The organism is Vibrio sp. A37, assembly GCF_059777565.1.
In genome coordinates, this window is record NZ_JBLNLI010000018.1 from 1 (window position 1) to 56336 (window position 56336).

Here is a 56336-nt window from a genome sequence, read left to right on the forward strand (position 1 = left end):
CGATTTTGTCTTCCCATTGCTTCTCGCCGTTTAGTGCGCCAAGAGCTGAACCTTGAATTACTGGTAGGTCATCACCTGGGAATTCGTATTCAGAAAGAAGTTCACGAACTTCCATTTCTACTAGTTCTAGTAGCTCTTCATCGTCAACCATGTCACATTTGTTCATGAATACGATGATGTATGGGATACCAACCTGACGGCCTAGTAGGATGTGCTCACGAGTTTGAGGCATTGGGCCATCTGTCGCAGCTACAACTAGGATACCACCGTCCATTTGCGCAGCACCTGTGATCATGTTTTTAACATAATCCGCGTGTCCTGGGCAGTCTACGTGTGCGTAGTGACGAGTTGGAGTGTCGTACTCTACGTGAGATGTTGCGATTGTGATACCGCGCTCACGCTCTTCTGGAGCGTTATCGATTGATGCGAAGTCTTTCGCTTCACCGCCGTATACTTTAGCTAAAGTAGTACAGATTGCAGCAGTTAGAGTTGTTTTACCGTGGTCAACGTGGCCAATAGTACCAACGTTTACGTGCGGTTTCGTACGTTCAAATTTTTCTTTAGACATGAGTTGTCCCTCTAGGTACGGATTTAGGTGGCTTGAATGACCACGCAACCAAAATAGTTTGGTAATAAAGTATATATCAAAAGGAAAAGTTCATCGCTTAGAGCTGGTGCTGATACCCAGATTTGAACTGGGGACCTCACCCTTACCAAGGGTGCGCTCTACCGACTGAGCTATATCAGCACTCAAAATGAGGTGGAGCGGGCAGCGGGAATCGAACCCGCATCATCAGCTTGGAAGGCTGAGGTAATAGCCATTATACGATGCCCGCAACACGTAACTCTGAGAGCTATTTCCTTAAGAATATGGTGGAGGGGGACGGATTCGAACCATCGAAGGCAGTGCCGGCAGATTTACAGTCTGCTCCCTTTGGCCACTCGGGAACCCCTCCAAATTTTTCATCCATTTTCTGGGTACTTACAAGCACACAAGAGAAAATGGTGCCGACTACCGGAATCGAACTGGTGACCTACTGATTACAAGTCAGTTGCTCTACCTACTGAGCTAAGTCGGCGTAAGTGGTGCGCATTCTATTGAATGATTTTCTCCCTTGCAATAGCAAAATCCAAAAAAAACTCGATTTTATTCGTTTTTGATTCAAGTGATGCATTTTCATCCAATAATTCGCTTTTTACTTTGCTTATTTCCGATTAACATTTGCTTTATCGAGCGCATCCTGTATTGTCGCTGGTCGTTGTTTTTTATAGGTGTTGAGTGTCTTATGAGTCCTTATATGTCTTTTGACCGTAGCCGATGGGCTGAGTTGCGTAACTCAGTACCTATGACGTTGTCCGAAGAAGATTTATTGGAGCTGCAAGGGATCAACGAAAATCTCTCAATGCCAGAAGCCGTTGAGATATACCTTCCTTTAGCAAGATTACTCAATCTTTATATTGCCGCTAGACAAAGCAGAAACAATGTTCTTCACAACTTTTTAGACAGTAAAGAGAAAGCGCCACCATTTATTATCGGTATCGCTGGCAGTGTGGCTGTGGGAAAAAGTACAACGGCTCGGATATTGGAAGCTTTGCTTGCGAGATGGGACAACCATCCAAAGGTAGAGTTGGTTACGACAGATGGCTTTATCTATCCCAACAAAATTCTCAATGAAAGAAACATAATGAAGCGAAAGGGCTTTCCAGAGTCCTACGATATGAAAAAGCTGGTTCAATTTGTTTCTGACGTTAAAGCCTGCAAGAGAGATGTCGCTGCCCCCATTTATTCTCACATTACCTACGATATCACTGAGGAAAAAAAGGTTGTTGACCTTCCAGATGTATTAATCATTGAAGGTTTAAACGTCCTGCAAAGTGGTATGGACTATCCGCATGATCCGCATCGAGTGTTCATCTCGGACTTTCTCGACTTTTCTATTTTTGTTGATGCAGAAACTCCACTGATCGAAAAGTGGTATGTGGAGCGATTCTTAAAATTTAGAGAAGGGGCTTTTACTCGGCCAGGATCGTATTTTAGTCACTACACTCTCCTTTCTGAGCAAGAAGCAATTAGCGAAGCGCAAAATATTTGGAGTTCAATCAACGGGTTAAACTTGGACCAAAATATCTTACCAACAAGAGAACGCGCTCAGCTGATACTGAAGAAAGGAACCAACCACACGGTAGAAGAAATTTTGTTACGTAAGTAATACAGCTTACGTAACAATTTAGAAATGCTAGATAGGTACAGGGCCGTATTTGTTTTCAGCATCATCACCTTTCAACAAACCACACTCGATTAAAATCCACGTCCCGCATATCAGAGCAAGCAAAGAGCCCCAAAGTTGAAATTGACTACCCGCCGCCATGCCAGCTGTTGGTATTGAAAGTCGTCCAATAATGACCGGAATATTAAGCAGCAACCACCAATTAGATTTTCCACGATCTTGCCACCTTTTTGCAGTCACCGCTAAATCAGGATAAAGCATCAACAACAAAAATATCGCCGAAATCCATTCAGCTTGCATAGGAAAAGCCTTGCTTGCCATACCGACAACAAAAACAATAAGTAAGTAGTAAGCAATATTCCAATACCAGAATATTGAACGATTTACTCTACCCTTAAATGAAAACAAAACATATCTTAGGTACATTACACTCAAGCCTTGTGGACATTAATTGATTACTTTTTGGTAGCAAGATTTATCGATATCACGAATATCAATGGTCAGGCTGTGTACTTGGCTCGCCTGCTCTTGAAGCACATCCATGAGTTGACGCGACAATGCTCTCTTTTGCTCTTCATCTCGCCCTGCAAACAACTCAAACCGGATATGGATAAAATCTTGACTATCCCCTTCGTTGCCAATCAACCAAGTGTGAAAACGAAGTGCTCGAGATTTTACCGATGCCTGGTCAAATAAACCACACTCAATTGCGACTTTATGCAAATCTTCTAGCAAGCCTTGAACGTTCACTCTTTCATCCACTGAATTTGAATACTCCAAAATTAGACTAGGCATACTGTTTCCTTGAATTTGTAAGTCGTTTTGTATGTATAACAGCCTCAATTACGGAAAACAAATGTGAAAAATTGGAAGATAGCTTTGCGGGCTGGTAAGTTCTGGTAACGAAAAGATGGCAAAAGACATGATTGTAGTCATGATCTGCAGATACATATCTGTTATATTCTTCCAAAATTACGATTGTTATTTACATTAATATATTTGGAGATATTCCTATGCGTCGTCCTGTAGTGATGGGTAACTGGAAACTAAATGGCAGCAAATCAATGGTAACTGAGCTGCTAACTGGTCTTAATGAAGAGCTTGAAGGTGTAACAGGCGTTGACGTTGCAGTTGCTCCACCAGCACTTTATATCGACCTTGCTGAGCGCCTAATCAAAGAAGGCGGCAACAAAATCATCCTAGGTGCACAAAACACTGACGTGAACAACAGCGGTGCTTACACAGGTGACATGTCTCCTGAAATGCTAAAAGATTTCGGTGCAACTCACATTATCATCGGTCACTCTGAGCGTCGTGAATACCACAGCGAATCTGACGAGTTTGTAGCTAAAAAATTCGCTTTCCTAAAAGAGAATGGCCTAACTCCTGTTTTCTGTATCGGTGAGTCTGAAGCTCAAAATGAAGCCGGTGAAACTGAAGCAGTTTGCGCTCGTCAAATTGACGCAGTGATCAACGCTTACGGCGCAGAGGCACTAAACAACGCAATCATCGCGTACGAGCCAATTTGGGCTATCGGTACTGGTAAAGCAGCAACAGCTGACGACGCACAGCGCATCCACGCATCTATCCGTTCACACATTGCTAAGAAAGATGCAGCAGTTGCTGAACAAGTAATCATTCAATACGGTGGTTCTGTTAAACCTGAGAACGCAGCGTCTTACTTCGCTCAACCAGACATCGACGGCGCTCTAGTTGGCGGTGCTTCTCTTGATGCGAAAAGCTTTGCAGCAATCGCTAAAGCAGCAGCTGAAGCTAAGTAATATCAACTAAATTTAGCTTTTAAAATATCAAGGCCAGCGATAAACTCGCTGGCCTTTATTGTTTCTCGTCGTCTCAATCTATATTATCGAGTACTCTCATATTTAGTTGTTAATGCTTCTCTTCAATGCAAGACAAACATGGCCTGTTGACTGCCCCTATTAGAAACGTGCTTCGGCGAATGACGATACCTATGATATTCGGCATGGTATCGATACTGATGTTTAACCTCGTCGATACGTTTTTTATTTCGCTCCTTGGTACTCAAGCTCTTGCGGCGATCAGTTTTACCTTTCCGGTTACTTTTGCCGTTAACTGCATCACTATGGGGATCGGCGTAGGCCTATCCACATCACTTGGCCGATTGATTGGACAGGGAAATCATGAAGATGCAGCGAAGCTTTCTACTCACGGCTTACTGCTTGCAATCGTCTTGATTACTATAGTCTCAGCCATCGGCTTTTTTACCATAGATCCCCTGTTTACGTTACTTGGTGCTAAGCCTGAGACCCTACCGCTCATCAAACAATATATGCAGGTTTGGTATCTCACGATTCCTTTGCTCGTCATTCCAATGGCAGGCAATAGTGCAATCCGGTCAACTGGCGATACCAAGGCTCCAGCCATATTCATGATCATTGCGGGTGTCATTAATGGCTTACTCGATCCTATTTTGATTTTTGGCTGGGGTCCAATCCCTCAACTTGGTATTCAAGGTGCGGCTATTGCGAGTGCGATCAGCTGGGTAAGTGCATTAATTCCTTCTATTTATTTTCTGACTAAGCGATATAAGCTGCTTACTCTACCGAGTGCTGTTCGGCTCTGGCGAGACTGGTCTCAAGTGCTGAAAATCGGCACGCCAGCAGCAGTAACCAATGCCATGAATCCTATTGCTGGCGCGTTGATTATGATGGTGCTTGCTACTTACGGCACGGATGCGGTGGCTGCCTATGGAGCGGCTCAAAGAATTGAGTCCATCCTCATTATCGTATTGATGTCACTCACATCGGCATTGACTCCATTTATGGCGCAAAACCTTGGCGCCCAGAAGCCCCATCGAAGCTTTGCTGGCATGTTACTAAGCATGCGATTTTCGATTCTTTTTCAACTACTCATTTTTATCATGCTGGTTCCAACTAGTGTCGCTCTCGCGTCAATATTTTCTGACGATAAATCGGTTCAACACTTAATTTGGCTGTATTTACTCATAGTGCCAGTTAGCTATGGATTTCAAGGCGTGATTATGATGTTGGTATCAAGTTTAAATGCATTGCATCAACCGCTAAGAGCTTTGCAGTGCAGTTTGATACGGTTATTTGTTTTCATATTGCCTGCTGCGTTGATTGGCAGCTATTTCTATCAAATCGAAGGGCTGTTTGCTGGAATAGCAATTGGCAACGTCGTTGCTGGCGTCGGTGGGTATCTTTATGGGTTAAAGCTGCGGAAAAAATACGCCGCTCCCGATGCAAGCACTTCGGGAGCCTAATATGACTTTGGCGGCTAGAGGTCTTCTTCTTCGACCTCGAAGTCCACATTAAGTGGCTCTTGCGATAAAATAACGCCGGTATTATCCGCATAGACGTAATCTTCTGGCAAAAAAGTCACTCCACCAAAGTTTACAGGTACATCCACCTCACCAATACCATTTTGGGCAGCGCCAACTGGAACTGATGCTAACGCTTGAATACCGATGCTCATATCTTCTAACTCATCAACTTCGCGAACACACCCATATATTACGATACCTTCCCAATCATTCTCTTCAGCAAGTGATGCTATCTCAGCATCAATTAGAGCTCGGCGAAGTGAACCTCCACCATCAACTAACAATATTCGGCCTACACCATCTTGCTCCAAGATCTCACGAATCAGGCTATTATCCTCGAAACATTTGATAGTGGTTATTTGACCAGCAAACGAAACGCTGCCACCGAAGTTACTGAACATCGGTTCTACAACGTCAACTTGATCGATGTAAATATCACATAGTGCAGAGGTGTTGTATTCCATAGCATTTTTTCTCATACCGTTAGTCACCTAAGTCGAGTATATAGGCTGTTTAAGTCAATGCAATGATAAAACTCAATTAAGTGCTTATAGTTTGAGCAATTATCACTCCAGAAAATAGTAGATTCGTTAGTAGAGAGCATTTCACTACAATCGGCATCATTGGTGCTATTTCAGCGGGCTTTTCCGTTTCCCATACGCTCTTACCATGCTTGATAAGTACAATGGCTGAGAGTAAAAACGGCACACTTAACCACAAAGGTTTGGGTTGGGAAACCAAATACACGGAGAAAACTAAGAACGCACAAAGTAGCAGTAACAAGTGATATTGTTTAGCCCCCTGCTGCCCTAACCTAACCGCGACCGTTCGCTTTCCACAAGCTGAGTCATTTTCTATGTCTCGCATGTTATTAACGTTCAGTACTGATACGGCCAATAATCCGCAACCTATTGCCGGCAGAGCAAGTAAATAGTCCACAGTGCCAGTATGAAGAAAATAGGTACCAGCTACGCCCAACAAACCAAAGAACAAAAATACCGAGATATCCCCTAGCCCGAAGTAACCATAAGGTTTATTACCCATGGTATAAGCGATAGCAGCTAAGATTGCCAGTACACCCAAAGCAACAAATATAAGAATATTCTGCAAACTGTCTAAGGCGTGATAGATAAGAACCAAGCCAGCTATTACCGTCAATATAATATTGATTGTTATAGCTTGCTTCATCGTGGATTGACTCACTAACCCAGATTGCACCGCGCGTTTAGGGCCAATGCGATGTTCGTTGTCGGTGCCTTTCACCGCATCGCCGTAATCGTTAGCAAGATTAGAAAGGATCTGAAGCAAAGTCGCCGTTAGGAATGCCATTAACGCAACAAACCAAGAAAACTGGCCTGCAGAATAAGCGAGAACACTCCCAGTAAGAATAGAGATTAATGCTAGTGGTAAGGTTTTAGGTCTAGCGGCTTCCAGCCAGACACGCAAAGACTGTTTCATGTCCCTTATCATAGTCTTTGAATATCACACAAAAATTGTGTCACATCATATTTTTACTAGTAAATAGGGCCTATTGACACAGGCCCTATACAAAACCAGTTAGATCGTTTAACCGTGGGTTATTTTACTCGACCTACATATTCACCAGAGCGAGTATCGACTTTGATCACTTCACCAATTTGGATAAATAGAGGAACACGAACAACAGCGCCAGTTGTCAAAGTAGCTGGTTTACCGCCTGTTCCTTGAGTATCACCTTTTAGACCAGGGTCTGTTTCAGTGACTTCAAGTTCGACAAAGTTTGGTGGCGTTACAGCAATAGGGTTGCCGTTCCAAAGAGTCAGCATGCAAGTGTTGTTTTCTACCAACCACTTAGCATTTTCTCCAACAGCTTTCGCATCTGCGGCGATTTGTTCGAAAGACTCGCTGTTCATAAAGTGGTAGAATTCGCCATCGCTATATAGATAATCTAGGTCAGTATCCATAACGTCAGCGACTTCAACTGTTTCGCCAGACTTAAATGTTTTTTCTAAAACTTTACCAGAAAGCAGTTTACGGATTTTTACGCGGTTGAACGCCTGACCTTTACCTGGTTTTACATACTCGTTTTCGAGAATGACACAAGGCTCGTTATCAAGCATAATTTTGAGACCGCCTTTAAATTCATTCGTGCTAACAGTAGCCATTTTTTCCTCTTTACCATTCTTCGAGTTAATTTCAATGCCACACATCATAACCCGAAAAGTCGATTCTGTTGAGCAAAACTGGATCAAGCAATTGGCAAATTCTTTCACCGATCCAATTAAGCTATTAAAACATCTGCAATTAGACCCCACTCCTTATCTTGAAGGAGCTGAGGCAAGAGTGCTCTTTTCCCAAAGGGTTCCTGTTAATTTTGTCGATAGAATGGAAAAAGGCAACCCAAATGATCCTCTGTTACAACAAGTTTTACCTATCGCAGAAGAGTTTCAAACACACTCTGGCTACTCAAAAGATCCTCTTGAGGAACAAAATAACTCAACACCTGGATTGTTGCATAAATACAAAAACAGAGCGCTTCTTATCGTAAAAGGTGGATGCGCGGTTAACTGCCGTTACTGCTTTAGACGCCACTTTCCGTACCAAGACAACAAAGGCAATAAATCAGTTTGGCAGCAAAGCCTAGACTACATCACAGAGTGCAAAGAGCTTAACGAAGTCATTTTGTCGGGTGGCGACCCGCTAATGGCAAAAGATCATGAACTGGAATGGCTGGTCGATGCGATTAGCGCTATTCCACACATAAAAAGACTGAGAATACACAGTAGATTGCCAGTTGTTATCCCTGCTCGCATTACTGACGAACTCGGCCAAATATTAAATAGAACCCGATTGCAAGTCATTCTGGTTACTCATATCAATCACCCCAATGAAATCCATTCAGAATTAAAACAAGCAATGGATAGACTGAAAGCAAGTAAGGTCACGTTATTAAACCAGAGCGTGCTTCTAAAAGGTATCAACGACTGCGCTGAGGTTCAAAAAGAGCTGAGCGAGTCTCTATTTGATGCAGGAATACTTCCCTATTACCTGCATGTGTTAGACAAAGTCCAAGGTGCTGCACACTTTTACGTATCTGATGAAAGAGCCAGAGAAATCATGGCGGATCTAATTAAGGAAGTTTCTGGGTATTTAGTGCCAAAATTAGCTCGTGAAATAGGTGGTCGAGAGAGTAAGACACCTCTAGATCTACACCTTGAATAGATAAGCTCTGCCGAACAAAACCTTCACACATAAAAACGCCAGCTGAAAAGCTGGCGTTTTTAATGATAGCTAACTTGATTAGAAAAGCTCTTTCGCTACTTCGAACAGATCGGTGCGAATTGGGCGCTTCATGTTTTCTATAGCGTCGATAATGTCATGGTGAACCAGCTCTTCTTTCTGGATACCAACACAACGACCACCCTGGCCTTCTAATAACAAATGTACCGCATAGTTACCCATACGAGACGCTAAAACACGGTCAAATGCAGTTGGACGACCGCCACGCTGGATGTGCCCCAGAACCGTTGCACGAGTCTCACGACCTGTCGCAGCTTCAATCTGTTTCGCTAACTCGTTGGCATCCATCATTAGCTCTGTAAGGGCAATGATCGCGTGCTTCTTACCTTTTTTGATACCATCTTGGATATTGTCGATAAGCTGCTGCATATCGAGGCCCGTCTCTGGTGTGATGATATATTCACAACCACCAGCGATTGCTGAAGTCAAAGTCAAATCACCACAGTGACGACCCATTATTTCAACGATAGAGATACGTTGGTGAGAAGAAGAGGTATCACGTAGGCGGTCAATCGCATCAATAACCGTATTTAATGCTGTTAAATAACCAATCGTGTAGTCCGTACCAGCAATATCGTTATCAATAGTGCCAGGTAGACCGATACAAGGATAACCCATTTCGGTTAACTTCTTCGCCCCCATGTAAGAACCGTCACCACCAACGACAACCAAAGCATCAATGCTATGCTTTTTAAGGTTCTCAATCGCTTTTTCACGAACAGACACTTCTTTGAATTCAGGGAAACGAGCAGAGCCTAAGAAAGTACCACCACGGTTAATGACATCTGAAACACTAGAACGATCTAGTTTTTCAATACGATCCTCATATAACCCTAAGTAGCCGTCATAAACGCCATATACTTCCAAGCCTTTCGATAGTGCAGTACGTACAACACCTCGAACTGCAGCATTCATCCCTGGAGCGTCTCCGCCACTCGTTAAAACGCCTATCTTCTTAATCATGGTCACCCTCGATCTTTGGATATTTTTTTAATCAAGTTACGACTGCACGTTATACAATCGATTTTCTGGTGCAATATGTTACAGCTACTCAGTAGGAATACTACTTTTATTTGCACTAAATCACGTAACTTTTCTACTTTTGTAAAAGTATTACAGCTTTGTCTGGCCTTTTTGTTGATACATATCAGGATCAGTGCGGATTACAACTGAACAACATTTCAGTAAATTGCTATGCATGACACTACCAATCTTGATATTTTTGGGTCTTCTCCGCTCCCAATACAGCAGAATAAGGATCTTGATGGATCAACACATCTGCCTCTGGGAATAACTCTAATAGCCTGTGCTCAACTTCATCTGAAATCTTATGAGCTTCGATAAGTGGCATTTGATCTTCTAGCTCCAAATGTAATTGAATAAATCGAGTCGGCCCAGACATACGAGTTCGAAGTTGATGCACCCCAATAACATCTTCTACTGACAAACAGCAATCGCGAATCTGCTTGATCTCTTCATCAGGAAGCTTTCTATCAAGCAAAGTTTGTATTGCATTCATCACCATTTTAAACGCACTGTATAAAATATAGACACCCAAGCCAATAGCGAATCCCGCATCGGCTTGTTTGATACCGATCCAAGTAAGAACTATAGCGATTAATATGGCGATATTTAAATAGAGATCAGATTGATAATGAAGTGAGTCAGCGGCTATTGCTTGGCTACCTGTTTTCTTCACCACATACTTTTGAAAACGAACCAAAGCGTAAGTTACAACTATCGCGAAGATACTTACATAGACGCCAACTTGAGGTGAGTGCAGCTCTGCTGGACGGAAAAAACGCTCAATACCATTTAGAATGAGGAAGCACGCAGAGCCAGATATAAACATCGCTTGAGCTAAGGCTGCTAACGATTCTGCCTTGCCGTGGCCGAAACGATGTTCTTTGTCTGCGGGTTGCAGCGAGTAACGAATCACTATCAAGTTCACTACCGAAGCAGAGATATCAAGAAGAGAGTCGATCAAAGAAGCAAGCAAACTGACAGAGCCAGTTACCCACCAAGCGAAGATCTTAAAAATTAATAATATTGTTGCGACAATCGTCGCAGTCCATGCCGCAGAAGTGACAAGACGAGCGTATTCATTTTTCATAATTTATAGGTAGTAATTTTTATAAAAGACTGACTTGGTCAATTATAACTTTAATTAAACAAATAGCTCGTAAAATGTGACGTAAATCCTAAAAAATATAGCTAACTTCGGCTAAAAACACATTTATTGCAGCGAAAACGCAAAACAATTAAGAGCGACATTGAGAAGCTTTTTTATTCTCAATTTCGATATAAGCGTTTTTTTGTTTTGCTGTTAAGACAGCAAACATTGCATGTTGCTGCTCCATCAATTGCAAATTCAGATAAGCTTGAGAGCTGGCCATCTTCTGGGTTAATCGACTCGCGGCAGCTTCATCTAATTTCTTTGCCATCAGAAGCTTCTGTATTTCTATACGATACGCTTGGCGAACATCGCCACCTTTAGCAAGCTCTTCCAGAATAGCGTTGTGATCTAATAACTCTAAATTCGCTAGTTGCCCTTTCTGTTTACTTGTCAAATCAAGTTTATGAAAAGCGTCAATATCCAAACCGAAACCACACTCATTGTTAAGTGCGGGAGAATTACCGAAGTTCGCGGCATGAACATAACTTGAAAACATTAAGGGTAGCGCTGACAATAAAATTGAACTGACCTTCTTTACGAATCTCATCGTTCCACCATTCCTATCTCTAGATAAAGTAAAGTGAGACTAGGGATTTAAGTGCAAAAAAACGTAAGTAAGGCGTAAAGAAGTGTAAAGAGCAAAAAGGCTGGTAGAAGCCCTACCAACCTTTATATTTAAACTAACTATCTCTAAAGCATTAGGTTAACTGCGGCACTGTTCCATTTTTGCCTTTTCTAGCTCAACATATTTTGTTTTCTGAGCTGGAGTGAGAACATTGAGCATGTCGTGCTGCTGTTTCATTTTTTCAACACGTTTTTGCACCTGTGCATCTGCCATTTGCTTAGCTAGTGTATCAGCAGCATTCTGGTCAAAGTTATCCGCTAAAACAAGCTTCTGAATTTGTTCTTGATAAGCTTGGCGAGTCGCAGCATTTTTCTGGAATTCTTCTTTTCTTTCCTGTTTATTTGCCTGCTTCATCTCTTGCATCTTATCTTTTTGCTCTTGGGTCAGATCAAGCTGCTTGAGCACACTACGGTCAATACCTGGACGGCATTGTTTTTTTCCTCGATGTCCATCTTTTCCACCGTATGCAAATACGCTCGCAGAGCCCACAATTAATGGGAGAATTACAGCAGATAAGATTAATTTATTTTTTGTTTTCATAGCGATACCTTTCGTCTAATTGAATTTAGCAGCTGTAATTCACAGTGCTGAGTATATACCCAAGTGACCTCAAGATGCTTGTTTCAGCGAGACAGAGAAGGCTTCAATACTAGGCAGCGATTTGTAGACATAGTCATTCTACGTTGAAAATCGATAACGACGTAGTGAAGCCTTATCTGCTCGCCCTTTGGGAGTGATTCAGTGTCTCCACTTTTGCGTCAAACAACCTTGAAAAGGTTGACCATTCCTACGGCTGTTTTCCTTAAATTGGAAACACTGAATTCACTCTGAATAATGCATCTTGAGGTTACTTGGGTATAACATTAATCGCTGGGATGTAAAGCGACGTAAGGCAAGCGTAAAGAATCGTAAAGAGCACAAATAAAGCTCATGGTTCACGAAAATTCTGAGTAATATATAGCTAGAGCATATTCAAACTAAAACTGAGCAATCTTATGGCAAATATCTTGTTAATTGATGACGACACTGAGCTAACCAGCCTACTTAAAGAGGTATTAACCTTCGAAGGATTCAATGTGTCAGAGGCAAACGACGGTGAAGCTGGTTTAGAAAAACTAACCGAACAAACTGACTTGATATTACTCGACGTGATGATGCCTAAGTTGAATGGGATAGAAACGCTCAAGCGCCTCCGAGAGAAATGGGAAACGCCGGTACTGATGCTAACTGCAAAAGGTGAGGAAATTGACCGAGTCATCGGCTTGGAGCTAGGCGCTGACGACTATTTACCAAAACCTTTTAGCGACAGAGAGCTCCTCGCAAGAATTCGTGCCATATTACGTCGAACCAATACCAAATCCACAACAAAAGGCAATGAATGTCTAGAATATCAAGATATTTATGTTTACCCAGGTAAACAAGAAGCCTATTGCCAAAAGCAATTACTTGACTTAACCACTACTGAATTTGCCCTTCTCGCTCACTTTGTGCAAAACCCTGGAGAAGTTGCCACTAAAGAGACGCTTAGCTTGGACGTATTAGGGAAGAGGCTGTCCGCTTTTGATCGTGCCATCGATATGCACGTATCAAATTTGCGTAAAAAGTTGCCTGATCGATCAGATGGTAAACCTCGCATAAAAACACTTCGAGGCCGTGGTTATTTGCTGGTTGAGAATTAAGCATGCGCTTTCCAAAAATTACTAGCTTATATGGTAGGATCTTTGCGATTTTCTGGTTCACTATGTTGATGGTGCTGATCGCCGTCTTATATTTGTCTCACCTCGACCCTCGTAAACAAAGAGACATCCCTCCTTCCCAGATGGTTAAATATGAACGCATACGTGACTATATTGAAAAGAAATACCAGCAAGAGCCAAACCTGCAAAAAATAGTTAACGACTTTAACCATCAAGCCAGACCACAAAAATCTAATAGGCCTAGCCTGTTTCTTGCTGATTTAAGCGGTAATATTCTGACCGGTAAAGCAAGAAGGGCCAACCACTTCAGAGAGCTAAGAAATTTTGTCACAGGGTACAGTGGCACCAAGCCAAAACAGAGGCTGTACGGGCACTATTTAATTGCTGGCCCGCTAACTATCAATCTGGCCAACCAAGATTTACTGCTATTTTTCGGCACGAAATGGAATCAACCACCACCATTTTTGTTGCAGCTATTTGATAAACCTTTCCAGCTTCTACTTGCTGTTATGGCTGTGAGCACTCCTTTACTTCTTTGGCTTGCTTGGGCGCTAAGTCAACCCGCACGTAAACTTGAAAGAGCCGCACAACGGGTAGCCAAAGGTGAGTTTGTGGTCGATTATGATTTGGAAAAAGGCACAACGGAATTTCAGCAAACTGGAAAAAGCTTCAATCAAATGGTGGAAGCCGTCAATCATATGCTTTCAGGCCAACAAAGACTGCTCTCGGATATCTCGCACGAGCTGCGCTCTCCTTTGACTCGGCTAAGAATGGCGAATGCTCTAGCAACTAGAAAGCTAGGAGAAAGCTCTGAGCTGTCACGCGTCGATACTGAAGCTCAAAGGCTGGAACAAATGATTGGTGAATTGCTTGAACTCTCTCGAATGCAAGCAAACAGCCACTTAGAAAGAGAAACACAGCCAATATCGAGTTTGTGGGAAGAAATCCTAAAAGACGGACAATTTGAAGCCGAGCAAATGGGAAAAACTCTTGAGTATTCTCACATCGCCGATTTGTCTATATCTGGCAACCCTAAGTTACTCATGAGCGCAGTAGAAAATATCATTCGCAATGCCATTTATTACGGTAAAGATCGGGTTGAAGTGGATATTTCTACCTCAAACGAAACACTTTATATCTCTGTCAGTGATAACGGCTCAGGTGTTCCAGACAGTGAACTCAACGATATTTTTAGGCCATTTTATCGTGTTTCGACGGCACGAGACCGAAATAGTGGTGGCGCTGGCTTAGGTCTCGCCATTACAGAAAGTGCTATTCGCCAACACAACGGTACCATAACAGCAAGCCGCAGTGAGTTAGGCGGTCTAAACGTTCTAATTGAGCTGCCCATTCACAATTGAGCTCCTCTTAATCAATAAGAAATCCAGTAATATTGATACCCAAATAGCTTGAAAACTGCACCTTTAAGTCATTTGGGTATATACTGCCACTTCCCATTTTCAAGCAAAAATAATTATGTTCGACATCGCCCTTTACGAGCCTGAAATAGCCCCAAATACGGGAAATATTATTCGTTTGTGCGCTAACTGTGGTGCTCGCCTTCATCTAATAGAACCTTTAGGCTTTGACCTAGAAGAGAAGAAGCTTCGCCGTGCAGGATTGGATTATCACGATCTAGCAAACGTTAAAAGGCATAAAAATTTCGCAGCGTTCATTCAATACTTACAAGAAGAAAAAACAGAGGGCTACCGTCTATTTGCTTGTACAACCAAAACAACAGGCCACCATGTAGACGCCTCTTACCAAAGTGGAGATGTGCTTTTATTTGGGCCAGAAACTCGTGGACTGCCCGCTGATATAATCGAAAGCCTACCACTTGAGCAACGCATTCGAATACCAATGATGCCAGAAGCTAGAAGCCTTAATCTTTCTAACGCAGTAGCTATCATCGCATTCGAAGCTTGGCGACAGATGGGATTTGAGGGGGCACAATAATCATCGATTATTTTGCATCCCAGAATAGATGTTCCGATTTACAATCTAGCCGCTTGCTCAATCTCAGAAGAAAGAGTCTTGATCAAACTCTCAGCAGTCATAGCTCGCGTTAAGCTACAGCTTTGTCCTGCCCATAAGCTCTGATGGTCGCAAGATTCTTGCTCTTTAAACTTCGATCTTAGTGGCCCAGTTATCGAGTTGATATAAGGGAACTCAGGGATAAATGCCTCAATATTTTCAAACTCTTTAGTATGCTTGTTTGCAATACCTCGTGCTAATCGACCAGAAAAGGAACGAGTCAATACAGTATCAACGCCAGACGCACTTTTTAGCGCCTCTCTCCACGAGGAGGAAATTTTTGCTTCTTGGCAACCTAAAAAAGCAGTACCTACCTGCCCCGCAACCGCCCCCAATACCATGGTGGCATAAATTGACTTACCTGACATTAAGCCACCGGATGCAATAAATGGAATCTTGATAGAGTCAGAGACAAGTTGCAGTAGAGAAATGAGACCGATCTGCTCGGAAGCCTTAGCTGCTGGGTCAAATGAAGCTCTATGTCCACCGGCTTCATATCCTTGGAGAATAATTGCGTCCACTTCAGAGCACTGTGCTTGTTGCGCCTCCACAAGATTTGTTACCGTTATCCATACTTTCCCACCGTACGCTTGGATAGATTTAATTATATTCTTGTCTGGAATACCAAAAGTGAAAGATACAATGGGGACTTGGTGGTTAGTGACAACCTCTAACTGTTTGGAAAAAGGATCGGCTACCACTGGATACTGAGTAGGTCGCTCTATGCCATATTGAGCAAATAGTTCAAGATACTTTGCTATCGCCGGATTTGTAGCATCCCAGCTTGGAGCTGGAGACGTTTCAAAACAAAATAGGTTGACTGAAAATGGAGCCGAAGTTCTTCGTTTTAGCTCTTTAATATCACTGTCAAGTTCTTCAGCAGACATATAAGCCGCCCCAATTGAACCTAATCCTCCAGCGTTGCTGACTGACGCAACAAGATCAACAGAAGTAACTCCACCAGCCATTGGTGCTTGAATTATCGGTTTGTGGATATTGTACTGTTGTAAAAAGTGCTGAACATGTGTCGGATACATAGACCTTTTCCTTATTAGTATTTGGTTCAAATACTTACAAAATGCCAATGTTTAGCTTTTTACAATATAGATAATTTGGAGATTTAATAACAATGATTCATTTTGAATAAAATGTTCAATATATTAGATATATAAAATAATTAACCATTGATATTTTGATAGAGAAACTAATTTAGTTTATCTCTATCTTGATCATCTTTTTTTTCGTACTCACCTTCATAAGTGTTCCCTTTGTCACCATTAAAAGGACCATTTGAAAAGCCGCGGCTCGAAACTCTAAATTCCGCCTTGTTCATGACATATTTAGCGAGCTTTGCTCGTGGAGCAGGTAGCAAGAGAATCATCCCCATCAAATCAGTCAAAAAGCCGGGAGTAATAAGCAATACGCCAGCCACTGCTAACATAACACCTTCGAAAATTTGTTGAGTCGGCACTTCTCCTTGCTGGAGGCGCTTTTGAACTGAAATTAGTGTTTGCATTCCTTGGCTTCTGACTAACGAGGCGCCAACAAATGCACTAATTAAAACCAAACCAACGGTTGGCCAGAGCCCTATCACACTTCCAACTTGAACAAAGATGGCAATCTCAAGTACTGGAACTACAACAAAAACTAGAAAAAGAAAGGCAAACATAGAAGCTCCTCCAACTGCATGTATTACAAGACTATACCCAAATGTTTTAAATATACGAATTCTAGGTGCCAATTGGCCAAGAACAACAAAAGATTAATATTTAATCAACTTTTTATTTATCTTTTTAAAAACATCGTTATTAGCCATCTAAAAGTTGTTATTTTCGTTAACACAATCATTATTCGAGAAAAAATCGGTATAACCTTATAGAACCACACCGAAACCCCATTCAGTATATAAATTATTCAATATAGAAATATAATTATTGCTTGAGAAAAACAATTTAAGAAAAGGTGATCTAACCGCTTTATTTATAGACTTTGCAGAGTATTATTACCGTCACCTATACAAGGGCAAATTTTCACGAAGTCCATATAGCAGAATACTAAAACAATAAATACAATCTGAACACTTTACGAGAACATCGATCTGAGGACAGCTAAGATGGTTACCCTGCCAGAATCACAAGATACAAAAATACCAAACACACGCATTGAAGAAGATTTGCTAGGTCAAAGACATGTCCCTGCTGATGCTTACTACGGTATTCATACTCTACGAGCAATAGAAAATTTTAATATTTCTCGCGTCACAATTTCGGATGTCCCTGAATTTGTACGCGGTATGGTGATGACAAAAAAAGCTGCAGCATTAGCCAATAAAGAGCTGGGCGTCATTCCACGTGAAGTCGCAGATTATATCATCCAAGCTTGCGACCTTATTTTGGATACTGGCAAATGTATGGATCAGTTCCCATCCGATGTTTTTCAAGGTGGTGCTGGTACATCGGTTAACATGAATACCAATGAGGTGATAGCAAACCTAGCGCTAGAAATCATGGGTAAAGAAAAGGGTCAATACCAATTTATCAATCCGAATGACCATGTAAATAAGAGCCAGTCTACCAACTGCGCCTACCCAACCGGTTTCCGTATCTCAGTGTTTAATAGTGTCAAAAAGCTCACTGATGCCATTGAATATCTAAAAGCTTCATTCGAACTAAAAAGCCAAGAATTTAGCAAAGTTTTAAAAATGGGTCGCACCCAATTACAAGATGCCGTCCCTATGACCGTCGGCCAAGAGTTTCATGCTTGGGCCGTCACCTTAAATGAAGAAATTAAAGCTCTAGAGTACACGTCGAAGTTGCTACTTGAAGTGAATTTAGGCGCAACCGCTATCGGAACAGGGTTAAATGCTGCTCAAGGATATCAAGAGCTTGCCGTCAAGCATCTAGCGTCAGTGACTGGACTTGAATGTGTTGCCGCTGAAGATTTGATTGAAGCCACTTCCGACTGTGGTGCCTATGTAATGACACATGGCGCAGTAAAACGTCTAGCAGTAAAACTTTCTAAGATTTGTAACGACTTGCGCCTTCTCTCTTCTGGGCCTCGCGCAGGGCTAAATGAGCTAAACCTTCCAGAGCTACAAGCTGGCTCATCCATAATGCCTGCAAAAGTAAACCCAGTCGTTCCTGAAGTAGTCAATCAAGTTTGCTTCAAAGTACTAGGAAACGACAATACTATTTCCTTTGCAGCAGAAGGCGGACAATTACAGCTAAATGTTATGGAGCCAGTGATAGCTCAAAGCATGTTTGAGTCTTTGGATATTCTTACCAATGCCTGTGTCAATTTGCGAGACAAATGCATTGACGGTATTACCGTGAATAAAGAGATCTGCGAAAGCTACGTACATAACTCTATTGGTATCGTGACTTATCTCAATCCGTACATCGGTCACCATCAAGGTGATATTGTTGGAAAGATTTGCGCAGAAACTGGAAAGAGTGTTCGTGAAGTTGTTTTAGAACGTGGGCTGTTAACTTCTGAGCAACTTGATGAAATTCTTTCTATTTCTAATTTCATGCAACCAAAATATAACGCTAAACGATACGAATAAATCAATTAAGGGCTCCATAGAGAGCCCTCCTCTTCTAATTACTCTTATTTTTAGATCAATTCATTTGGCTACCAAAATTATTTTCTAAAAGTTTATCAATTGAATTTTTAGAAAATTGAAGTTTATTATTTTAAGAGGAACCAATTATGGTAGCGGTGGAATTAGTCATACTCCTATTATTTATTTATATTGGAGCACGGATTGGTGGCATCGGGATCGGCTTCGCTGGCGGAGCTGGTGTGATTTTTTTATCCCTTTTTTTAGGGGTCCCAACTAGTCAGGCTTATATACCTGTCGATGTTATTCTTATTATCATGTCGGTCATCACCGCCATAGCTGCGATGCAGGTTGCTGGGGGGATGGACTGGTTAGTTCAACTAGCGGAAAACTTTTTAAGAAAACATCCAGAAAGAATTACCTTTTATGCACCTATGGTAACTTTTTTGATGACTTTAATGGCAGGCACAGGCCATACAGCCTTTTCAACTCTCCCCGTCATTGCCGAAGTTGCAAAAGGACAAGGAATTAGACCTTCACGGCCACTATCTATTTCTGTAATTGCTTCCCAAATAGCCATTACAGCCTCACCAATTTCTGCAGCCGTGGTCGCCTTTTCTGCAATGTTAGCTCCACATGGAGTCAGCTACCTAACGCTACTGGCCGTTTGTATTCCGAGCACATTTATCGCGTGTATGATCGGCGCTTTCGTTGCCAACTACATGGGTGTTGAGCTCAAAGATGACAAACTGTACCAAGATAGATTGGCGAAAGGATTGGTAAAAGTTAGCTCTCAACAGCAGCGTGATATTGCCCCAACAGCAAAGCGTGCAACCTTTATCTTCCTCGGCGCAATACTATTTGTCGTCTGCTACGCCGCAGCAATTTCTAAATCTGTTGGGCTCATAGAGCACCCTGTTCTTGGGCGCAATGAAGCCATCATGGCAGTTATGCTCGCTGCCGCAGCGCTGATTGTTGGCACAACAAAAATCGACGCGTCGAAGATCTCCTCGGCATCGACATTTAAATCAGGGATGACAGCTTGTGTTTGTGTACTTGGCGTGGCTTGGTTAGGCTCTACCTTTGTTAACGCACATGTTAGCGATATCAAAGAAGTTGCGGGTCAACTGCTATCGCAGCACCCATGGATGCTAGCCGTGGTTCTATTTTTTGCTTCCATGCTACTTTACTCTCAGGGTGCCACTACCGTCGCTTTGATGCCTGCTGCATTGGCTATTGGGGTTGCTCCTCTTACAGCTGTTGCGTCTTTTGCTGCAGTAAGCGCCTTATTTGTTTTACCTACATACCCAACATTACTTGCCGCTGTTGAAATGGATGACACTGGTTCAACAAGAATTGGACAATATGTATTTAATCATCCTTTTTTCATTCCGGGAGTTGTCACTATTTCTTCTGCTGTCGGGCTAGGTTTTATTGTGGGAGGAATCGCCATATAAACTGAAAGGGAGCTTGCTCCCTTTTTGTACTCGTAAATAAAAAATTAGTGACGCGGCCGAATTAAATACACTTTGTTGAAAATTTTTTCGGCGTTTTCCTGTCTGATTTAGTTAGAATATCGCCAATTTAATCGACATTGATCTTTTTATGCGCACACTCGTTACTTTGCTTTTTTGCTGTTTATTTACCCTTTCTAGCCCTGCCATGGCTCAGATTGGCAATAAAGTATCTTTGCCAGGCTCTTCCTCATCGACGCCAAAGTTTGTTCCTGTTGATCAAGCCTTTTCTTTTAGCCACATGCAACAAGGGAAGTTTGTTTACCTTGATTGGCAAGTTAAGCCCGGTTACTACCTATATCGACACACTATTTCCATCACAGGAAAGAATGTCATATTAGGTGATTTTTTGATACCAAAAGGACAGCCGCACAAAGACGAGTTTTTTGGTGAGGTGAACGTATTTACTTCACCGCTATCCATTGCTGTACCAGTCGATAACATCCAGAAAGGAGCAGAGCTTACTGTTCAATATCAAGGCTGCGCGGAAGCTGGTTTTTGCTATCCTCCTGAAACAAAAATCGTACATTTAGATACACAACTTACTCAGGCAACAAGCAATTCAGCAGAGAAACCCAAAACAACAAACAGTTCCAAAAACGTAAATACGCAAAGCACGACTGATTCCTATTTTTCGTTTTTAGGTAATCATTGGTGGACACCACTACTATTTTTAGCGCTAGGTGTCGGGTTAGCATTTACCCCATGTGTTCTACCTATGTATCCAATCTTAACCAGCATCGTGTTAGGGAGTGGCCGATTATCTCATCGCAGGGCATTTACTTTATCCATGATTTATGTGCAAGGTATGGCGCTTACTTACACTCTATTGGGATTAATTGTTGCTTCTGCTGGGATGCAATTCCAAGCTGCAATGCAGCACCCCTATGTGCTCATTGGTTTAAGCGTTTTGTTTGTCGCGTTAGCATTCTCAATGTTTGGTTTATATTCGCTTCAGTTACCAAGTGGTGCGCAAACGTGGCTCAATTCACTTAGCAATCAACAAAAGTCTGGAAACGGGCTAGGTGTCTTTGCTATGGGGGCAATTTCTGGACTGGTTTGCTCGCCTTGTACCACTGCACCACTGTCAGGAGCACTGCTATATGTTGCCCAAACAGGTAACTTATTGATCGGTGGTATCACACTGTATGCGCTCGCCCTCGGAATGGGGATCCCCCTCATTTTAGCCGCAGTATTTGGCAATAAACTGCTACCAAAGTCCGGAGATTGGATGAATAAGGTTAAGGCCCTATTTGGCTTTATTTTGCTAGCAGCACCTATTCTCTTGTTAGAGAGGATCATTCCTGATTTTTGGAGCTCAATTTTGTGGTCAGTCCTTGGGATCTCAGTCTTTGGTTGGCTCTACCACATAAAGAATAGCTTTAGCTTTGGGGGATGGAAACAGAGTGCTGTTGCTATCATCGCTATACTGGGCATTGTATTCTCTGCGCAACCTTTATTAAATGATTGGTATTCACCTTCACGATCATCATCCAGCTCTGAGCAACAAGTACAGTTCATACGTATCCATAATGTTGCAGAACTTAATGCGCAGCTAGCCAAAGCAAAGCAAGAACACAAGCCTGTAATGCTGGACTTCTATGCCGACTGGTGCGTAGCTTGTAAGGAGTTCGAAAAATACACTTTCCACGATAAAAACGTCGAAGCAAAATTAAAGCAGTTTGTTTTGCTGCAAGCGGACGTGACAAAAAGCTTGCCCGACGATTTTAAACTCATGCAAAAAATGAACGTGCTGGGACTACCCACGATAGAGTTTTGGAACGCAAATGGAGAATATATGTCAACTGAAAGAATCACTGGCTTTAAAGACGCTAAAACATTCCTAAATCATATTAATAATCCAAAATTTGATTCTCAAAGTAAATAAAGTAAAAATTTTAGGGGTATTGTTCCAAATACAGGATGGTGCCTCTGTAATTTTTTTGCTTATTTCGTTTATTATATTAGCGAAAATAACCTCGCTAGCCGCAACGCATTCACACTTTTAAGAATAAAGCTCTAAAATTAGCTGCATATGTATTGTTGCTATCGGTTATAGGCAGGTATAGTAAGTTAAAAGCCATTAACCAGTATTTTCTTTATGGAAACTAGTTACACAATTGTCATTGCTGACGATCATCCATTATTTCGAAATGCACTTTTTCAATCGGTGAACATGGCTATTGAAGATGCAAATCTATTGGAAGCCGACTCTCTTGACGCTCTTTTTTCTCTGGTAAAGAGTCATAACGACACCGACCTGATTCTGTTGGATTTAAAGATGCCTGGCGCCAATGGCATGTCCGGCCTAATCCAACTCAGGGCGGACTATCCTAATTTGCCCGTTGTCGTTATTTCTGCCAGCGAAGAACCCAATGTAATATCTCAAGTCAAAGCACACGGAGCGTTCGGATTTATCCCAAAATCCAGCGATATAAAGTCACTAATTAAAGCTTTAAACCAAGTTTTAGAGGGTGAACCTTACTTCCCTGATATATCTTCCTCCGAGTCACAAGCTTACTTTGAGCTATCACAAAAAATCGCAACACTGACCCCCCAGCAATATAAAGTGCTGACTATGCTTTCAGATGGTTTGCTAAACAAACAAATTGCGTACGAACTAAATGTTTCAGAAGCAACAATAAAGGCACATATGACGGCTATTTTTAGAAAGTTAGGAGTAAAAAACAGAACTCAAGCGGTTATTTTATTGCAACAGACTGAAACTGAACATTAAACGTTAAAGATTCTTCACAAATATGGATCATGATAGGTTACAATAGAGTCTAAGCTTTAGGTCAGCTGACCTACTCCATTCATCCCTCTGTTTTATTAACTCTGGGAGATCCTACATTGCTTGATAATTTAATCACCCAATTCGTTTTATTGTGGGCCGTTGTCGACCCAATTGGTTCTGTGCCCGTCTACATGTCACAAACGCACCACTTAGAACTGAAACAGCGCCGACTCGTCGCGTTAAAAGCCGTAGCTATTGCCACCTTTGTATTACTTTTCTTTCTTTTAGTAGGACAAATGTTACTTGAAGCTATGCAAATACCTTTGCCTGCCTTTCAGGCTGCTGGTGGGTTAGTACTGCTATTATTTGCTTTAACCATGATTTTTGGTGAAAGCAAACCCGAGCAAGAGCAAAAAATATCAGAAGAGATCAGCCACTCTGAACTGGCAAACCTCGCAGTTTACCCTTTAGCTATCCCGTCTATTGCCTCTCCAGGTGCAATGATGGCTATTGTACTGTTGACTGATAACCATCGCTACTCAATAGTTGACCAAGCCATTACCGCAGGTGTAACCCTCTCTGTTATGGTGATCACACTTTTACTCTTGCTCGGTGCAACCACGATTCAAAGAGTCATCGGTACCGTCGGGGCCGCTGTCATCAGCCGAGTCATGGGGCTCATATTGGCAGCAGTTGCTCTGAACAATTTATTGTTAGGCATCAAAGACTTCTACTTCTAGCCTAAGTTTAGAGATATTATTCTATCTTTTTGTTATTCAAGATTTTTTTTAAAGCGCCATTTCTAAGTGGCGCTTTTTATTTATATTTTTGCCATCAAAGTCCCTCTATCAGCTTGCCTTTTCTCTGATCCCTTACAAGAATAACATTGTAATAACACTCCAATAACATAAAAGGAGAAAACCATGGCTTTCGAGTCTACAGAACAGGCTAAGGCCTACTGGAAAGAAAACCTCACCCTGATGACAGTCTTACTAGTGATCTGGTTTGTCGTTTCCTATGGCGCTGGAATTTTGTTCGTTGACGCACTAAACAATATTCGACTTGGTGGTTTTAAACTCGGATTTTGGTTCGCTCAGCAAGGTTCCATATTTACTTTCGTTATTTTGATCTTTGTTTATGTGTGGCGCATGAATGCGCTAGACAGAAAATATAACGTGCATGAAGACTAAATAAGTAAGAGAGACTAGATATGGATATTCAAACTTGGACATTTATTCTCGTCGGCATCACTTTTGCGTTATATATAGGTATCGCAATTTGGGCTCGAGCGGGATCGACAAGTGAGTTTTATGTCGCTGGCGGAGGCGTCCACCCTGTTGCCAATGGTATGGCTACTGCTGCGGATTGGATGTCAGCAGCATCATTCATTTCGATGGCAGGTATCATCGCATTTATCGGATACGACGGCGCAGTCTATCTAATGGGGTGGACTGGTGGCTATGTGCTCCTAGCACTATGTTTAGCCCCATACTTGCGTAAGTTTGGACAGTTCACTGTTCCTGACTTTATCGGTGAGCGATATTACTCAAAAACAGCACGAATGGTCGCAGTATTCTGTGCAATATTTATCTCCTTTACCTATGTTGCTGGTCAGATGCGTGGCGTTGGAGTGGTTTTCTCCCGTTTCTTAGAAGTAGACATCGATATCGGTATTGTGATCGGTATGGCTATCGTATTCTTCTACGCGGTACTAGGAGGCATGAAAGGCATCACCTATACACAGGTCGCCCAATACTGTGTTCTCATTTTTGCTTTCTTAGTCCCGGCCATCTTTACCTCACTAATGATGACAGGTCATTTCCTTCCTCAAATTGGTATGGGTTCAACAATGACCGGAAGCGAAACTTATCTGCTGGATAAGCTAGATGGTCTAACCCAAGAACTCGGTTTTACTGCATATACTGATGGCAGTAAGAGTATGGTTGATGTCTTCTTCATCTGCGCGGCATTAATGGTGGGTACTGCAGGCCTCCCACATGTCATTATCCGCTTCTTTACGGTACCAAAAGTTCGTGACGCACGGATTTCTGCTGGTTGGGCACTGGTCTTTATCTCGTTACTTTATACAACGGCACCTGGCGTGGCGGCATTTGCTCGTGTAAACATGATTGAAACGCTGAATGGTCCTAACTTACAAGGTGTAGCAGGAACCGATGCACCAAGTTGGTATAGAAACTGGGAAGCGACAGGGCTGGTAAGCTGGGATGATAAGAATGGTGACGGTCGGATGTTCTACTCAGGCGACAATCGCAATGAGATGAAAATCAACCGAGACATTATCGTACTTGCTTCGCCTGAACTTGCTAATTTGCCAAACTGGGTCGTCGCGCTACTTGCGGCAGGTGGCCTAGCAGCAGCGCTCTCTACTGCAGCGGGCTTGTTATTGGTTATCTCTACTGCGATATCTCATGACTTGCTGAAAAAAGGCTTCAAACCTTCGATGACGGATAAGCAAGAGCTCCTGGCGGCAAGGCTAGCCGCTGTGCTAGCCATACTCGGAGCAGGATATTTAGGCATCAACCCACCAGGCTTTGTGGCTCAGGTAGTGGCATTCGCCTTCGGACTGGCCGCCTCCTCCTTCTTCCCAGCGATAATACTTGGGATCTTCTACAAGAAGATGAATAAAGAAGGCGCGATTACTGGTATGCTTGCGGGTATCCTATTTACGGCAACTTATATTATTTACTTTAAATTTGTAAATCCTGCCGCAAATACGCCTGACAACTGGTGGTTTGGCATTAGCCCTGAAGGTATAGGTACATTAGGTATGGTACTTAACTTAATCGTGTCATTGATAGTTAGTAAGTTTACTGCTGTGGTACCCGATGAAGTTCAAGACCTAGTGGAATCAATTCGATATCCGAAAGGTGCTGGTGACGCACACAGTCACTAGAGCAGACCTCCATAAAAATAGCCCAGCTCCTATGCAGGGCTATTTTGTTGAGATTAATTACCAATTGTTATCGTCGAAGCCTCCGCCGTCAAAACCACCAAACCCTCCATCGTCGAATTCGCCGCTATTGTCGAAGCTGCTGTTATCAAATCCACTATCGTCAAAGCCAAATCCTGAATCTGGGTTTTGATCACCAGCAAAGTTATTACTCCAGGTATCTCCACCAGCAAATCCATCATTCCCCGACGTAAAACCATTTGATGGATCATTCCAGCCACCATTATCAACGCCTTGGCCAAAATCTTGATTTGCTAGCTGATCCGTATCAGGCGCTTGGTTAATGATCGTTTCGTTAACGATAGTTTCATTATTTCCACCAAGAAAGCCACTGCCTAAGCCCCCACGACCACCAAACATATGAGAAACACCTTCAAATAACAACGCCCCTCCGGCTACGCCTAATGCCGTACTCGCCGCCTGCCCCATAAAGCTGCTTCCTCGTGAAGGGCGATAATCGTTGGCATGAGGCTGTGAATAGCCTTGCTGAGGTTGGGAGTAGTTCGATGAAGAGTAGTTGCCATTATTTGCTGGAGCGTAGCCAGTATTACCCGCTGGGGTATGACTACTTGGCTGAGATGAGCCCCCAAATAGCCCACTTAAGAAGCCGCTTTTTTTCTGGCTTGAAGCCTGTTGTACTTGTTGCTCTAACTGTGTGATTTTTTCTTGACTCGCTTTCAATGCTTGCTCTTGTAACAACACAGCTTGGGTGAGCAGGTACATTGCTCGAGGCTGATTCGACATGAGTTTTTGAATCAGTTTTTCAGCGTCTGTGTCAATATCCGACAATTGAGCTTGCTGAAGGCGCTGGGCCAAGTTTTCAATTAAAACTTTTTCGTCAGCATTCATTTTTAACCTCTCAGGAAATGCAATTTAGTCTAAGATCAGTATCAGATTACATTGTCTAGTGTGCATGCCTATCAGAACCTATTGCTCTATTTCGCCTCACACCGATTCCTTTCAAGTTAAATTGTCCTAACTCGATACTTTGTTACCTAGCCGATTAGGCTAATAATTCTAGATATACCTGTTTTGGCATTTTACGCCAAGCATTATTACACCCTGCTCATTTTGCGAGCACAAACATATACTTTATGAATATTTTAAATGAAAAACAGGAGTCATCTATCTAACTGACAAATTGATTTAGCATAGCTCTTAACTTAATCGCTTTTACTGGCTTAGGTATAAACTCAAACCCTTCAGAGTGAATACCTTGGGTCATATTTTCCGTGCAATCAGCACTAATGATCACTCCAAGAAACTCGTTAGGTATTTCTGCTCTTAAACCCATGAGTACATCGATACCCGTCAACGAACCGTCCAAACGATAGTCGGACAGCACAACGCTTGGAATCCAGCCTTGCCTAACTAACGAAGAGCTCTGTTCGAGATCTGCCACAACTTCTACATCACATCCCCATCGCTCCAGTAAGGCTTTCATCGCGATACGTATTTTTTCCTCGTTATCCACACAAAGTACTCTAACACCTTGCAAGTTAGCCCCTTGAGGTTGAACTGGCTTGACTTCGACTACCTCAGGCTTTTCATCCTGCGGTAGTGAAATGGAAAATACGCTGCCTTTTCCAAGTTGAGATTGCATCGATATTTGGTGTCCCAAAACATTGGCGATACCTTTTGAAATCGCTAAACCTAAGCCGAGCCCTTTCTGACTCCCTGAGCACTGCCCGCGAGTGAACTCTTCAAAAATTTCTCTCTGCTTACTTTCATCAATACCTTGCCCATTATCCCAGACTTCAATACGGGCTAAACCTTTTGTCCTACGTACCCCAAGCACCACTTTTCCGTGCGGGTTGTACCGAAAAGCATTCGTCAAAAAGTTTTGGATCACACGACGTAAGAGCTTTGGATCCGACTTCACATACAAAGAAGAAGGAACCATATTGAAATCGATCTCCTGCTCAACCGATAAAGCTTTAAACTCCGCATGAAGTTTGCAAAGTACGTCATTGATTGCGAACACAGCCATGTTGGTATCCAGTTTCCCTGACTCCAATCGAGAGATATCTAGCAAATCACCAATCAAATCTTCCGCGGCATTTAGCGCACTTTCAATATGAGATGAAAGCCCTTTGCTTTCTTTATTTTGGCTAACTTCAGATAGCGACGAAGCAAATAGCCTAGCGGCATTCAATGGCTGCATTAAGTCATGGCTAACAGCGGCAAGAAAACGAGATTTTGATTTCGATTCATATTCTGCTTTTTGACGAGCGCATATTAGCTCTCGGTTTAAAGTTTCTAGCTCCTGCGTTCTTTCAAGCACTCTCTCTTCTAATGTTTCGTTCGCCTGTTTCAAGGCCTCTTCTGCTTTTCTAAACTCGGTGATATCTGTGTAGCGCATGACAAAACCGCCACCGGGCATCGGATTACCATGCACTTCTATTACTCGACCGTCAGGAGCGGTACGGGTTGAAGTATGACTAGCTCCTTTCTCAAGATAAAAAATTCGATGACGTACATGCTCATTAGCTTCTCCTGGCCCAAACAGTCCATGTTGAGCGTTAAATTGGATCATGTCGGCAAACGGACGGCCGACTTGGACAAGGTTAGAAGGGAAGTGAAACAGTTCTTTATACTTTTGATTCCAAGCCACAAGCTTTAGCTGCTTATCGATAACAGCAATGCCTTGATCTAAGTGTTCAATTGCACCTTGCAACACTCCACGACTAAAATCATACAGCTCAGAAGCCTCATCCATTATCGTTGCAATATCTTCCAATTGCATACTGCGTCCTTGCAAAGCAGACGTGAGAACCAACTTTGCGGAAGAAACACCAAACACCCGCGCTAATACTTTCTCTGTATAGCGAATTAAAGAAGATGGTGCTTGTTCGTCAGCTCCTACATGCTCACTGTGCGCACGCCAAAACTGCCGAAATTCCACCCGCATTCGCTCCCGACCGACAAACCGAGAGGCAAGTAGCTCCAGCTCTCCGACCGTCACTCGGCTTTGATAAACATTGACGTTTTCGTTTTCGGGTAATGGACTGCCGACAAAAGCAGAACTATGCAAGCGTTCACTCAAGCTTGTTCGCGTGAGTAAGGAAACCACTACATACAACAATGCGTTTACCAGTATGCTTAAAAACATTCCCCAATCTAAAGGGTTGATATTCAGATTGCTCCAATACTCACTCGGAGTGATTATCCACAACAAAAAGTTGCTGCTCGCATCTCCAGCTAGCCAACCTAATTGTGAAAGTAAAGTAATCAGCCAAACCGAGAAACCTGCTGCCAAGCCAGCGTATACTCCTCTCCGATTACCTAAATGCCAATACACTCCACCAAGCAAGGCGGGAGCAAATTGGCTAACAGCGGCAAACGATAGATATCCTATTTCAGACAGTGATTGGATATTTTCCAGCAATAGGTAACAAAGCCAAGCACCAAACATTATCAAGACGATGATGATTCTGCGCGCGGAAATGAGTTGATGTGAAAACTGACTTCTTTGCTCGCCGACTAACCTAGTCCGTCGCAATAGATACGGTACAATAACTTCATTTGAAACCATGATGGCTAATGCAATTGTCGACACCACCACCATACCAAATGCCGCAGATAACCCACCAATATACGCAAACAATGCTAGCTTATTTGCGCCAATTAGAAGAGGAATGGACAAAACTTGGCTCTGGCTGCCAGTAACACCAAATAATCCCGCTCCAACCCAAGCGATAGGCAATACAAAAACAGCCATCAACGCTAAATAAAGTGGAAAAATGACCCTAGCTTTTTTGAGATCTTGTGGTTTTTCATTTTCAATCACCATCATGTGAAATTGACGTGGTAGGCAGATAATAGCCAATGCAGAAAGCAAAAAATGAATGAATAGCGTCACGAAGTTTGGCGGTTGATAAGTTTGCTTCGCGACTTGCATCATATTGACTCGCTCGTCTCCGACAGCTAAATAGATTGCCAGCCCACCAATAGCCACATAAGCGAGGAGTTTAACAACTGACTCAAATGCGATCACCTTAGTCAACCCCCGGTGATGTTCACTCGATTCAAGGTGTTGAGTACCAAATAAAATCGTAAATAACGCGAGAACCACCACAATAGATATCGATAGAAGCTCTTTAAACTCCCCCAAGTGCGCAACAAAACTGGGGGTAATAACTTCTAACCCCAAGATGATGCCTTTTATCTGCAATGCGATATATGGCAAAACCCCAATGGTAGCACTCACTGTCAAAACTGTGGCTAAGCTGTGAGATTTACCATACCTTGCCGCTATAAAGTCAGCAATAGAGCTAACGTTCTCACGTTTTGAGATTAGGATTAACTTTGCTAATACTCGCCAACCAAAAATGAACACCAGTATTGGCGCGAGATATACAGGCAAAAAGGCCCAAGGATTCAGGCTTGCTTGACCAATCGTGCCGAAAAACGCCCACGAAGTGCAATACACGGCAAGCGATAAGCTGTAAATCCAAGGCCGCCAACGAGAAAGCCAATTCCGATTCTTGTCTCCATACCAAGCTAGTATGAAAAGGAATCCAAGATAAACAAGAGACAGCGGTATCGCTAGCCAATCCATTTTCTTCTCCTACTATTCACTAACCTACATTCAGGTTAACTAGGATCTACTGGTCTACTAGATGACAATTTAACATCCACAATTTGAGCTGGCTGTTTCTCCAACTTAATAAACAAAGCGAAGAATCCCATCAGCGACATCAACCAAAAAATATTAGCGCCCCAATACTCATACCCCCAACCGCTAATAGCGGTCATCAAAGCGATAAAAGCGCCAAGAGGGATAGCATTGTATAGCGCTTGAAGAACCACAATACGACTCTCCTCTCCGCGTTCAATGTAGCGAATTGTTGCTAAATGGGCAGTCGCAAATGTCACACCATGAAGCAACTGAACAAAAACTAAGATAGCAACATCGGTCGTCATAGCAGTGAGCGCCCAACGTATTATCACTCCTAAGGAAGACAAGACAAACATGGTCCGTAGTGAACTCCCTGCGAAAAGCCTCTGACTGAATGCAAATACTAGAATCTCAGCAATTACCCCAAGGCTCCATAAATAACCGATAGCAGTTCCAGAAATCCCCGCTTCTCTCCAATGCAAACTGCTAAAGCTGTAATAAGCGGCGTGACTACCTTGAATCAGTGATACCAAGATCAGGAACTTAATCACTTGCCAGTCTTTGAGCTGCGAAAACACTTTTGGACGCTGAGGAACCTTTGCATCATGAGTCACAGGCATTGGGTTAGTATTTCTAAAACTCAGCAAAACCGAAGCTATCGTCCCTGCCAATGCGGTCAGCACGATGACTTCTGTGCCATACAACGAAATCAAATACCCAACGACCGTCGAGCCAACGATAAATGCAACAGAGCCCCATAAACGCGTTCGCCCATAATCAAGTAGCTTCAACCTCGAATAGTAGTTTGCCATTGAATCAGACAGTGGAACAATCAGGCCGCAACATAAATTAAAAAGGATAGTTACCACGACAAGCAGCCAAAACTGAGTTTCAACAAAGTAATGCAATGCGAGAAATCCTGCTGCTAAACAAGCTAATACCCTCAAAATAGGAATAAACTGCTCTGCCAAATGAAATCGAGGAGTGAGAACCAAATTAACAATGCAGCGAGTCGCGAAACCAAGCCCAATTAAAATGCCGATATCTGTCGCGGATATATGCTGGCCTTCATACCACAAAGCCCAAAAAGGCAAGTAAACACCGTAAGTAAAAAAAAAGCCGAAAATATATTGAGAAATCCATCCATGAGGTGAAGGGGAGGTCATCGTAATTCCTAATCAATGAACAATTGAGCATTTGGTAGCCGGTGGGCTCTCCGAAAACACTCAGGTTATTTGCAAAGTAGTCCCGATTTTACAACACAATAGGTAAATTCGTCTGGAGCAAACGCGATATTTTGCCAAACTATATATAGGGTCCATACGAGTAAGCAAGCAATGCCAGATAACTTCAATATGCATACCGCTCCCTTTGATCGCTTGAGTGAGCTAGAACAAACCACGGTACGGCGCTCGCTCGATATCGCCTACTATAGGGAGAACGACCCCATAATTCGCAGTGAACACAGCAGCGACTCTTTGTTTGTTATTATCAAAGGGGCGGTCGAAAAACGCTCCAGTAATGGAAAAGAAGTGTTATCTCACTTTGTAGCCGAAGACTTATTCGATGCGAAGGTGTTAATTGAAGGTATTTCTAAGCACCAATATATCGCGCTTGAAGACACAATTTGCTACTTGCTTCCTCAAACCGTATTTCTTGAACTTTATAACTCAAATCCGCAATTCGCCGTTTTCTTTGATACCAACTTAGCCAAAAAACAAGAATTGGTGGAAATGGCCAAAAAGCAACAAAACTTAGCCGAATTTATATTAACACGCATTAGCTCAGCGATTTATCACCCATCTATCTTGTTTGAAGCTGATACGCCCATCAATGTCGTCACGGAGCAATTACAAGCGCATAATATTGATGCTGCGTTGGTCAAGTTAAAAGAAGACGATTCTCGGTTAAGTGACTACCCTACTTTACCTCACTACGCGATCATTACCCGTACTGATTTACTGCACGCAGTGATGATCCACAGCCAACCAATAGATAGCCACGTTGGAAAAATTGCGTCTTTTCCCGTGCTGAATGTCGAAGATGGTGACTACTTATTTAACGCAATGATCACTATGACTCAAAACCGGGTCAAACGCTTAATGGTCTGCAAAAACGGCGAAGCCGTCGGCATGCTCGATATGCTGCAAATTCTCAGCGCCTTCTCAACACATTCACATGTTCTGACACTACGAATCGCTCGTTCTAGCAGTATCGAAGAACTAAAAAGTGTCTCTAACAACCAAAGAAAGTTAGTCGAACAATTGCTACAAAATGGTATTCACACTCGCTTTTTGATGGATCTGATTGCCACCATCAACGATCAAATCATCGAACGCGCATTTGAGCTCACTATCCCTGCTGAATATCATCAAGATTGCTGCCTCATTGTGCTTGGCTCTGAAGGACGCAAAGAACAAATTTTAAAAACCGATCAGGACAATGCTCTGATCTTAAAAAATGGTTCAAGCTGGCCACAGTGCCAAGAATATATGACTACTTTCAGTGCAACATTATCCGAGCTCGGTTACCCCTTGTGCCCTGGAAATATAATGGTGAGCAACCCAGATTGGGTAAAAACACAAAGCGATTGGATAAGCACCGTTGAACATTGGATAAAATCTTCTCAAGGCAAGGATGTTATGAATTTATCCATCTTGTCTGATGCGCGCGCTACCGCAGGTAATCCCACACTCCTCAATCCAATCAAGCAAGTAATATCAGAGCAAATGAAAAACAAATCCCTGCTCATCTCAGAATTTTCCAAACCAGCATTAGGCTTCACCACACCCTTAACGGTTTTTGGCAATTTGAAGCAAGAAAAATCAGGCTTAGATATTAAACAAGGGGGGATATTTCCAATCGTTCATGGAGTTCGCTCTCTCAGCTTAGAACATGGACTAATTGCCACGAGTACCTTTGAGCGAATTGATGCTTTAAGCAGCCAAAACGTACTAGATAAAGAAACCGGTGACAACATCGCCGAAGCGCTAAAGCTTTTTATCAAACTTCGTCTTGCCCAGCAGCTATTCAGTAGCAAAGGCAGTAGCAACACAATCGAAGTTGAAAGGCTTGATAGAGCAGACAGAGATATCTTGCGCCATAGTCTCAAAGTGGTAAAAAAGTTTAAACAATGGCTGGAATACCACTATCAAATTCGAGATTAGCGCTTTAAAAAACAAAATGAGCCTATATGAACTGGATACAAAGATGCCTTTGGCGAAAAAAGCTTAAGCACTCACCCTATCTCGACCTTTTCGATAAACCTCATGAAAATGAGCTAGTGGCATTAGACTGCGAAGCCACCAGCTTAGATCCAGTAAAAGCAGATTTACTCACCATCGCAGCAATAAAAATTGTGAGCAACCGAATTATTACTAGTCAATCCTTTGAAGTGCGCTTAGCAGCCCCTGACTCTCTAAACTCAGATTCCATTAAAATACACAAGCTCCGTCATCATGACTTGATTGATGGAATAGACGAAAAACAAGCAATAACAAGATTGCTGGATTTTATTGGCAATCGTCCTATGGTGGGATATCACATTCGATATGATAAAAAAATGTTAGACATAGCTTGCCAGAAGCACCTTGGCTTTCCACTACCTAATCAAATCATCGAAGTCAGCCTAATTTACCAAGATAAGCTACAAAAACACCTGCCAAATGGTTACTTTGACCTGAGTATGGATAGTATTTGCCAGCATTTAGGGATTCCTTTGGAAGACAAGCATGACGCATTTCAAGATGCCCTCTCAGCGGCACTAATATATACGCGCCTGACCTTCGGAACACCTCCAAGCACCGCCCCACCGACCAAAAATTAAGCGCACTTTTGCTCATATCAGTGCGAATGATAAATAAAATGCGCATAAAGTAGGCGAATAACCGCATCTCATCCTAAAGTCTAATTGTAGATCGCATAACTCTGACGGAGAGTGACGGACGACGGCGTTAAGTATGTGACGCTGATAACAAAAAAATTTCAAAATACACCGAAGGCCACTATTTTAACGCATATTATGAAATCAATTTTTCATTTAACTATTGCGAAACGAATACGTGAATTTCCTGTAACGACTCTAGCCCTAATTTTTATGCGTTTGCTGAATTCAGAAGGAGAGAAGCAATGAGCGAATCCCATGTTTATCCGGTAAAAGAAAATATCAAAGCCAAAACACATATTGATGCACAAACTTACCAAGATATGTATCAACAATCTGTTAGTAACCCTGTCGAGTTCTGGAGCGAACATGGAAATATCGTTGACTGGATTAAGCCTTTCAACAAAGTAAAAAGCACCTCTTTTGACACTGGCCACGTAGATATACGTTGGTTCGAAGATGGTACGCTCAATGTCTCTGCAAACTGTATCGACCGACACCTTGCAAGCAAAGGCGATGAAGTCGCTATTATTTGGGAAGGCGACGAGCCTAAAGACGATAAAACACTCACCTTTAAAGAATTGCACAAAGAAGTCTGCCGCTTTTCTAACGCATTAAAAGAGCAAGGCGTACGCAAAGGCGATGTTGTCTGTCTGTACATGCCAATGGTGCCAGAGGCAGCAATTGCAATGCTTGCATGTACTCGTATTGGTGCGGTCCACACCGTTGTATTCGGTGGTTTCTCTCCAGAAGCATTGGCAGGTCGTATTATAGACTCGGACGCCAAAGTAGTGATTACCGCAGACGAAGGTATTCGCGGTGGCCGCGCTGTACCACTTAAGAAAAATGTCGATGAAGCACTGACAAACCCTGAAGTAAAAACAATCAGTAAAGTATTGGTTCTTAAACGTACAGGCGTTGATGTAGGCTGGCATGAACACCGAGATGTTTGGTGGCATGAAGCGACAGAAAGTGCATCAGATGATTGCCCACCAGAAGAAATGAATGCTGAAGATCCACTATTCATTCTTTATACCTCTGGCTCAACAGGTAAACCTAAAGGTGTTATGCATACCACTGGTGGCTATCTCGTTTACGCCACTATGACCTTTAAATACGTGTTCGACTATCAAGAAGGCGAAACTTTCTGGTGTACGGCTGATGTGGGCTGGATTACGGGTCATACTTATCTTATCTATGGTCCACTCTCAAACGGTGCAAAAACGATTCTATTTGAAGGTGTACCAAACTATCCAGATACTAGCCGCATGTGCCAAGTGGTGGATAAGCACCAAGTTAACATTCTCTATACTGCGCCAACGGCCATCCGTGCGTTAATGGCGAAAGGTGACGAGGCAATTGGTGATACTAAACGTACCAGTCTACGTATTATGGGCTCAGTAGGAGAACCGATTAACCCAGAAGCTTGGGAGTGGTACTACAAAGCAATCGGGGATACAAATTCACCGATTGTTGATACTTGGTGGCAAACAGAAACAGGCGGCATTCTTATTACACCTCTACCAGGAGCAACAGACCTTAAACCCGGATCTGCAAGTAAACCTTTCTTTGGCGTTCAGCCTGCACTTGTCGACAACGTCGGCAATATTGTTGAAGGAGCAGCGGAAGGCAACCTCGTTATCCTTGACTCTTGGCCAGGACAAATGCGTACCGTTTATGGCGACCATGAGCGCTTTGAGCAAACCTATTTCTCTACCTTTAAAGGTATGTATTTCACAGGGGATGGCGCTCGTAGAGACGAAGATGGTTATTACTGGATTACAGGCCGAGTTGATGACGTGCTGAATGTTTCAGGCCACCGTATGGGCACGGCTGAAATCGAATCAGCGCTCGTCGCATTCGATAAAATCGCAGAAGCTGCCATCGTTGGTATTCCTCATGATATCAAAGGCCAAGCTATCTATGCTTATATCACTCTAAACGACGGCGAGTATCCAAGTGCGGAATTGCACAAAGAAGTGAAAAACTGGGTACGTAAAGAAATCGGCCCAATCGCAACACCTGATGTATTACATTGGACAGAATCGCTGCCAAAAACTCGCTCGGGCAAGATCATGCGCCGCATTTTACGTAAAATCGCCACTGGCGATACCAGTAACTTGGGTGACACGTCAACCTTAGCTGATCCAAGTGTTGTTGATAAGCTAATTGAAGAGAAAAACGCTCTAACGTAAGCCAACTAACTCAATTCATGAACTATTTTAAAGCCACTATCAAAAGATGGTGGCTTTCTTTTTCTTCCAACGCCCTATTTCCACTACACTTCTCGCCTGTCCGATAAATTTATCCTCAACGTTTGTGATGATATCAATAGGGAGATTAGACCAGTAAAATGCTGCGATTTGTTTTGAATTGGCTATAATCTGTGTCAATTTGTTAGCGTTCGCCAAATTTAGAGAAAATTTTCTTGATGAACGAGCGAAGAATGTGGGAGTATTCGTAATCTTCTCACATTAACGAAAGATGGCTGCATAATGTCTACAAAATTAAGCATTCTCGTTCTAAATGGGCCAAACCTTAATCTGTTAGGCTTGAGAGAACCCACTCATTATGGTTCCAACACGCTTAACGATATCGTTGAGCACCTAGAAACCAGAGCGAAGAAAGAAAACATTGAGCTTCAGCATCTGCAATCTAACAAAGAATACGAATTAATTGAAGCGATCCATGACGCTCACGGAAATGTCGACTTCATCATTATTAACCCAGCAGCGTTAACCCACACCAGTGTGGCATTAAGAGATGCACTGCTAGGTGTAGCGATACCGTTCATTGAGGTGCATCTGTCCAACGTACATGCACGTGAACCGTTCCGCCACCACTCATATCTATCCGACAAAGCTGTCGGTGTTATTTGTGGGCTCGGCGCACAAGGCTACGATTTCGCTCTGTCTGCAGCCATTGAGAAGTTGCAGGCAAAGTAATACCTAATACTCTACAGCTCCTAGAGCTGTCTTAACCATAAGATAAAAGAGAAAGACAAAATGGATATCCGTAAAATAAAAAAACTGATTGAATTAGTTGAAGAATCCGGCATTGCGGAGCTGGAAATTTCTGAAGGTGAAGAATCCGTACGAATCAGCCGTAGCGGAACCGCAGCTCCTGTAGCTCCTGTTCAATATGCAGCCGCTCCTGCACCTGTAGCCGCTCCTGTGCCTGCAGCACCTGCACCGACAGCTGAAGCGGCAAGTGCACCAGAGGCTCCAGCTGTACCTGCTGGTCACCAAGTTCTTTCTCCAATGGTTGGTACTTTCTACCGCGCACCTAGCCCAGATGCAAAATCATTCATCGAAGTTGGTCAATCTGTAACAGCTGGCGAAACACTATGTATTGTTGAAGCAATGAAGATGATGAACCAAATCGAAGCTGACAAATCTGGTGTTGTAACTGCAATCCTAGCTGAAGACGGCCAACCAGTTGAATTCGATCAACCACTTGTTGTTATCGAATAATATAGAGGCAGTATCTCATGCTAGATAAATTAGTCATCGCGAACCGAGGTGAAATTGCACTTCGTATTCTTCGCGCATGTAAAGAACTTGGCATCAAAACCGTTGCTGTACACTCGACAGCTGACCGCGATCTAAAGCACGTACTGCTTGCTGACGAAACAGTATGTATTGGTCCTGCTCGTGGTATTGATAGCTATTTAAATATTCCTCGTATTATTTCTGCTGCTGAAGTGACTGGCGCTATCGCTATTCACCCAGGCTACGGCTTTTTGTCAGAAAACGCCGATTTTGCAGAGCAAGTTGAGCGCAGCGGCTTCATTTTTGTTGGTCCTAAAGCAGAAACCATTCGCATCATGGGTGACAAAGTTGCCGCGATCAATGCGATGAAAAAAGCTGGCGTTCCTTGCGTACCTGGCTCTGACGGCCCTCTTGACGATGACGCGTCGAAGAACAAAGCCCACGCAAAACGTATCGGTTACCCAGTAATCATCAAAGCTTCTGGTGGTGGCGGTGGTCGCGGTATGCGTGTTGTTCGCTCTGAAGAAGAGTTAGTAGAAGCGATCGCAATGACCCGTGCTGAAGCGAAAGCAGCCTTCAACAATGACATGGTTTACATGGAAAAATTTCTAGAAAACCCACGTCACGTTGAAGTTCAAGTTATTGCTGATGGCCAAGGCAACGCTATCCACCTAGGTGAACGTGACTGCTCAATGCAGCGTCGTCACCAAAAAGTTGTCGAAGAAGCTCCGGCTCCTGGTATCACTGCAGAAATGCGTAAATACATCGGTGAACGTTGTACTCGCGCATGTATCGAAATCGGTTATCGCGGCGCTGGTACCTTTGAGTTCCTATACGAAAACGGCGAGTTCTACTTCATCGAAATGAACACTCGTATTCAGGTAGAGCACCCAGTAACAGAAATGGTCACTGGTGTTGATTTGATTAAAGAGCAGCTTCGCGTTGCAGCGGGTCAACCGCTGTCATACACGCAGGATGACATCAAAATCAGTGGTCACGCTATCGAGTGCCGTATCAACGCAGAAGATCCAGAGCGCTTCTTACCTTCTCCAGGTAAGATTGACCGTTTCCACCCACCAGGTGGCATGGGCGTGCGTTGGGAATCTCATATCTACGCTGGATACACGGTTCCACCACACTACGACTCAATGATCGGCAAGCTAATCACTTTTGGTGAAAACCGCGACGTCGCTATCGCTCGCATGAAAAATGCATTGGGCGAAATGATTGTAGAAGGCATCAAAACTAATGTGTCTCTGCAAGAATCAATCATGAACGACGAAAACTTCCAACATGGTGGTGCAAACATCCACTACCTAGAGAAAAAGCTGGGCTTACAATAAACCCGCTAAATCACTCTTAAATAGCATAAAAGCCACCTATTGGGTGGCTTTTTCTATTTATCGCTGTGCGAGGTTAACAGTTCTAGGGATTGCGCAAGTTTCATGCTAGACTGCCTCCCCTATCGTTAAGTTGTCTAATATTTAAGCGAAAAACCATGCCTTGGATACAAATTAAGCTCAATGCTACATCAGAAAATGCCGAGCCTATTGGCGATCTTTTGATGGAGCAAACTGGCGCACTATCAATCACTTTTCTCGATGCTCATGACACGCCAGTATTCGAACCACTTCCCGGGGAAACTCGCTTGTGGGGCGATACGGATATCTTGGCTCTCTACGATGCAGAAGCTGACGTAGATTTGGTGCTAAGCACACTGAAGAAAAGTCAGTTACTTGAAGATGGTTTCGCTTACAAAGTTGAACAGCTTGAAGATAAAGATTGGGAACGCGAATGGATGGACAATTTCCACCCAATGAAATTTGGCGAAAAACTGTGGGTCTGCCCGAGCTGGAGAGATATTCCCGATCCTAGTGCTGTGAACGTCATGCTCGATCCGGGCCTTGCTTTTGGTACCGGTACACACCCAACAACGGCTCTATGTTTAGAATGGTTGGAAGGGCTAGATCTATCAGGAAAAACCGTTATCGACTTCGGTTGTGGCTCAGGTATTTTGGCGATCGCAGCGATCAAGTTAGGCGCTGAAAAAGTCATCGGGATCGATATTGATCCACAAGCTCTGCTTGCATCAAAAGATAATGCAGAACGAAATGGTGTTGCAGATCAGCTGCAAGTATTCCTGCCTCAAGATCAGCCAGAAGGCTTAATTGCAGATGTAGTGGTAGCGAACATACTTGCAGGGCCACTTAGAGAACTTTCACCAATCATCAAGGAACTTGTCAAAGAAAGTGGCTGTTTAGCCATGTCTGGTGTCCTCGATACACAGGCGAGAGATGTCGCTAGTTACTACAGCGATGACTTCCAACTAGACCCAATCACAGAGCAGAGTGAGTGGTGTCGTATCTCAGGAATGAAACAAAGTTCGTAAGCGTTTTTTGATTAATAGGCTGATTTTTAAACAGATTGCAAAAACAATTTGTAAATGCTCAAATATTAGTCTTTTCACGCAAGGAAAAAATGCGTAAAATGCGCGCCCTTGCCGATGCGAACTGTGAAGACATTTTGAGAATAGGAAACTATCAACTTAAGAACAATTTGATTGTTGCTCCCATGGCTGGAGTTACCGATAGACCTTTTCGAGAATTGTGTCTTAAATACGGTGCTGGAATGGCGGTCAGTGAAATGATGTCTTCCAACCCGAAGCTTTGGAAAACTGCAAAGTCAAAACAGCGTATGGTTCATGAGGGTGAATCTGGTATCCGCTCTGTACAGATAGCCGGAGCCGATCCGACACTCATGGCTGAAGCCGCTCAATTTAGCGTTGAGAATGGCGCCCAAATCATTGATATCAATATGGGCTGCCCGGCGAAAAAGGTAAACAAAAAATTAGCGGGCTCTGCTCTACTGAAACACCCAGATATCATCGAAGATATTTTAAAAGCAGTGGTAGATGCAGTCGATGTACCAGTGACATTGAAAACTCGCACAGGCTGGGACACAGAGAACAAAAACTGCGTCCAAATAGCCAAGTTAGCCCAAGACTGCGGCATTCAAGCTTTGGCCTTACACGGCCGTACAAAAGCTTGTATGTACAAAGGAGAGGCCGAATATGACAGCATCAAAGCGGTCAAGCGCGCAGTTAATATCCCAGTGATTGCCAACGGTGATATTGATAGCCCTAAAAAAGCGAAACAGGTACTTGAGTACACTGGCGCAGACGCTTTGATGATTGGCAGACCCGCACAAGGTCGACCATGGATTTTTAAACAAATCCAACATTATTTGGAAAACGGCACAGAAATGCCCGATCTCCCTACCGAGGAAGTGAAAGGTATACTGCTTGGCCATGTAAACGCTCTACATAATTTTTATGGCGAGTATTTAGGACCTCGCATCGCGCGTAAGCACGTTGGTTGGTATTTAAAAGAACATGGGCAAGCCAGTGAGTTTCGCCGTACTTTCAACGCCCTAGAGGCTGCTCCGCAGCAACTCGAAGCGCTAGAAAGTTATTTTGATAACGTTGCATCATAATTAGAGAAGAGCTAGACATAATATGTTCGAACAAAATCTGACATCAGACGCTTTAACAGTAACTACTGTGACTTCACAAGATCAAATCACTCAAAAACCATTACGTGATTCCGTTAAAGCTTCTCTTAAAAACTATCTTGCTCAATTAAATGGTCAAGAAGTCTCTGAATTGTATGAATTAGTTCTAGCTGAAGTTGAGCAACCTCTTCTAGACACTATCATGCAATACACTCGCGGTAACCAAACTCGCGCAGCAACTATGATGGGTATCAACCGTGGTACTCTTCGCAAGAAGCTTAAGAAATACGGCATGAACTAATAAAAATTAGTTTAATTATTTGCTTTTAAGGCCCTAGATAAGAGATTGTCTAGGGCTTTTTTATATCCGCTAATAACCGTTTTTATCATCAAAACCTTTAGTTACAGACAGTATCAATTGATTGAAATAATAGGATTGCTCCCCTTGCTAAGACCATAGTCGCAAAGTGGCTTTTTCTAACTAAACTATGACACTTGATTTATATCCATGCGGTTAGTCTTTGGACAAATAAAACAAGAGGATAACCAGCTATGAGCTATAAACATATTTTAGTGGCCATCGACCTCTCTGAGGAAAGCAACTATCTAGTGAAAAAAGCAGTAGCCCTTGCAGAATCCCTACAGGCTGAACTGTCACTGATTCACATCGACGAAAACTACAACGAACGCTATATCGGACTCATTGATATTAATTTAAAGACCAGAGAGGTTTCAGAAGAGTTTGTAACTAAGTTAGCAGATAACACAGACTACCCTATCAAAAACACCTTTGTTGGTAGCGGTCACCTATGCGAAGAACTTTGCCATACTATTCGTGAGTTCGATATCGATCTCCTTGTATGTGGTCACCACCAAGATTTTGTCAGTAAGTTCTCTTCTTCGGCGAAGAAAATCATCAATCGCTCACCTATAGATATGTTGGTTGTACCTATTATCAAAGACTAATAGCCATACTGTTGCCGTTTGCTCACTGAGATCTACTTCCTTGGTGAGTAAACGATATGCACCATTTAATATCGACTAAATCTTCATCAGCAAAATCTTTACGGCAATCCCCCACATAACGATACCAACAACAAAATCAAGCACCTTCCAACAAATAGGCTTGCTGAAAAGAGGCGTCAGCACACGAGCACCATAACCGAGAGAAAAGAAAAATATCCAAGAAGCAGTTATCGCTCCGAACGCAAACATGGCTTTTTCACCAGCGTAGTTGGTGGAAATCGAGCCAATCAGAAAAACGGTATCTATGTAAACGTGCGGGTTTAGCCAAGTGAATGCTAAACAAGCGAGGATAGCCTGAGTATGCGTCACCTTCTTTCCGTTATGGATATCCATGCTTTCCGTATCAAACAATGCCGCTCTAAAGCTCTTTAAGCCATAAAACGCAAGAAATGCCACACCAAGATATTTCGCTACTAACGAAAATGCTAGCGTAATTGACGCGATATGGTTAACCCCATAAACACCAATCAGAATCAATATGACATCAGATAGCGCGCAAATCGTACATATAGACAAAACATATTGCTGTTTTAAGCCTTGTTTCAACACAAACGCATTCTGTGAGCCAATGGCCAAGATAAGGCTAAAGCTCAATGCAAGCCCAGAAAGAAATCCGTGCATTGAATAATTCCTGACAAATAGTAGTGATAGAAGAAAGGTGTTATTACCATTTTCACAACCTTACTACAAATTGGCTAATACCTTGAGCAATCAATGCGACCGCTCAAGATAGACCAATATAAAAGTTGGTATGTTAATATAGGCAACGAGTTAACTTATGGGTATTGATGGCTAACAGTATGGATGTTTGGTGCTTTGAAGCGGAATCCGCGTGCCAAGAATTCTACAGGTTTGTTACAACCAGTCACTTATGACCTTACTAACCGATATGGCTGGCATGTTAAGTTACTGGACTAAAACACAACGAAAACTCAATTGCTCTAAAAAGCAATATCCACACTATTCAAAACACTATTAATTACGGAATCGTATAAACATGTTGGGACAATTACACCACGTCAGCCTGACCTGTCATTCAATACGGCCTTGCATTGAATTCTATAACCGCTTTGGCTTTGTTGAAGAGAAGAGTTATGAAGATCAAGATCTTACTATCACTTTACTGAAAAGTAACCAAGGCACTCGCATTGAGTTATTTGAATTTAAGAACCATTCAGAAACAAATGTCGAACGTGACTTTTTAGATATCAAAAAACGAGGTATTTCCCACCTAGCAATAGAAGTTATAAACATTGAAGAGTGCTACTCAAGTCTCAGCAATTTGCAGAAATGCAGCCCAATTGAACAAGCTCGGCTAGGGGGCTTTCAGTACTTCTTTACTACAGATCCAAGTGGAAATAATGTCGAAATATTAGCTGCCTACCAATAGAAAAACATTATAATGTTAAGTTTCCCTCAAAGAGCAACGGTCGTCTCTGACAACGCATTTGAGTTTTATAACATTGCCGCCTTTGCTGCAATTATTGGCTTTAACATTTCGTCGAGTCTGCAAACAAAACCGCTATCTTCTACTACTCGATAATGTCTAGATGTAAAAAAGGCTCCAATTTGGAGCCTTTCTAAAGTCTGTTAGGTCGCTAATGAGAAACCAATACCCACGCTTTGTGTTCTGTGGTTGTATTCTATTAAGCTTTGGCCGTAACCGTTGAAGTACTGTAGCATCATGCTCATATTGTTCAATAAAGGAATGGTGTAATCCACTTCAACCGCGCCTCGCTTCATGCCACTTTCTACATTTGTCACCGCGACAGAGGTTGTCATTTTGTTGTCAAACTCATATTCATAACGAATTTTTTCATGACCCAAATAATGCGCGATATCTGGATTGTGTAGTTCACTAGATTGTGGCTTAAAGATTAATACCCATGGTTTAACACTCAGTAGCCAATGATGGCCTGATGTCTCTAAGTTAGCATAAACACGGTTCCAGCTACGCTCGTAGTCACCACCACGACCATTCGACTGGTGAACAATCCCATAGTTAATGCGCCAGTTTTTATGAAAGTGATCAGATAAAAACACTTCAGGCATGTAATTAGTTTCCCTAAAGTATTGGGATTTCGCATAAAACTGCCAATACATCAACTGGGTGTAACCTGCATTCAAGCTGTAATCGGGGTTACCTAGCATGTCCTTCCAAAGAGGCATTCTAAAACTGAACTGGGTTTTGAATTCTTCACGCATGACAGATTGATTATCTGGTGTTTGGCCGTTGTAAACCTCTTGATCTGGGCTACCTGTGTAGTAGAACGGCAACACATATGTAGGCTGATAGAAACTGATACCTCCAGGAATATCGCTGATCTTCTCTTGCTGTCGGATCTTTCTTTCTAAAATAGAATCCGAGTCAGGAGATAAAGAAGTCAGCATTTTGGAGAAAGTACTATCGTCCTTTTTTGCTGTTTGTTTAGGTTGATCAGTTTTGACTGTTGAATCAGTAGAAGCAGTGTCTATTGGCTGGCTTGAGTCCGCCATCACTTGGCAGCTTATCAATGCTCCCAATACCACTGCCATAGATTTAATTTTTAACGCTTTCATTTTTAGCACTCTTTTACTTATACAATACGCGGTTAAATAAACTGCGCGCAGCGAATGCTAAACGAGCAAAGTTTAAACATCAATGCCGAATCTTTCTCATCCATTAGAGTTGACACAACTCTGAAATTTCTCTGTAGCTTCGATTAAATGTGATACGTGTCAAACATCATAATCAAACGATATAGATGAGATTATTTACATTTAATTCAACTAAAAGCTCTAAATATTTAGATCTATATAAAAAGTTGAAGCTATAGTTTTATTAGTTTCGTTCAATCAGGAGTGACAATGAACATGACTCTTCGTGAAAAGTGGATGGAAGGCCTAGTTTGGCTAATTGCCACTTTGTTGTGCCTGTTTTTATACAGCGTCGGGCCTGCAGCCATCGTTTTGATTGCTGCAGTAATTTCGTTATTGCTCTCCGCTAAAGCGTCAAAAAACAGCGAAACTCCAGAAACAAGTGACTCCAACAACAATAATACCATTGCCTCTCTGATTGAAAGTGAGTTAACGGTCAATGCCGTCAGTACTGCTGAAGTCTCCTTTGCAATTGACCAACTCAAAGTACAAGCCAGCAATGAAGTTGAATCTGTTCATCATATCGCGGAAACATCAAAGGAAATCACCGAAACCCTTACCGTTACTTCAACTTCCGCTCAGCACGCGTTAACTGCTGCTAAAGAAATGCACAACGTCGGCACTCAAGGGATGAAACAACTTGGGACCGCAATCGAAGGTATGCAGGAGATAAGCAGTCAAACTACCGCTTCAGTTGAGCAATTGGATAACCTAGATGCACAAGTGAACCGAATCAAAAGCGTTGTCCAAGTTATCGAAGATATTGCCTCACAAACCAACTTACTCGCTTTGAATGCTGCGATTGAGGCCGCACGCGCTGGGGAGTTTGGTCGAGGGTTTGCCGTGGTTGCGGATGAAGTAAGAGGACTTGCTGAGCGCACATCTCAAAGCACTGACGAGGTCGCCCATATCGTTCAGGAAGTGTTTAATGAAACTCGCGAAGTAATTAAAACAATTCAAGAGCTCTCTTCAAAAGTAGAAAAAGGCGCGGCGGATATTGAAAGCGTAGGAGAGCAACTTAAAACTATCGCCTTTCAAGCACAAGATGTTGAGCATCAAGTTTCCGACATCACTCAAGGTATCAAGACAAATGAAGGAGGGCTGCTTCAAATAGCGAGCTCAATTGAAAAAATGAACAAGGAGTTAGAAGACTCCGATGCTGAACTTTCCAAATTGCAAAAAGAAGGCGAAAAGCTGATGGGGATTGCCGAGCATATTAATGGCGTTATGGTCGAGCACTACAATAAAAGCATTCACTGGCCCTTTTATAAACTCGCGTCTGACCTCGCAAGAGAAATTGGCGAATGCTTTGAAAGAGACATCGCATCGGGCAAAGTATCCGAGCAAGCTCTATTCGACAGGAACCACACGCCATTTGGTAGTTCTAACCCTCCGAAATACAATACTAAATTTGATAAGTACTGTGACACGATACTTCCTAACCTACAAGAACCTGTTATTAAGCAAAGAGACGAAATCATCTATGCAATCGCTACCGATGATAAAGGCTATGTCCCAACTCATAATGACCAATTTTGCAAACCATTAACTGGTGATGACAGTGTTGACATCATAAACAACAGAACTAAACGTATTTTTGGTGATCGTGTTGGCTTGCGATGTGGAGAACACACTAAAACCATGCTGTTGCAAACCTATAAGCGCGACACTGGAGAGATTATGCACGATATTTCCGTTCCAATATATATAAAAGGCAGGCATTGGGGAGGCCTTAGAATGGGCTACAAGCCACCTAAAATGTAGTACTCAGCTGCCCATAAATACTCGATAACACTACAAGCTTAAGACTTGAATATGCTTAAACATGTAGCACTTATTTCAATGTAAAACGTGAAGAAGAAGGTAAGCGTTGTCTTATTTTACAGACTCAGATCAATCATTTCTCGAGTTATGCTTCTCGCACCTACCCTTAATCTACACCCTTGACTACAGTTATTACTATCAATAATAAAAACAGCATCAATGGCTAGCCAGCGGAAACTTTAATCAAGGAACAGTACGATGAACTCACTAGCCCTTCGTTCACTAACTATTCAAAAAAGACTAATTTTGATGATCGTAGTACTGATGATTGTCATGATGATCCCTCTTGGTTACGTCATTAATCAGTATGAATCTGACTTAATGAGTGCCAAGCAAACCAAGACACGCCACCTTGTGGAAACTGTGTATAGCTTGATTGATCATTATCATAAGCTACAAGTCAGCGGCACCTTATCTGAGAAGCAAGCACAAGAAGCCGCTCACATGGCGGTCGCCCAACTTCGTTACGAGTCAAAAGACTATTTTTGGATTAACGACACTCAGCCAGCCATGATAATGCACCCGATCAAACCCGCTCTTAATGGTAAAGATCTCTCCAATCTCAAAGATCCTACAGGTAAAAAACTATTTGTAGAATTTGTTGACGTGACAAGAAAGCATGGTGAGGGTTTTGTCAGCTATATGTGGCCCAAACCGGGCTCAGAAACAGACGTGGAAAAAATTTCCTTCGTCAAACTTTTTAAGCCTTGGGGTTGGATTATCGGTAGTGGTGTTTATGTCGATGACGTTGATGCTTTAGTCTGGCAGAGAGTTCAACTGGTTTTGGTTGCCTTAGCATTATCCCTAGTTGTTGCAATCGCGCTTGCGGTATGGATTAGCCGCAGTATTAGTAGTCCTTGTAAAGAAACACTCGATGCTCTAAATGAAATCGCTAGTGGCGATGGAGACTTAACGAGAAAGCTTCCAGAGGACGGCAAAGACGAACTATCTCAGATAGCCGTCGCTTTCAACCTATTTACGCAAAAGATTCGTTCTATTGTTCAAGATATGACTCCTGTTGGTGAAGGTATTACTTCCTCAGCTGTGGATTTAAACAATGTTGCGCAAGGCAGCTCTGACAAAGCCAATCAGCAACAGCAGGCCGTCGATACCGTAGCATCTGCAATGAACGAGTTACACGCCAGTAACCAAGAAGTCGCAAATGCCGCTCAAAACGCAGCAACTGCCGCTCAAGAAGCCAGTGATAAAAGTTCTCAAGGCTCAAGTGTTATCGACAAAGCCACCAATCAAATTGACTCTCTGTCAGACTTACTTAGCCAAACCGAAACCAATACCCACAAGCTTGCTCAAGATTCAGAAGACGTAGGTACCGTTTTAGATGTCATTCGTGGTATTGCAGAACAAACGAACTTATTGGCGCTGAATGCGGCAATCGAGGCTGCCCGTGCAGGTGAGCAGGGTCGAGGCTTTGCTGTAGTTGCCGATGAAGTAAGAACTCTGGCAACAAGGACACAATCAAGTACCGATGAAATTGAACAGATCGTCTCTAGCTTGCAAGGCCGTGCGAAAGAAGTGACCGAATCGATGGCCCAGACGCAGGTGCAATCTGCACAAACTCAGGAACAAGCTGCAATGGCCAAAGAAGCGCTAGGCTCGATTGAAGAGCAGGTTAACATCATCTTGTCTCTCAATGAGCAAATTGCGGAAGCCAGTTCCCAGCAAACACTCGCGACAGATGAAATCAGTCAAAACCTGACCAATATCGCCGATAACAGCGTACAAACAACCTCTCAAGCCGAATCGGTGGCGAAAGCCAGTCAGGACTTGATGGAGAGTGGTAAACAACTACAAAGAAACTTGAGAATGTTTAAAGTTTAATACCCAAAGGTGAGCCTGATAGCTTGCTACTCAGGCTCATTCAAAGCAGCTAAAATTGAGCAATGTGCGGCGCTGTCAGTCGTGTGACCACAGCAAGCATCATTAATTTTCTTCAACGCTACACGTATTTTAGTGAGCTCTTCGATTTTCTGGTCGATGGTTTCAAGCTTGCTAGACGTCACCGCTTTCACTTCCGCGCAGCTTCTTACCGTTGCTTCCAGTTTGATTTCTAACAACTCTCGAATTTCTTCTAAGCTTAATCCTAACTGTTTGGCTTTCAAGATAAAATTAACCTGTTTTTGGTTCTCTTCATTATATAATCGATACCCTGCGTCGCTTCGCCCTGCAGGAGAAATCAAACCATTCTTTTCGTAAAATCGAAGTGTGTCGGAACTCACATGACACCTTTTTGCCAACTCACCGATTTGAAACATAATTTTCATCCCTTTCTACTTTGATATTTCTATCTAAATAACCACAAACTTGTTATTTTTTCGCCATGCCAAACGATTGCGCGAGCTTTTTAAGAATAAATTCGTTAGAATGTGCGCCGTCGTTCTAGAGGCAGTTGTAACCTCATAAATATAGGTAAGATCTTTACCAAAGCTGAGATGCAAGCATCCAATCGTTCGTGTGTCGCTTAGCGCTCTGTTTTGGCAAACACCTTAAACTATATAACCCGTGAATTTGAGGAAGAAGGTAGCATGAATAACGCTCGTCCTATTCGCCGCGCACTCATCAGCGTATCAGACAAAACTGGCATTGTGGAGTTCGCGAAAGCGCTTTCCGACCGTGGCGTCGATATTTTATCGACTGGTGGAACCGCTCGTCTGTTAGCTGACAATGGTCTAGCTGTGACTGAAGTTTCAGATTACACAGGCTTTCCTGAAATGATGGATGGCCGAGTAAAAACTCTACACCCTAAAGTACACGGTGGAGTACTTGGACGTCGTGGTCAAGATGATGCCATCATGGAAACTCACGGAATCAACCCAATTGACATGGTGGTTGTTAACCTTTATCCGTTTGCCGCAACCGTAGTAAAAGAAGGTTGTACACTAGAAGATGCCGTTGAAAACATCGATATTGGCGGTCCTACTATGGTTCGCTCTGCCGCGAAAAACCACAAAGACGTAACTATTGTTGTGAATGCACATGACTACAACCGTGTTATCGCAGAAATGGATGCAAACGAGAAATCCCTAACTTTAGAAACTCGTTTTGACTTAGCAATCGCTGCTTTTGAGCACACAGCATCTTATGACGGCATGATCGCAAACTACTTCGGTACTATGGTGCCTTCTTACGGCGAAAATACTGAAGGTGATGCTGAATCTAAGTTCCCGCGCACTTTCAATCAACAGTTCGTTAAAAAACAAGACATGCGCTACGGTGAAAACAGCCACCAAGATGCTGCTTTCTACGTTGAAGCGAACCCAGAAGAAGCGTCTGTTTCTACTGCACGTCAAATCCAAGGCAAAGCACTTTCTTACAACAACATCGCAGACACTGATGCAGCCCTTGAGTGTGTGAAAGAGTTCGCAGAGCCAGCTTGCGTTATCGTTAAACACGCAAACCCATGTGGTGTTGCTCTGGGCGAGAACATTCTTGAAGCATACAACCGCGCTTACCAAACTGATCCAACGTCAGCATTTGGCGGCATCATTGCTTTCAACCACGAGCTAGACGCAGAAACTGCGGCAGCCATCGTTGAACGTCAATTTGTTGAAGTGATCATCGCACCAACAGTATCTGCTGAAGCGATCGAAGTGGTATCCGCGAAGAAGAACGTTCGTTTGCTTGTATGTGGTGAATGGTCAACGAAGACGACTGGTTTTGATGTTAAGCGTGTAAATGGCGGTCTATTGGTACAAGACCGTGACCAAGGTATGGTGTCGCTAGATGACCTTAAAGTGGTATCAAAACGTCAGCCAACGGATGAAGAGCTAAAAGACGCTCTGTTCTGCTGGAAAGTAGCAAAATATGTGAAATCTAACGCTATCGTATACGCAAAAGGTGATATGACAATCGGTGTTGGTGCAGGCCAGATGAGCCGAGTTTACTCTGCTAAGATCGCAGGCATTAAAGCGGCAGACGAGAACCTAGAAGTTGCTGGCAGCGTAATGGCATCAGACGCTTTCTTCCCGTTCCGCGATGGTATTGATGCAGCAGCAGAAGCAGGCATCAAATGCGTTATCCAACCAGGAGGCTCTATGCGTGATGAAGAAGTCATTCAAGCAGCAGACGAGCATGGCATGGCGATGATCTTCACTGGCATGCGTCATTTCCGTCACTAATTACAATTGAGGCGCTCTCTAGCGCCTCTTTTCACATATTTTAAGGATATATACGATGAATGTTCTTGTAATAGGCTCAGGTGGCCGTGAGCACGCATTAGGCTGGAAAGCAGCTCAAAATCCAAATGTAGAAACTGTATTTGTTGCGCCTGGTAACGCAGGTACCGCTCTAGAGCCAAAACTTCAAAACGTTGCTATCGGTGTTGAAGACATCGAGAGCTTAGTGAAGTTTGCTCAAGACAATGCTATCGAATTAACCATTGTTGGCCCTGAAGCGCCATTAGTTATCGGCGTCGTTGATGCTTTCCAAGCGGCAGGCTTACCTATCTTCGGCCCAACAGAGGGTGCTGCACAACTAGAAGGCTCAAAAGCGTTTACTAAAGACTTCCTTGCTCGCCACAATATCCCGACGGCGGCGTACGCAAACTTTACTGAAATTGAGCCAGCATTAGCTTACGTCCGTGAGCAAGGCGCGCCAATCGTGGTAAAAGCTGACGGACTAGCAGCTGGCAAAGGCGTAATCGTTGCAATGACGCTAGAAGAAGCTGAAGATGCAATCAAAGATATGCTAGCGGGCAATGCTTTTGGCGAAGCAGGCAGTCGTGTCGTTATCGAAGAGTTCCTAGAAGGCGAAGAAGCGAGCTTCATCGTTATGGTTGATGGCAAGAACGTACTGCCGATGGCCACTAGCCAAGACCACAAGCGCGTAGGCGACAAAGACACAGGGCCAAATACTGGCGGAATGGGTGCATACTCTCCTGCTCCAGTCGTTACCTCTGAAGTTTATGACCGCATCATGCAGCAAGTGATCTACCCAACGGTAGAAGGAATGGAAAAAGAAGGCCACCCTTACACGGGCTTCCTCTATGCAGGTCTTATGATCGACGGTTCGGGTAACCCGAAAGTGATCGAATACAACTGCCGCTTTGGCGATCCAGAGACTCAACCAATCATGATGCGCATGCAATCAGACCTAGTTGAGCTTTGTTTGACAGCTATTGAAGGCAAACTTGACCAAGCAGAATCTAAATGGGATCCACGCGCGTCAATCGGTATTGTTCTAGCTGCAGGTGGTTACCCAGCGTCCTACAACAAAGGTGACGTCATTTCTGGGCTGCCTAACGAAGAAGTTGCTGGTGAGAAAGTATTCCACGCAGGTACTGCTGAAAAAGATGGCAATGTAGTGACCAATGGCGGCCGTGTGCTATGTGCTACCGCTCTTGGCAACTCTGTTTTTGAAGCTCAAACACAAGCTTACAAGCTAGCGAAACAAATTGACTGGGATGGCATGTTCCATCGTAACGATATTGGCTATCGCGCCATTGCGAGAGAACAGCAGTAACCTACAAGAAAGGCGCTCCAGAAGAGCGCCTTTCTTAAATTCTAGACGTATTATTTATTCCTTGATGTAGCTCGGCCGAGCAATACACTGCTGGTTTTCATCAGCCATCATTAAGAGCTTATCTACTTCTACCGTTTTTCTAGACACCTTGCCTAGAAAAGCGACGTAGCTTTCAACTGAAGAAAGACGATTGACGACAAATTTCGGTAATGATTTATTGAAGTCTAACTTATCGTATACCTTACCATCGCAAGACTTAAATACTTTCCCTGTCCATATCCCTTGAATTAATACCGTTCCTTGTGTCTTTTGTTGATTAACGACGGCGGTTACCGTTTGCGCTTCTTGAAGATAACGAACAAGTTGTGCTTCATTTAAAGGTAGGATGTGTCCGCCTAGACGATATTGCTGGTAAATGGCTTCACCATCAGAATTAAAACGAATCACGACACTGAAAGGCACCATGCCTTGCTTGTCAGTGAGCGTCTGACCTTTTCTAATTAGCTCTTGTACTTTTCCATCGTTCCACTTGTAGTAAGTTTTATACCAGCCAGATTTACCATCATTAACATAGTCTGAACTGGATATTGGATTTTCAATGGTTTCTGTTGCCCAGTAGAAGCTAGTCGCGTCGCCCATAATCTCGCCACCAGTGTATTGGGTAGTTTTATCTAACCCAGTAGTGGAAGAGCAACCCGCTATAGAAGAGATAATTAAAAAAGGCAGAATGAGCTTTTTCATAAGATAATGTAACACCGAGATATTGACTACCTCGGTGAAGTGTAACTTACTTTACAGAATCTTTCAGCGCTTTGCCTGCTGCAAATGCTGGAACATTAGCTGCAGCGATTTGGATTTCTGCACCAGTTTTTGGGTTGCGCCCAGTGCGAGCTGCGCGGTGGTTTACTTTGAATGTACCAAAACCAATTAGTTGAACCTGGTCTCCCTCTTTAAGCGCATCAGTTACGCCATCAAGAGTTGCTTCAAGAGCAGATTTTGCTTGAGCTTTAGACAGATCCGCTTTTTCAGCAATAAAGTCGATTAATTGGGTCTTGTTCATTAGGTTTCCCTTCTCGTGTGTTATCGGAATTCAAGCTCACTCTAAAGCATAAATGCCCTGTCTGGCAAAGGTTTGTAGCCAATCTTTCGCTTTAATGACGTACTTTTAACCATAATATGAGTATTAACTCACAATTTGCTACTAATTGACCGCTACTTAAGGGCTGGAGAGGCTTGTCACAGTGCAACTCTATGCGCAAAGGTACGTATTGAACATTGCTAATGAATTTCGAAGATGAGCTTCGTCAACTCATTTCCCAATAGAAGTACAAACAATTCGTTTTTAGCTTCACTAGCTCAATTCTATACCAATATTGCTAATTGACTCCTCTCTCAGCTCTTGGCGCAAATCTTTAATTAAATCAATATCACGTTCTTCCGCATCACGTAACGGCCTAAAAATCGCCCACTGAATATCCCATTCAGCAGAAACGGCTTCGTTGCTTTTCTGGTTCTCATCAGTGATCTCTTCATCAAACTGAGCTTCTTCTAGTTGAGCAACAGTTAAAACAGACTGCTGACTGACTTGCTGCATGCTTTCGAATAAATCATCGCGATCTAATAACCCATGAAGCAAGGTTGATAGAGCCACACAAGCATCAATCGCTGGATAGACAGCATAAAAATCAAACTCTTCTGAGCTCGGAATGATATCTTCTAGCTTTTCCAGTTGACGTTCAAAGTTTATTTTCGCACTTTTTACAGTCAGTAATTCCCATACACTGTCTAAAACTTCACGATAGATTCGTGCTTCAGCATATTCTGTATTGGCGCAAAACGTGGCAAAGTTAGGGTACATGCGCTCACATAGACAAGCCATGAAGGTAATCTGTTGCCATGGTTCAAACTTCTCTAGTCGAACTTGTAAAGGGTTTCGTAGCATAATATTCATTCGTTGCGAAAGAAAAAGACAGCGGAAGTGTACTTGATATGTACTAAGGAAAAAAGCAAGCAAATGAATAAAGTTTACCTACTAACCCACAACAACAACCAATACATCCAATTGCTGCAGAATCTCGGACTACTAGGATTGGAAATTGTCGATAGAAAGGAAGAAGCAAATATTGTCATAGGCGCACCTCCTCTCGCCGCTAAGTGTTTAAATGAATTCAGTTCAATGAAATGGTTACAATCTACTTACGCTGGCGTCGAAGCTCTTATGCAGCCTAATTTACGGCAAGATTACACGCTTACTAATATCAAAGGGATCTTCGGTCAATTCATTTCAGAATACGTGATTGGTTATTCCGTCCAGCATTATCGCCATTTTAGGCAATACCAGAACCAGCAAAACAACAAAACTTGGCAACCACATAGTTACTCATCTCTCATGGGTAAGAAAATGGTCATACTTGGTACTGGTTCTATTGGCAACTACTTAGCACAAACAGCTACTGCTATGGGTTTTATTGTTGCTGGAGTGAACAGAACTGGAATACCAGCAAAGGATTCAGCATTTGCTTCCCTCTATCACGTCAATGAGATCCACTCTGCAATCCAAGATGCTGATGTCATCGTCAATACTTTGCCAGATACACAAGAGACACGTGGACTTCTTAATAAAGCCTTATTCTCAAATTGTCGAAATACTCTATTTTTTAATGTTGGCCGAGGGATCACCGTCGATGAAACAGAGCTCATTGAGTGCATTGAAAACCAGTATATTACCCATGCCTTCCTTGATGTATTCGATTGTGAACCTTTATCCGATGAACATGAATTCTGGTCTCATGAGTCCATAACAGTGACCCCTCATATCGCAGCAACAAGCTTCCCTCGGGATGTAATTGAAGTGTTTAAAACTAATTACGATAGATGGTGTCATGGCTTTAATTTGGAAAATGTCGTGAACTTCGAGAAAGGTTATTAATGTTAGAAGAACTACTAACAGAAATACGCCAATGCCGTTCTTGTGAGCCCAATCTACCATTGGGCGCTAATCCTGTAATACAAGCGAGTTCAGAAGCAACATTGTTAATAGTTGGGCAAGCGCCGGGCACCCGTGTGCATCACACTTCAATCCCATGGAATGATCCCAGCGGCGATCGACTCAGGGATTGGCTTCAGCTCGATAGGGCTAGGTTTTATGACGCAAGAAATATAGCGATCATGCCTATGGGACTTTGCTACCCCGGAAAAGGTAAAACTGGTGACCTACCACCGAGAAAAGAGTGTGCTCCAAAATGGCATCAAAAAGTATTAAATCAACTACCTAATATTGGCATGACGCTACTCATCGGCCAGTATGCGCAAAATTACTACCTTTCTGATAAACCCAAAACATTAACTGAAACCGTTCGTCAATGGGAACGTTGGGCACCGAAATATATTCCACTTCCGCACCCTTCTCCTCGCAATACGCTCTGGCTTAGAAAGAACCCTTGGTTCGAGCAAGACGTTGTTCCTTTCATTCGTAGTTACGTGCATCAGCATTTGGGTAAATGACATTGAGCTGAATTGGTTGCATTGGAGAAGGTGTCATGCAATAAGCGATAACCCCAACTCTATGACCCTCTGGTCTTCCAAAGCATTGTAATAGAAACAATTTCAGAACGACGTATCCCTAAACGCAAAAAAGCCTCAGTCTTTCGACTAAGGCTTTGTATAAATGGCGGAGTGGACGGGACTCGAACCCGCGACCCCCGGCGTGACAGGCCGG

Annotated in this window: 52 protein-coding genes and 4 tRNA genes; 31 read left to right on the forward strand and 25 right to left on the reverse strand. The window is 42.9% G+C overall.

The genetic code is table 11. The features are described 5' to 3' along the window. From ACM2FC_RS20000 to ACM2FC_RS20020, 5 genes are all read right to left on the reverse strand, one after another. Nucleotides 1–568: GTP-binding protein (locus ACM2FC_RS20000; RefSeq protein WP_498482799.1), on the reverse strand; the 568-nt coding region annotated here is incomplete at its 3' end. A gap of 104 nt (nucleotides 569–672) precedes the next feature. Next, a tRNA-Thr gene (locus tag ACM2FC_RS20005) sits at nucleotides 673–748 on the reverse strand. A 13-nt stretch (nucleotides 749–761) separates the two neighbouring features. Then, nucleotides 762–836: transfer RNA gene (locus ACM2FC_RS20010), tRNA-Gly, on the reverse strand. Between the two features lie 35 nt (nucleotides 837–871). Further along, nucleotides 872–956, reverse strand: a tRNA-Tyr gene (locus tag ACM2FC_RS20015). A gap of 47 nt (nucleotides 957–1003) precedes the next feature. Further along, nucleotides 1004–1079, reverse strand: a tRNA-Thr gene (locus ACM2FC_RS20020). A 207-nt stretch (nucleotides 1080–1286) separates the two neighbouring features. Here ACM2FC_RS20020 and coaA point away from each other — a divergent pair. After that, nucleotides 1287–2210, forward strand: coding sequence for a type I pantothenate kinase (gene coaA / locus ACM2FC_RS20025; RefSeq protein ID WP_498482800.1), 924 nt, complete (start codon nucleotides 1287–1289; stop codon nucleotides 2208–2210). A 27-nt stretch (nucleotides 2211–2237) separates the two neighbouring features. Here the strand turns inward: coaA and ACM2FC_RS20030 are convergent, their stop codons facing one another. Together ACM2FC_RS20030 and ACM2FC_RS20035 are read right to left on the reverse strand one after the other, a co-directional pair. After that, entirely contained in the window at nucleotides 2238–2654 is a 417-nt protein-coding gene (locus tag ACM2FC_RS20030; protein ID WP_498482801.1) for a DUF805 domain-containing protein, read from the reverse strand. Between the two features lie 21 nt (nucleotides 2655–2675). Next, a complete protein-coding gene (locus tag ACM2FC_RS20035) occupies nucleotides 2676–3023 on the reverse strand; it encodes a 5-carboxymethyl-2-hydroxymuconate Delta-isomerase (protein ID WP_498482802.1) in 348 nt (115 codons plus the stop codon). A gap of 218 nt (nucleotides 3024–3241) precedes the next feature. On the opposite strand from ACM2FC_RS20035, the gene tpiA reads away from it, so the two are divergent. Continuing rightward, nucleotides 3242–4009, forward strand: a complete 768-nt coding sequence (tpiA, locus tag ACM2FC_RS20040) for a triose-phosphate isomerase (RefSeq protein ID WP_498482803.1) — start codon at nucleotides 3242–3244, stop codon at nucleotides 4007–4009. Between the two features lie 125 nt (nucleotides 4010–4134). After that, complete coding sequence (locus ACM2FC_RS20045; RefSeq protein ID WP_498482804.1) at nucleotides 4135–5493, forward strand: MATE family efflux transporter; 1359 nt, start codon at nucleotides 4135–4137, stop codon at nucleotides 5491–5493. A gap of 14 nt (nucleotides 5494–5507) precedes the next feature. Here ACM2FC_RS20045 and rraA read toward each other — a convergent pair whose 3' ends face one another. From rraA to efp, 3 genes are all read right to left on the reverse strand, one after another. Beyond that, entirely contained in the window at nucleotides 5508–6017 is a 510-nt protein-coding gene (rraA, locus tag ACM2FC_RS20050; RefSeq protein WP_498482850.1) for a ribonuclease E activity regulator RraA, read from the reverse strand. 76 nt (nucleotides 6018–6093) lie between these two features. Then, the gene (locus ACM2FC_RS20055) at nucleotides 6094–7011 is read right to left on the reverse strand and encodes a 1,4-dihydroxy-2-naphthoate polyprenyltransferase (RefSeq protein ID WP_498482805.1); all 918 of its coding nucleotides are present in this window, start codon (nucleotides 7009–7011) and stop codon (nucleotides 6094–6096) included. Nucleotides 7012–7130: 119 nt separating this feature from the next. Beyond that, on the reverse strand, nucleotides 7131–7697 hold the full coding sequence (efp, locus tag ACM2FC_RS20060; protein WP_498482806.1) for an elongation factor P: 567 nt from the start codon (nucleotides 7695–7697) through the stop codon (nucleotides 7131–7133). A 34-nt stretch (nucleotides 7698–7731) separates the two neighbouring features. Between efp and epmB the strand changes: the two genes are divergently transcribed. After that, nucleotides 7732–8754 carry an EF-P beta-lysylation protein EpmB gene (epmB, locus tag ACM2FC_RS20065; RefSeq protein WP_498482807.1) on the forward strand — a complete coding sequence of 341 codons (1023 nt, stop codon included), beginning with the start codon at nucleotides 7732–7734 and terminating at the stop codon, nucleotides 8752–8754. Between the two features lie 78 nt (nucleotides 8755–8832). On the opposite strand, the gene pfkA is transcribed toward epmB, so the two are convergent. The 4 genes from pfkA to ACM2FC_RS20085 form a co-directional block, all read right to left on the reverse strand. Next, nucleotides 8833–9795 (reverse strand): 6-phosphofructokinase, encoded by a 963-nt coding sequence (gene pfkA, locus ACM2FC_RS20070; protein WP_498482808.1) that lies wholly within the window; start codon nucleotides 9793–9795, stop codon nucleotides 8833–8835. A 241-nt stretch (nucleotides 9796–10036) separates the two neighbouring features. Continuing rightward, nucleotides 10037–10945 carry a CDF family cation-efflux transporter FieF gene (gene fieF / locus ACM2FC_RS20075; RefSeq protein WP_498482809.1) on the reverse strand — a complete coding sequence of 303 codons (909 nt, stop codon included), beginning with the start codon at nucleotides 10943–10945 and terminating at the stop codon, nucleotides 10037–10039. Between the two features lie 148 nt (nucleotides 10946–11093). Further along, nucleotides 11094–11555 carry a hypothetical protein gene (locus ACM2FC_RS20080; protein ID WP_498482810.1) on the reverse strand — a complete coding sequence of 154 codons (462 nt, stop codon included), beginning with the start codon at nucleotides 11553–11555 and terminating at the stop codon, nucleotides 11094–11096. 156 nt (nucleotides 11556–11711) lie between these two features. Beyond that, nucleotides 11712–12173 (reverse strand): CpxP family protein, encoded by a 462-nt coding sequence (locus tag ACM2FC_RS20085; protein WP_498482811.1) that lies wholly within the window; start codon nucleotides 12171–12173, stop codon nucleotides 11712–11714. A 455-nt stretch (nucleotides 12174–12628) separates the two neighbouring features. Between ACM2FC_RS20085 and ACM2FC_RS20090 the strand changes: the two genes are divergently transcribed. The 3 genes from ACM2FC_RS20090 (at nucleotide 12629) to trmL (ending at nucleotide 15286) form a co-directional block, all read left to right on the forward strand. Next, nucleotides 12629–13312: a response regulator gene (locus ACM2FC_RS20090; protein WP_498482812.1), complete on the forward strand. Its 684-nt coding sequence runs from the start codon at nucleotides 12629–12631 to the stop codon at nucleotides 13310–13312. Between the two features lie 2 nt (nucleotides 13313–13314). Continuing rightward, nucleotides 13315–14691, forward strand: a complete 1377-nt coding sequence (cpxA, locus tag ACM2FC_RS20095; RefSeq protein ID WP_498482813.1) for an envelope stress sensor histidine kinase CpxA — start codon at nucleotides 13315–13317, stop codon at nucleotides 14689–14691. Nucleotides 14692–14806: 115 nt separating this feature from the next. After that, entirely contained in the window at nucleotides 14807–15286 is a 480-nt protein-coding gene (gene trmL / locus ACM2FC_RS20100; RefSeq protein ID WP_498482814.1) for a tRNA (uridine(34)/cytosine(34)/5-carboxymethylaminomethyluridine(34)-2'-O)-methyltransferase TrmL, read from the forward strand. A gap of 38 nt (nucleotides 15287–15324) precedes the next feature. Here the strand turns inward: trmL and ACM2FC_RS20105 are convergent, their stop codons facing one another. Further along, the gene (locus ACM2FC_RS20105; RefSeq protein ID WP_498482815.1) at nucleotides 15325–16401 is read right to left on the reverse strand and encodes an NAD(P)H-dependent flavin oxidoreductase; all 1077 of its coding nucleotides are present in this window, start codon (nucleotides 16399–16401) and stop codon (nucleotides 15325–15327) included. Between the two features lie 167 nt (nucleotides 16402–16568). Next, on the reverse strand, nucleotides 16569–17033 hold the full coding sequence (locus tag ACM2FC_RS20110; RefSeq protein WP_498482816.1) for an FxsA family protein: 465 nt from the start codon (nucleotides 17031–17033) through the stop codon (nucleotides 16569–16571). Between the two features lie 444 nt (nucleotides 17034–17477). Between ACM2FC_RS20110 and aspA the strand changes: the two genes are divergently transcribed. From aspA to ACM2FC_RS20145, 7 genes are all read left to right on the forward strand, one after another. Continuing rightward, a complete protein-coding gene (gene aspA, locus ACM2FC_RS20115; protein ID WP_498482817.1) occupies nucleotides 17478–18929 on the forward strand; it encodes an aspartate ammonia-lyase in 1452 nt (483 codons plus the stop codon). 146 nt (nucleotides 18930–19075) lie between these two features. After that, on the forward strand, nucleotides 19076–20383 hold the full coding sequence (locus ACM2FC_RS20120; protein WP_498482818.1) for an anaerobic C4-dicarboxylate transporter: 1308 nt from the start codon (nucleotides 19076–19078) through the stop codon (nucleotides 20381–20383). Between the two features lie 148 nt (nucleotides 20384–20531). Continuing rightward, the gene (locus tag ACM2FC_RS20125; protein WP_498482819.1) at nucleotides 20532–22328 is read left to right on the forward strand and encodes a protein-disulfide reductase DsbD; all 1797 of its coding nucleotides are present in this window, start codon (nucleotides 20532–20534) and stop codon (nucleotides 22326–22328) included. Between the two features lie 213 nt (nucleotides 22329–22541). After that, a complete protein-coding gene (locus ACM2FC_RS20130) occupies nucleotides 22542–23177 on the forward strand; it encodes a response regulator (RefSeq protein WP_498482820.1) in 636 nt (211 codons plus the stop codon). Nucleotides 23178–23293: 116 nt separating this feature from the next. Continuing rightward, on the forward strand, nucleotides 23294–23917 hold the full coding sequence (locus ACM2FC_RS20135) for a MarC family protein (RefSeq protein ID WP_498482821.1): 624 nt from the start codon (nucleotides 23294–23296) through the stop codon (nucleotides 23915–23917). A gap of 183 nt (nucleotides 23918–24100) precedes the next feature. Further along, nucleotides 24101–24367, forward strand: a complete 267-nt coding sequence (locus ACM2FC_RS20140; protein ID WP_498482822.1) for a DUF4212 domain-containing protein — start codon at nucleotides 24101–24103, stop codon at nucleotides 24365–24367. A 20-nt stretch (nucleotides 24368–24387) separates the two neighbouring features. After that, nucleotides 24388–26091 carry a sodium:solute symporter family protein gene (locus tag ACM2FC_RS20145; RefSeq protein WP_498482823.1) on the forward strand — a complete coding sequence of 568 codons (1704 nt, stop codon included), beginning with the start codon at nucleotides 24388–24390 and terminating at the stop codon, nucleotides 26089–26091. A gap of 57 nt (nucleotides 26092–26148) precedes the next feature. Here the strand turns inward: ACM2FC_RS20145 and ACM2FC_RS20150 are convergent, their stop codons facing one another. The 3 genes from ACM2FC_RS20150 to ACM2FC_RS20160 all read right to left on the reverse strand — a co-directional run bounded on the left by ACM2FC_RS20150 (nucleotide 26149) and on the right by ACM2FC_RS20160 (nucleotide 31935). Next, on the reverse strand, nucleotides 26149–26997 hold the full coding sequence (locus ACM2FC_RS20150; RefSeq protein ID WP_498482824.1) for a DUF2076 domain-containing protein: 849 nt from the start codon (nucleotides 26995–26997) through the stop codon (nucleotides 26149–26151). A gap of 280 nt (nucleotides 26998–27277) precedes the next feature. Next, entirely contained in the window at nucleotides 27278–30709 is a 3432-nt protein-coding gene (locus tag ACM2FC_RS20155) for a PAS domain-containing hybrid sensor histidine kinase/response regulator (protein ID WP_498482825.1), read from the reverse strand. Nucleotides 30710–30744: 35 nt separating this feature from the next. Then, nucleotides 30745–31935 (reverse strand): 3-phenylpropionate MFS transporter, encoded by a 1191-nt coding sequence (locus tag ACM2FC_RS20160; RefSeq protein ID WP_498482826.1) that lies wholly within the window; start codon nucleotides 31933–31935, stop codon nucleotides 30745–30747. A 171-nt stretch (nucleotides 31936–32106) separates the two neighbouring features. Between ACM2FC_RS20160 and ACM2FC_RS20165 the strand changes: the two genes are divergently transcribed. The 10 genes from ACM2FC_RS20165 (at nucleotide 32107) to ACM2FC_RS20210 (ending at nucleotide 42619) form a co-directional block, all read left to right on the forward strand. Further along, nucleotides 32107–33936, forward strand: a complete 1830-nt coding sequence (locus ACM2FC_RS20165) for a DUF294 nucleotidyltransferase-like domain-containing protein (protein WP_498482827.1) — start codon at nucleotides 32107–32109, stop codon at nucleotides 33934–33936. A gap of 26 nt (nucleotides 33937–33962) precedes the next feature. Further along, entirely contained in the window at nucleotides 33963–34595 is a 633-nt protein-coding gene (locus tag ACM2FC_RS20170) for a 3'-5' exonuclease (protein WP_498482828.1), read from the forward strand. Nucleotides 34596–34897: 302 nt separating this feature from the next. Continuing rightward, a complete protein-coding gene (gene acs, locus ACM2FC_RS20175) occupies nucleotides 34898–36847 on the forward strand; it encodes an acetate--CoA ligase (RefSeq protein ID WP_498482829.1) in 1950 nt (649 codons plus the stop codon). Between the two features lie 300 nt (nucleotides 36848–37147). Beyond that, the gene (gene aroQ, locus ACM2FC_RS20180) at nucleotides 37148–37597 is read left to right on the forward strand and encodes a type II 3-dehydroquinate dehydratase (RefSeq protein WP_498482830.1); all 450 of its coding nucleotides are present in this window, start codon (nucleotides 37148–37150) and stop codon (nucleotides 37595–37597) included. Nucleotides 37598–37657: 60 nt separating this feature from the next. Continuing rightward, nucleotides 37658–38125 carry an acetyl-CoA carboxylase biotin carboxyl carrier protein gene (gene accB / locus ACM2FC_RS20185; RefSeq protein ID WP_498482832.1) on the forward strand — a complete coding sequence of 156 codons (468 nt, stop codon included), beginning with the start codon at nucleotides 37658–37660 and terminating at the stop codon, nucleotides 38123–38125. A 17-nt stretch (nucleotides 38126–38142) separates the two neighbouring features. Further along, on the forward strand, nucleotides 38143–39486 hold the full coding sequence (accC, locus tag ACM2FC_RS20190; protein WP_498482833.1) for an acetyl-CoA carboxylase biotin carboxylase subunit: 1344 nt from the start codon (nucleotides 38143–38145) through the stop codon (nucleotides 39484–39486). Between the two features lie 155 nt (nucleotides 39487–39641). Further along, on the forward strand, nucleotides 39642–40532 hold the full coding sequence (prmA, locus tag ACM2FC_RS20195; RefSeq protein ID WP_498482834.1) for a 50S ribosomal protein L11 methyltransferase: 891 nt from the start codon (nucleotides 39642–39644) through the stop codon (nucleotides 40530–40532). Nucleotides 40533–40666: 134 nt separating this feature from the next. Beyond that, the gene (gene dusB / locus ACM2FC_RS20200; RefSeq protein ID WP_498482851.1) at nucleotides 40667–41635 is read left to right on the forward strand and encodes a tRNA dihydrouridine synthase DusB; all 969 of its coding nucleotides are present in this window, start codon (nucleotides 40667–40669) and stop codon (nucleotides 41633–41635) included. Nucleotides 41636–41657: 22 nt separating this feature from the next. Next, the gene (fis, locus tag ACM2FC_RS20205) at nucleotides 41658–41954 is read left to right on the forward strand and encodes a DNA-binding transcriptional regulator Fis (protein WP_498482835.1); all 297 of its coding nucleotides are present in this window, start codon (nucleotides 41658–41660) and stop codon (nucleotides 41952–41954) included. 251 nt (nucleotides 41955–42205) lie between these two features. Further along, a complete protein-coding gene (locus ACM2FC_RS20210) occupies nucleotides 42206–42619 on the forward strand; it encodes a universal stress protein (protein WP_498482836.1) in 414 nt (137 codons plus the stop codon). 75 nt (nucleotides 42620–42694) lie between these two features. On the opposite strand, the gene ACM2FC_RS20215 is transcribed toward ACM2FC_RS20210, so the two are convergent. Beyond that, nucleotides 42695–43300 (reverse strand): LysE/ArgO family amino acid transporter, encoded by a 606-nt coding sequence (locus ACM2FC_RS20215; RefSeq protein WP_498482837.1) that lies wholly within the window; start codon nucleotides 43298–43300, stop codon nucleotides 42695–42697. A 376-nt stretch (nucleotides 43301–43676) separates the two neighbouring features. Between ACM2FC_RS20215 and ACM2FC_RS20220 the strand changes: the two genes are divergently transcribed. After that, nucleotides 43677–44069 (forward strand): VOC family protein, encoded by a 393-nt coding sequence (locus ACM2FC_RS20220; protein WP_498482838.1) that lies wholly within the window; start codon nucleotides 43677–43679, stop codon nucleotides 44067–44069. Nucleotides 44070–44269: 200 nt separating this feature from the next. Here the strand turns inward: ACM2FC_RS20220 and ACM2FC_RS20225 are convergent, their stop codons facing one another. Further along, complete coding sequence (locus ACM2FC_RS20225) at nucleotides 44270–45238, reverse strand: phospholipase A (RefSeq protein WP_498482839.1); 969 nt, start codon at nucleotides 45236–45238, stop codon at nucleotides 44270–44272. Between the two features lie 738 nt (nucleotides 45239–45976). Here ACM2FC_RS20225 and ACM2FC_RS20230 point away from each other — a divergent pair. Both ACM2FC_RS20230 and ACM2FC_RS20235 read left to right on the forward strand, forming a co-directional pair. Further along, nucleotides 45977–47080, forward strand: a complete 1104-nt coding sequence (locus ACM2FC_RS20230) for a methyl-accepting chemotaxis protein (RefSeq protein ID WP_498482852.1) — start codon at nucleotides 45977–45979, stop codon at nucleotides 47078–47080. 258 nt (nucleotides 47081–47338) lie between these two features. Continuing rightward, entirely contained in the window at nucleotides 47339–48979 is a 1641-nt protein-coding gene (locus ACM2FC_RS20235) for a methyl-accepting chemotaxis protein (protein ID WP_498482840.1), read from the forward strand. A gap of 26 nt (nucleotides 48980–49005) precedes the next feature. Here the strand turns inward: ACM2FC_RS20235 and zntR are convergent, their stop codons facing one another. Then, nucleotides 49006–49413 (reverse strand): Zn(2+)-responsive transcriptional regulator, encoded by a 408-nt coding sequence (zntR, locus tag ACM2FC_RS20240; protein WP_498482853.1) that lies wholly within the window; start codon nucleotides 49411–49413, stop codon nucleotides 49006–49008. Between the two features lie 270 nt (nucleotides 49414–49683). Here zntR and purH point away from each other — a divergent pair, with 270 nt between their 5' ends. Together purH and purD are read left to right on the forward strand one after the other, a co-directional pair. Then, the gene (gene purH / locus ACM2FC_RS20245) at nucleotides 49684–51276 is read left to right on the forward strand and encodes a bifunctional phosphoribosylaminoimidazolecarboxamide formyltransferase/IMP cyclohydrolase (RefSeq protein WP_498482841.1); all 1593 of its coding nucleotides are present in this window, start codon (nucleotides 49684–49686) and stop codon (nucleotides 51274–51276) included. A gap of 55 nt (nucleotides 51277–51331) precedes the next feature. Further along, nucleotides 51332–52618 (forward strand): phosphoribosylamine--glycine ligase, encoded by a 1287-nt coding sequence (purD, locus tag ACM2FC_RS20250; protein WP_498482842.1) that lies wholly within the window; start codon nucleotides 51332–51334, stop codon nucleotides 52616–52618. A gap of 54 nt (nucleotides 52619–52672) precedes the next feature. On the opposite strand, the gene ACM2FC_RS20255 is transcribed toward purD, so the two are convergent. The 3 genes from ACM2FC_RS20255 to ACM2FC_RS20265 all read right to left on the reverse strand — a co-directional run bounded on the left by ACM2FC_RS20255 (nucleotide 52673) and on the right by ACM2FC_RS20265 (nucleotide 54560). Next, nucleotides 52673–53359: a DUF1481 domain-containing protein gene (locus ACM2FC_RS20255; RefSeq protein ID WP_498482843.1), complete on the reverse strand. Its 687-nt coding sequence runs from the start codon at nucleotides 53357–53359 to the stop codon at nucleotides 52673–52675. A gap of 46 nt (nucleotides 53360–53405) precedes the next feature. Next, nucleotides 53406–53678 carry a nucleoid-associated protein HU-alpha gene (hupA, locus tag ACM2FC_RS20260; protein ID WP_498482845.1) on the reverse strand — a complete coding sequence of 91 codons (273 nt, stop codon included), beginning with the start codon at nucleotides 53676–53678 and terminating at the stop codon, nucleotides 53406–53408. A gap of 291 nt (nucleotides 53679–53969) precedes the next feature. After that, complete coding sequence (locus ACM2FC_RS20265) at nucleotides 53970–54560, reverse strand: YjaG family protein (RefSeq protein WP_498482847.1); 591 nt, start codon at nucleotides 54558–54560, stop codon at nucleotides 53970–53972. Between the two features lie 72 nt (nucleotides 54561–54632). Here ACM2FC_RS20265 and ACM2FC_RS20270 point away from each other — a divergent pair, with 72 nt between their 5' ends. Both ACM2FC_RS20270 and ACM2FC_RS20275 read left to right on the forward strand, forming a co-directional pair. Further along, complete coding sequence (locus ACM2FC_RS20270) at nucleotides 54633–55547, forward strand: D-2-hydroxyacid dehydrogenase (protein ID WP_498482848.1); 915 nt, start codon at nucleotides 54633–54635, stop codon at nucleotides 55545–55547. Continuing rightward, nucleotides 55547–56122 carry a uracil-DNA glycosylase family protein gene (locus ACM2FC_RS20275; RefSeq protein ID WP_498482849.1) on the forward strand — a complete coding sequence of 192 codons (576 nt, stop codon included), beginning with the start codon at nucleotides 55547–55549 and terminating at the stop codon, nucleotides 56120–56122. The genes ACM2FC_RS20270 and ACM2FC_RS20275 overlap by 1 nt, the downstream gene beginning before the upstream one ends. Nucleotides 56123–56336: the final 214 nt, after the last annotated feature.

What these genes read in the sequence shown, in the direction of transcription:
- coaA (WP_498482800.1), top strand. Translation starts at nt 1,287, where the DNA reads ATGAGTCCTTATATGTCTTTTGACCGTAGCCGATGGGCTGAGTTGCGT.
- ACM2FC_RS20030 (WP_498482801.1), bottom strand. Translation starts at nt 2,654, where the DNA reads ATGTACCTAAGATATGTTTTGTTTTCATTTAAGGGTAGAGTAAATCGT.
- ACM2FC_RS20035 (WP_498482802.1), bottom strand. Translation starts at nt 3,023, where the DNA reads ATGCCTAGTCTAATTTTGGAGTATTCAAATTCAGTGGATGAAAGAGTG.
- tpiA (WP_498482803.1), top strand. Translation starts at nt 3,242, where the DNA reads ATGCGTCGTCCTGTAGTGATGGGTAACTGGAAACTAAATGGCAGCAAA.
- ACM2FC_RS20045 (WP_498482804.1), top strand. Translation starts at nt 4,135, where the DNA reads ATGCAAGACAAACATGGCCTGTTGACTGCCCCTATTAGAAACGTGCTT.
- rraA (WP_498482850.1), bottom strand. Translation starts at nt 6,017, where the DNA reads ATGGAATACAACACCTCTGCACTATGTGATATTTACATCGATCAAGTT.
- ACM2FC_RS20055 (WP_498482805.1), bottom strand. Translation starts at nt 7,011, where the DNA reads ATGAAACAGTCTTTGCGTGTCTGGCTGGAAGCCGCTAGACCTAAAACC.
- efp (WP_498482806.1), bottom strand. Translation starts at nt 7,697, where the DNA reads ATGGCTACTGTTAGCACGAATGAATTTAAAGGCGGTCTCAAAATTATG.
- epmB (WP_498482807.1), top strand. Translation starts at nt 7,732, where the DNA reads ATGCCACACATCATAACCCGAAAAGTCGATTCTGTTGAGCAAAACTGG.
- pfkA (WP_498482808.1), bottom strand. Translation starts at nt 9,795, where the DNA reads ATGATTAAGAAGATAGGCGTTTTAACGAGTGGCGGAGACGCTCCAGGG.
- fieF (WP_498482809.1), bottom strand. Translation starts at nt 10,945, where the DNA reads ATGAAAAATGAATACGCTCGTCTTGTCACTTCTGCGGCATGGACTGCG.
- ACM2FC_RS20080 (WP_498482810.1), bottom strand. Translation starts at nt 11,555, where the DNA reads ATGAGATTCGTAAAGAAGGTCAGTTCAATTTTATTGTCAGCGCTACCC.
- ACM2FC_RS20085 (WP_498482811.1), bottom strand. Translation starts at nt 12,173, where the DNA reads ATGAAAACAAAAAATAAATTAATCTTATCTGCTGTAATTCTCCCATTA.
- ACM2FC_RS20090 (WP_498482812.1), top strand. Translation starts at nt 12,629, where the DNA reads ATGGCAAATATCTTGTTAATTGATGACGACACTGAGCTAACCAGCCTA.
- cpxA (WP_498482813.1), top strand. Translation starts at nt 13,315, where the DNA reads ATGCGCTTTCCAAAAATTACTAGCTTATATGGTAGGATCTTTGCGATT.
- trmL (WP_498482814.1), top strand. Translation starts at nt 14,807, where the DNA reads ATGTTCGACATCGCCCTTTACGAGCCTGAAATAGCCCCAAATACGGGA.
- ACM2FC_RS20105 (WP_498482815.1), bottom strand. Translation starts at nt 16,401, where the DNA reads ATGTATCCGACACATGTTCAGCACTTTTTACAACAGTACAATATCCAC.
- ACM2FC_RS20110 (WP_498482816.1), bottom strand. Translation starts at nt 17,033, where the DNA reads ATGTTTGCCTTTCTTTTTCTAGTTTTTGTTGTAGTTCCAGTACTTGAG.
- aspA (WP_498482817.1), top strand. Translation starts at nt 17,478, where the DNA reads ATGGTTACCCTGCCAGAATCACAAGATACAAAAATACCAAACACACGC.
- ACM2FC_RS20120 (WP_498482818.1), top strand. Translation starts at nt 19,076, where the DNA reads ATGGTAGCGGTGGAATTAGTCATACTCCTATTATTTATTTATATTGGA.
- ACM2FC_RS20125 (WP_498482819.1), top strand. Translation starts at nt 20,532, where the DNA reads ATGCGCACACTCGTTACTTTGCTTTTTTGCTGTTTATTTACCCTTTCT.
- ACM2FC_RS20130 (WP_498482820.1), top strand. Translation starts at nt 22,542, where the DNA reads ATGGAAACTAGTTACACAATTGTCATTGCTGACGATCATCCATTATTT.
- ACM2FC_RS20140 (WP_498482822.1), top strand. Translation starts at nt 24,101, where the DNA reads ATGGCTTTCGAGTCTACAGAACAGGCTAAGGCCTACTGGAAAGAAAAC.
- ACM2FC_RS20145 (WP_498482823.1), top strand. Translation starts at nt 24,388, where the DNA reads ATGGATATTCAAACTTGGACATTTATTCTCGTCGGCATCACTTTTGCG.
- ACM2FC_RS20150 (WP_498482824.1), bottom strand. Translation starts at nt 26,997, where the DNA reads ATGAATGCTGACGAAAAAGTTTTAATTGAAAACTTGGCCCAGCGCCTT.
- ACM2FC_RS20155 (WP_498482825.1), bottom strand. Translation starts at nt 30,709, where the DNA reads ATGGATTGGCTAGCGATACCGCTGTCTCTTGTTTATCTTGGATTCCTT.
- ACM2FC_RS20160 (WP_498482826.1), bottom strand. Translation starts at nt 31,935, where the DNA reads ATGACCTCCCCTTCACCTCATGGATGGATTTCTCAATATATTTTCGGC.
- ACM2FC_RS20165 (WP_498482827.1), top strand. Translation starts at nt 32,107, where the DNA reads ATGCCAGATAACTTCAATATGCATACCGCTCCCTTTGATCGCTTGAGT.
- ACM2FC_RS20170 (WP_498482828.1), top strand. Translation starts at nt 33,963, where the DNA reads ATGAACTGGATACAAAGATGCCTTTGGCGAAAAAAGCTTAAGCACTCA.
- acs (WP_498482829.1), top strand. Translation starts at nt 34,898, where the DNA reads ATGAGCGAATCCCATGTTTATCCGGTAAAAGAAAATATCAAAGCCAAA.
- aroQ (WP_498482830.1), top strand. Translation starts at nt 37,148, where the DNA reads ATGTCTACAAAATTAAGCATTCTCGTTCTAAATGGGCCAAACCTTAAT.
- accB (WP_498482832.1), top strand. Translation starts at nt 37,658, where the DNA reads ATGGATATCCGTAAAATAAAAAAACTGATTGAATTAGTTGAAGAATCC.
- accC (WP_498482833.1), top strand. Translation starts at nt 38,143, where the DNA reads ATGCTAGATAAATTAGTCATCGCGAACCGAGGTGAAATTGCACTTCGT.
- prmA (WP_498482834.1), top strand. Translation starts at nt 39,642, where the DNA reads ATGCCTTGGATACAAATTAAGCTCAATGCTACATCAGAAAATGCCGAG.
- fis (WP_498482835.1), top strand. Translation starts at nt 41,658, where the DNA reads ATGTTCGAACAAAATCTGACATCAGACGCTTTAACAGTAACTACTGTG.
- ACM2FC_RS20210 (WP_498482836.1), top strand. Translation starts at nt 42,206, where the DNA reads ATGAGCTATAAACATATTTTAGTGGCCATCGACCTCTCTGAGGAAAGC.
- ACM2FC_RS20215 (WP_498482837.1), bottom strand. Translation starts at nt 43,300, where the DNA reads ATGCACGGATTTCTTTCTGGGCTTGCATTGAGCTTTAGCCTTATCTTG.
- ACM2FC_RS20220 (WP_498482838.1), top strand. Translation starts at nt 43,677, where the DNA reads ATGTTGGGACAATTACACCACGTCAGCCTGACCTGTCATTCAATACGG.
- ACM2FC_RS20225 (WP_498482839.1), bottom strand. Translation starts at nt 45,238, where the DNA reads ATGAAAGCGTTAAAAATTAAATCTATGGCAGTGGTATTGGGAGCATTG.
- ACM2FC_RS20230 (WP_498482852.1), top strand. Translation starts at nt 45,977, where the DNA reads ATGCAGGAGATAAGCAGTCAAACTACCGCTTCAGTTGAGCAATTGGAT.
- ACM2FC_RS20235 (WP_498482840.1), top strand. Translation starts at nt 47,339, where the DNA reads ATGAACTCACTAGCCCTTCGTTCACTAACTATTCAAAAAAGACTAATT.
- zntR (WP_498482853.1), bottom strand. Translation starts at nt 49,413, where the DNA reads ATGTTTCAAATCGGTGAGTTGGCAAAAAGGTGTCATGTGAGTTCCGAC.
- purH (WP_498482841.1), top strand. Translation starts at nt 49,684, where the DNA reads ATGAATAACGCTCGTCCTATTCGCCGCGCACTCATCAGCGTATCAGAC.
- purD (WP_498482842.1), top strand. Translation starts at nt 51,332, where the DNA reads ATGAATGTTCTTGTAATAGGCTCAGGTGGCCGTGAGCACGCATTAGGC.
- ACM2FC_RS20255 (WP_498482843.1), bottom strand. Translation starts at nt 53,359, where the DNA reads ATGAAAAAGCTCATTCTGCCTTTTTTAATTATCTCTTCTATAGCGGGT.
- hupA (WP_498482845.1), bottom strand. Translation starts at nt 53,678, where the DNA reads ATGAACAAGACCCAATTAATCGACTTTATTGCTGAAAAAGCGGATCTG.
- ACM2FC_RS20265 (WP_498482847.1), bottom strand. Translation starts at nt 54,560, where the DNA reads ATGCTACGAAACCCTTTACAAGTTCGACTAGAGAAGTTTGAACCATGG.
- ACM2FC_RS20270 (WP_498482848.1), top strand. Translation starts at nt 54,633, where the DNA reads ATGAATAAAGTTTACCTACTAACCCACAACAACAACCAATACATCCAA.
- ACM2FC_RS20275 (WP_498482849.1), top strand. Translation starts at nt 55,547, where the DNA reads ATGTTAGAAGAACTACTAACAGAAATACGCCAATGCCGTTCTTGTGAG.